The following is a 57,069-nucleotide window of genomic DNA, read 5'->3' as shown; positions in this document are numbered from 1 at the left end:
AACCAGCATGTTCACGCCTTGCAGTAGATCAATCGGTTCGAATCCAGCGACCACTAAGGGACGATGAAAATCGCTGGCGATGAATCCGTAGGCGTCAGTGCCGATGACCATACTGACGTGGCCCGGCGCGAGGAACGCGTCAATGCCGTTGTCCGGTTGCTCCAGCAGGCTACGCAACGTAGGGATGAGCGTGATGTGCTGACAGAAAAAGAAGAAGTTATCGATTTGCTGGATACGCGCCTGTTGCAGCGTAATGGCGGTCGCCGGCATGGTGGTTTCGAAGCCGAGGCCAAAGAACACTACTTTGCGATCCGGGTTCTGCTGTGCCAGTTTCAACGCGTCCATCGGCGAATAGATAATGCGCACGTCCGCGCCGCGCGATTTCGCCTGCATCAGCGAGCCATTTTTCCCCGGCACGCGCATCGCATCGCCAAAGGTGCAGAAAATCACTTCCGGATGACTGGCGATTTCGATACAGCTATCAATGCGCCCCATCGGCAGCACGCATACCGGGCAGCCCGGCCCGTGGATAAACTCGATGTTATCCGGCAGAAGCTGATCGAGGCCGAATTTGAAAATGGCGTGGGTGTGGCCGCCGCACACTTCCATAATGCGCAGCGGGCGCGCGGCGGTGTAGTTCAGAAGCGCCGCACGAGATTTCAGGTGCGCGATAAGCTGCATTACCTGCTCAGGGGCGCGATATTCATCAACGAAACGCATCAGTGCTCCTCGCCATACAGCAGCGCGCCGACGTCCGGCTCGACTTCAAACATGTTGTGTAGCGCCGCGAGCGTGTCGCGGGCTTCTTCTTCATTAATCACGCTCATGGCGAAACCGACGTGCACCAGCACCCACTGGCCGATGCGCGACTGGCCCTGTTCATCCACCGCGCCAACCAGCGTCAGGTCAACGTCGCGCTTTACGCCGCTGACTTCCACTTTCGCCTGCACGCCATCAATGGCGCAGATTTGCCCCGGAATGCCTATGCACATCGCTGTGCCTCCAGCCAGTTTAGCCAGGTGTCCATGCCTTCGCCGCTGGTGGCGGAAATCAGCAGCACTTCAATGTTCGGATTCACTTCACGGGCGTAAGCGATGCACTTTTCAACGTCGAAGTTGAGGTACGGCAACAGGTCAACTTTATTGAGCAGCATGATAGACGCGGCGGCAAACATATGCGGATATTTGAGCGGTTTGTCTTCGCCTTCAGTAACCGACAGTACGGCGACTTTGTGTTTTTCACCCAGATCAAAACTTGCCGGGCACACCAGGTTGCCGACGTTTTCGATAAACAGAATACCGTGATTATCCAGCGGCAGACGCGGCGCAGCATCGGCGATCATCTGCGCGTCGAGGTGGCAACCTTTCCCGGTGTTGACCTGAATGGCCGGTGTGCCGGTGGCGCGAATACGGGCGGCATCGTTCACCGTTTGCTGATCGCCTTCAATAACGGCGCAAGGCACCTTGTCTTTCAGGCGTATCAGGGTTTCGGTGAGCAGAGTGGTTTTACCGGAGCCAGGGCTGGATACCAGGTTCAGCACCAGCAGTTCACGGGCGGCAAAGCGAGCGCGGTTACGCGCGGCGAGCTGATTGTTTTTGTCCAGCACGTCAATTTCGACTTCCAGCATGCGACGCTGGCTCATGCCCGGCGCGTGGGTTCCCGCTTCGCCGTGACCGTAATGCAGGTCGCCGTTGTCGGCACGCGTTGGTTCGAATTGCTGGGTTTTCACGCCCGTAATGGTCATTGCTGGCCGTGCAGCAGAGGCGAAAGGCGCACTGCGAAACGGCGAGTGCGGGTTATGTTCGTCTCCCTCTATATAGAGGTTACCTTCTCCACAACCACAGGTGGTACACATAGCTTACTCCTGGTCTATTTCAATTCGCTGAATCTGTAAACCGTCATCCGCCACAATGTGCAGGTCGTTACTTTGGCATTGCGGGCAGCGGCGCACGTGAACGGAGAGTAACTGAACATATTGCTGGCACTTTTCGCACCAGCACTCCGCCTCTTGTTCTTCGACGTGTAATTTACATCCTTCAGCTAACGTGCCGCGGCATACCAGATCAAAACAAAAGGTCATTGCGCTGGTTTCGACGCAGGAAAATGCGCCAACTTTGAGCCAGACCCCGGTTACGCGTTTTGCGCCGTGCTGGGTGGCCTGCTGTTCGACGATTTCCAGCGCCCGCTGGCAGAGCGTAATTTCGTGCATAACGCCTCCGACATTTCATTGACCCGGTTAATGCAATAACGATGCCAGAGATGAGAACTGATGCATTTGTACTGTCGATGACAGTGTCAAACTGACGAAATGACATGTCACTATTTAATATATGGATATTAAAATCCCTTATCTATCAATGAATTAAAAATTGGCATGGAACGTGCTTATCAGGGTGAGTCTCTATCAACCGGGTAACCTGACATGACAATTTGGGAAATTAGCGAAAAAGCTGACTTCATCGCCGATCGACACCATCGCCAACAGGAACAGTGGCGTATTTACTGCAACTCGCTGGTTCAGGGGATCACGCTTTCCAAAGCGCGCCTGCATCATGCGGTGAATTGCGCGCCGGATAAGGACCTCAGCTTCGTGCTGTTCGAACACTTCGTGCTTTCTGTGAGCCTGGTCGGCGGCTTCAACAGCCACACCATCGAATACACCGTCGAAACGCGTGATGGACAAGACAAAAAATGTATTGCCCGCGCGGAGTTAAACACCGACGGCACCGTGGATAACGGCATCAAATGCCGCGACCGCGAGCAGGTGCTGGAACACTATCTGGAAAAAATCGCCCCGGTTTATGACGCCCTGTATGCCGCGCTGGAAAGCGACAGCCCGGTGACGTTCAACCCGCTGGCGCAAAGCGCGAATACGGCCAAAGTAGCCTGAAGTACCGGTGTGTCGACAGGTGTCGAAATGACACCTGCTCTGCATGATTTCGTCAAAAATGACTGTCACCTGAGGAAGACCTGGTGAACCGTTTTGTAATTGCTGACTCAAGCGTCTGTATTGGCTGCCGCACCTGCGAAGCCGCCTGTTCCGAGACGCATCGCCAGCATGGATTGCAGTCCATGCCGCGTCTGCGCGTGATGCGCAATGAAAAAGAATCTGCCCCGCAGATGTGCCACCACTGTGAGGACGCGCCGTGCGCCACCGTTTGCCCGGTGAACGCCATCAACCGCGTCGACGGTGCGGTGCAGCTCAACGAGAGCCTGTGTGTAAGCTGCAAACTGTGCGGCATCGCTTGCCCGTTTGGCGCCATTGAATTCTCCGGCAGCCGCCCGCTGGATATTCCGGCCAATGCCAATACCCCGAAAGCACTGCCTGCACCGCCTGCGCCTGCACGCGTGAGCACGCTGCTCGACTGGGTGCCAGGCGTACGTGCCATCGCCGTGAAATGCGATTTGTGTAACTTCGACGAAGAAGGCCCGGCCTGCGTACGCACCTGCCCGACCAAAGCGCTGCATCTGGTCAATAACATGGATATTGCTCGCGTCAGCAAACGCAAACGCGAACTGACCTTTAATACCGACTTAGGCGATCTGTCGCTGTTGCAGAGCATGCAGGAAGGAGAGGCGAAATGAGCGTGATGTCGTTAATTGATAGTGCGGTCGCCTGGTTTGCCGCGGCGGCGGTGTTCGCTTTTCTGTTGTCGTTCAATAAACCGCTGAGTGGCTGGGTTGCCGGTATTGGTGGCGCGGTCGGCAGTGCCTGCACAGCGCTGGCGGGGTTTAGCGTGTTAACGCACGCGCAGCCGATTGCCGGGGTGCTCCCGCTGGTCGGTCATCGCGTGCTGGCAACGCCGCTGAATTCCATCTGGCTGATTGCTTTTGGCCTGTGTGGTCTGTTTATCAGCCTGTTTAATATTACCTGGCACCGTCATCCGCAGGCGAAAGCCAACGGCTGGCTGATGAACATTCTTATGGCCGCGGCGGTGTGTGCGACGGTGGCAGATAACCTGGGGTCGATGGTTGTCATGGCGGAAATCATGGCCCTGTGTGGCGCGTTCCTGACCGGTTGCGCCACCTCCGGCAAACTGTGGTTTGCACTGGGGCGTCTGGGCACGATTCTGCTGGCGGTCGCCTGCTGGCTGCTGTGGCAGCGTTACGGCTCGCTGGAATTCTCGGTACTGAATGAACGGACTCAACTTCTGCCGCTGAGCTCGGATATCTGGGTACTCAGCGTACTGGGCTTCGGCCTGCTGGCAGGGATTATTCCGCTGCACGGTTGGGTGCCGCAGGCACATGCCAATGCCAGCGCACCGGCTGCGGCGCTGTTCTCCGCCGTGGTGATGAAAGTCGGTTTACTCGGCATTCTGACCGTCTCGTTGATTGGCGTGAATCAACCGCTGTGGTGGGGTATTGCCCTGCTGGTGCTGGGAATGATCACCGCATTTGTTGGCGGCCTTTATGCGCTGATAGAACACAATATTCAGCGTCTGCTGGCGTACCACACGCTGGAAAATATCGGCATCATTCTGCTCGGCCTTGGCGCTGGCGTCACCGGTATTGCGCTGCAACAGCCGGTGCTGGTGGCGCTGGGCTTAACCGGTGGTCTCTATCACCTGGTGAACCACAGCCTGTTTAAAACCACGCTGTTTCTCGGCGCAGGCGCGGTGTGGTATCGCACCGGGCATCGCGATATCGAAAAACTGGGCGGTATCGGCAAAAAAATGCCGGTTATCTCCATTGCCATGCTGGTTGGCCTGATGGCGATGGCTGCGCTGCCGCCGCTGAACGGCTTCGCGGGCGAATGGGTTATCTATCAATCCTTCTTCAAACTGAGCACCAGCGACCTGTTTATTGCTCGTCTGTTAGGGCCGCTGCTGGCGGTGGGCCTCGCCATTACCGGCGCGCTGGCGGTGATGTGTATGGCGAAAGTCTATGGTGTCACCTTCCTTGGCGCACCGCGTACGAAAGAGGCGGAAAACGCCTGCTGCGCGCCGCTGCTGATGGGCGTGAGCACCGCTGCGATGGCGCTGCTGTGTGTCGTGGGTGGCGTTGCGGCACCGTGGTTGCTGCCGCTGCTGACCTCTGCCGTGCCGCTGCCGTTGCAGACCGCGAGCACCGTGGTGTCTCAGCCGATGATCACCTTGCTGCTGATTGCCTGCCCGCTGCTGCCCTTCATCATCATGCTTATCTTCAAAGGCGACCGCCTGCCGAACCGTTCACGCGGCGCGGCGTGGGTGTGTGGCTATGACCATGAACAATCGATGGTAGTGACCGCGCACGGTTTTGCTATGCCGGTGAAAGAAGCGTTTGCCGTGGTGCTGAAACTGCGCGACTGGCTGAACCCGGTGCGTCTGGTGCCTGGCTGGCAGAGCGCCAGTGCGCCTGCGCTGCTGCGCGGTGTGGCCTTTATTGAGCTTGCCGTGCTGGTGGTGATTGTGATTTCGCGAGGAGCCTGAGAATGACCGTTTTCTTTGCATTACTGCAGGCGCTGGTGCTGTTTGCCGCTGCGCCGCTGCTGTCCGGCATTGCCCGCGTGGCCCGCGCGCGTATGCATAACCGCCGTGGGCCGGGGGTGTTGCAGGAGTATCGCGACATTATCAAACTGCTGGGCCGCCAGAGCGTCGGGCCGGATGCGTCCGGTTGGGTCTTCCGCCTGACGCCGTTTGTGATGGTGGGCGTGATGCTGACCATTGCCACCGCGTTGCCAGTGGTAACGGTGGGCTCGCTGATGCCGTCTCTGGGCGATCTCATCACCCTGATTTATCTGTTCGCCATTGCCCGTTTCTTCTTTGCCATCGCTGGGCTGGATACCGGTAGTCCGTTCACCGCTATCGGCGCAAGCCGTGAAGCGATGCTCGGCGTGCTGGTGGAGCCGATTCTGCTGCTTGGCCTGTGGGTTGCCGCGCTGGTGGCAGGGTCTACGCACATCAGCAATATCGCGAACACCGTTTATCACTGGCCTGTTTCTCACACCCTGCCGCTGCTGCTGGCCCTGTGCGCCTGCGCATTTGCCACCTTTATCGAAATGGGCAAATTGCCGTTCGACCTGGCTGAAGCAGAGCAGGAGTTGCAGGAAGGGCCGTTGACCGAGTACAGCGGTAGCGGATTTGCGGTGCTGAAGTGGGGCATCAGCCTGAAACAACTGGTGGTGCTGCAAATGTTTGTTGGCGTCTTTATCCCATGGGGCCAGATGACCAGCTTCAGCGTTGGCGGCCTTGTGCTGGCACTGGTGGCGGCGGTCGTCAAACTGGTGGTCGGCGTACTGGTTATCGCCCTGTTCGAAAACAGCATGGCGCGTCTGCGTTTTTGTGCCACGTCTCGCGTTACCTGGGCGGGTTTTGGTTTTGCGTTTTTAGCTTTCGTCTCCTTGCTGGCGGCGTGATTAAGAGAGTTTGAGCATGTCTGAAGAAAAAATCGGTCAACACTATCTCGCTGCACTGCATCAGGCTTTCCCCGGCGTGGTGCTGGATGAAGCCTGGCAGACGAAAGATCAGCTCACTGTTACGGTGAAGGTGAACTACCTGCCGGAAGTGGTAGAGTTTCTTTACTACAAACAGGGCGGCTGGCTGTCGGTGCTGTTCGGCAACGATGAACGTAAGCTGAACGGTCACTATGCGGTTTACTACGTGCTGTCGATGGAGCAGGGCACTAAGTGCTGGGTCACCGTGCGCGTCGAAGTCGACCCCAACACGCTGGAATATCCGTCCGTGACGCCGCGCGTGCCTGCCGCCGTGTGGGGCGAGCGTGAAGTGCGCGACATGTACGGGTTGATTCCGGTTGGCCTGCCGGATGAACGCCGCCTGGTCCTGCCCGATGACTGGCCGGATGAACTCTATCCGTTGCGTAAAGACAGCATGGATTACCGTCAGCGCCCGGCCCCGACCACGGATGCGGAAACCTACGAGTTCATCAACGAACTGGGCAGCAAGAAAAATAACGTGGTGCCGATTGGCCCGCTGCATGTGACCTCCGATGAACCGGGCCATTTCCGCCTGTTCGTTGACGGCGAAAACATTATTGACGCCGACTACCGCCTTTTCTATGTCCACCGTGGCATGGAGAAACTGGCGGAAACACGTATGGGCTACAACGAAGTCACCTTCCTGTCGGATCGTGTATGCGGTATCTGCGGCTTTGCTCACAGCACGGCGTACACCACCTCCGTTGAGAATGCGATGGGCATCGTGGTGCCGGAACGTGCGCAGATGATCCGCGCCATTCTGCTGGAAGTGGAACGCCTGCACTCGCACCTGCTGAACCTCGGCCTGGCCTGCCACTTCACCGGGTTTGACTCCGGCTTTATGCAGTTCTTCCGCGTGCGTGAAACCTCCATGAAAATGGCGGAAATCCTCACCGGCGCGCGCAAAACCTACGGCCTGAACCTGATTGGCGGTATTCGTCGCGATCTGCTGAAAGATGACATGATCCAGACCCGTCAGCTCGCGCAGCAGATGCGTCGCGACGTGCAGGAGCTTGTGGATATGCTCCTCAGCACACCGAACATGGAACAGCGCACCGTGGGCATTGGTCGTCTTGACCCGGAGATCGCCCGCGACTTTAGTAACGTTGGCCCGATGGTTCGTGCCAGCGGACACGCCCGCGACACCCGCGCCGATCACCCGTTTGTCGGTTACGGCCTGCTGCCAATGGAAGTGCACAGTGAGCAGGGTTGTGACGTGATTTCGCGCCTGAAAGTGCGTATCAACGAAGTCTTCACCGCACTGAACATGATTGACTACGGTCTGGATAACCTGCCGGGTGGCGCGCTGGCGGTGGAAGGTTTTACCTACATTCCACACCGCTTCGCCCTTGGCTTTGCCGAAGCGCCGCGCGGCGATGATATCCACTGGAGCATGACCGGTGACAACCAGAAACTCTACCGCTGGCGCTGCCGTGCCGCGACCTACGCGAACTGGCCGACCCTGCGCTACATGCTGCGCGGTAACACCGTTTCCGATGCGCCGCTGATCATCGGTAGCCTCGACCCTTGCTATTCCTGCACTGACCGCATGACCGTGGTTGATGTACGTAAGAAGAAAAGCAAAGTGGTGCCGTACAAAGAACTTGAGCGCTACAGCATCGAGCGTAAAAACTCGCCGCTGAAATAAGGAATCGCCATGTTTACCTTTATCAAAAAAGTGATCAAAACCGGTACGACCACCTCGTCGTATCCGCTGGAGCCGCTGCCGGTTGATAAAAACTTCCGTGGCAAACCGGAACATAATCCGCAGCAGTGCGTAGGCTGTGCGGCCTGCGTGAACGCGTGCCCATCTAACGCGCTGACCGTGGAAACGGATTTAGCCACCAACCAACTGGCGTGGCAATTCAACCTGGGACGCTGCATTTTCTGTGGACGCTGTGAAGAAGTGTGCCCAACGGCGGCGATTAAACTGTCGCAGGAGTACGAACTAGCGGTATGGAAAAAAGAGGACTTCTTACAGCAGTCCCGCTTCGACATCTGTAACTGCCGCGTTTGCCAGCGTCCGTTCGCGGTGCAAAAAGAGATCGACTACGCCATTGCTATCCTCAAGCACAACGGCGACAGCCGCGCGGAGAAACATCGCGAAAGCTTCGAAACCTGCCCGGAATGCAAACGCCAGAAATGTCTGGTGCCGTCCGACCGTATTGAACTGACTCGCCATATGAAAGAGGCCAGCTGATGAGTGCTTTATTAGGCCCACGTGATGATAACGGCATGCCGGTGCCGATGACGGTGGAAGAGTCCATCGCCAGTATGAAAACGGCGTTACTGAAAAACATCAAACGTTCCGCGTATGTTTACCGCGTCGACTGCGGTGGCTGTAACGGCTGCGAAATCGAGATTTTCGCTACGCTTTCACCGCTGTTCGACGCAGAACGCTTCGGCATTAAAGTTGTGCCGTCACCGCGTCATGCGGACATCCTGCTGTTTACTGGCGCAGTCACCCGCGCTATGCGTTCCCCGGCACTGCGCGCCTGGCAATCGGCGCCGGACCCGAAAATCTGTATCTCTTACGGTGCCTGCGGCAACAGCGGCGGTATCTTCCACGACCTGTACTGCGTCTGGGGCGGCACCGACAAAATCGTGCCCGTGGATGTTTACATCCCTGGCTGCCCGCCGACGCCTGCTGCCACGCTGTATGGCTTCGCGATGGCGCTCGGTCTGCTTGAGCAAAAAATCCACGCCCGCGCACCGGGTGAACTGGATGCACAACCGGCGGAACTGCTGCACGCGGATATGAACCAGCCGCTGCGCGTACGAATCGATCGTGCCGCGCGCCGTCTGGCAGGCTATCGCTATGGCCGCCAGATTGCAGACGATTATATGCGTCTGCTGGGGCAGGGCGATCACCAGGTACAACGCTGGCTGGAAGCCGAAAGCGACCCACGCCTGACCGAAATTGTCGGCCAGCTTAATCATGTTGTGGAAGAGGCGCGTATCCGATGAGCGAAACGGTGGTGTTCAGTCAACTGAGCCGTAAATTTATTGATGAGAACGATGCAACGCCGTCTGAGGCGCAGCAGGTTGTCTATTACAGCCTGGCGATTGGCCACCACCTCGGGGTGATCGACTGCCTCGAAGCCGCGCTGACCTGCCCGTGGGATCAATACCTGGCATGGATTGCTACCCTTGAAGAGGGCAGCGTCGCGCGGCGCAAAATGGAAGGTGTGCCGAAGTACGGTGAAATCGTTATCGACAGTAATCACGTCTCTATGCTCGCGAACGCGTTTGATAAAGCGCGCGCGGTGCAAACGGCGCAGCAGAAGGAATGGAGCGAAGCGATGCTCGGTATGCTGCACGCGATTTATCAGGAAAGTGCGATTTATTTGATGGTCCGGAGGCTTCGTGACTGACGTATTACTTTGCGTAGGCAACAGCATGATGGGCGACGATGGCGCAGGCCCGCTGCTCGCCGAAATGTGCGCCGCAGCGCCGAAAGGCAACTGGGTGGTGATTGACGGCGGCAGTGCGCCGGAAAACGACGTCTTCGCCATTCGCGAACTGCACCCGGAACGTCTGCTGATTGTCGATGCCACCGACATGGGGCTCAACCCTGGAGAAATTCGCATTATAGACCCGGACGACATCGCCGAGATGTTTATGATGACCACCCACAATATGCCTCTGAACTACCTGGTCGATCAGCTCAAAGAGGATGTTGGCGAGGTGATTTTCCTCGGCATTCAACCGGATATTGTTGGTTTCTATTACCCAATGACTCAGGCGATAAAAGACGCGGTAGAAATGGTTTATCAGCGGCTGGAGGGCTGGGAAGGCAACGGCGGATTTGCGCAGTTAGAGGCTGAAGCCTAGCCAGTTTCTCCCCTCACCCTAACCCTCTCCCACAGGGAGAGGGGAACGATACTCCCTCTCCCTGTGGGAGAGGGCCGGGGTGAGGGGTTACCCCAAATCTTCCCCGTTACTCGCAATCACCTTCTTATACCACCAGAATGATTTTTTGCGCGTGCGGGCCAGCGTGCCGTTGCCTGCGTCGTCGCGGTCGACATAGACAAAACCGTACCGTTTGCTCATCTCGCCCGTTGAGGCCGCCACCAGGTCGATACAGCCCCAACTGGTATAGCCAATAACCGGAATGCCGTCGCCAATTGCCTCGCCCATCGCGCGGATATGTTCGCGCAGATAGCTGATGCGATAGTCGTCGTTAATCTCACCCTGCGCGTTCACTTCATCTTTCGCGCCCAGCCCGTTTTCCACCAGGAACAGCGGCTTCTGGTAGCGGTCGTACATCATGTTCATGGTGATGCGCAGCCCCAGCGGGTCGATACCCCAGCCCCATTCGCTGGCCTGGATGTACGGGTTTTTCAGCGATTTCACAATGTTCGCCGCGTTGGTGTTATTGGCGTTCATGTCGGCAGACGCGCAGCGAGAGGCGTAGTAGCTGAACGACACGAAATCGACGGTATTTTTCAGGATCGCGTCATCGCCCTCGGCTTTCTCAATTACCACGCCTTTTTCGCGGAACACGCGGGCAGAGTAGGAGGGATACGCGCCACGCGCCTGTACATCAATAAAGAACAGGTTTTCGCGGTCTTTTTCCAGCGCCATCCACACATCTTCTGGCTTGCAGGAGTAGGGGTAAAAATTGCCGCCCGCCAGCATGCAGCCCACCTGGTTTTGCGGGTTAACCTCATGGGCGATTTTGGTTGCCAGCGCGCTGGCGATAAGCTCATGGTGTGCCGCCTGATACTTCACCTGATCCTGATTTTCACCTTCTTCAAACACCAGCCCGGCACCGGAGAAGGGGCTGTGCAGCATAATGTTGATTTCATTGAAGGTGAGCCAGTATTTTACCAGCCCGTCAAACGCTTCAAAGCAGGTGCGCGCGTAGCGAGTGAAGAACTCGACCATTTTGCGGTTGCGCCACGAGCCGTACTCTGTCACCAGATGCATCGGCACATCGAAGTGGCACAAGGTAACCAGCGGTTCGATGCCGTACTTTTTGCACTCTTTAAATACCGCGCGATAAAACGCAATGCCTTCCGCGTTGGGTGTTAGCTCATCGCCGTTGGGGTAAAGACGCGCCCAGGCAATGGAGGTGCGAAACACGGTAAAGCCCATTTCCGCCATCAGGGCGATATCTTCTTTGTAGCGATGATAAAAATCGGTCGCCTGATGGCTGGGGTAAAACTCATCGTCACGCAGAGTAAAGCGTTTTTCCAGGCCCAGTTTGACCGGCAGGCGATTCGCGCCATGCGGGATCATATCCACCGTCGTCAGGCCTTTACCGCCTTCAAGATAGGCCCCTTCACACTGGTTGGCGGCCAGTGCGCCGCCCCATAAAAATCCTTGCGGAAATGTCGACATGCGTTTCCTCGTTAAATGTTATGTGATTCAGACGGATGCTGGTGCTGCGGACTGACGCGTGCGGGCATCGGCGGCGGCCTCTTCGACCGGGATATCTTCAAAGCCGAGGAGCAGGGTCAGAATAAAGGAGAGCACCACTGCCAGCGCCATCACGCCAAAGACCCACACAATGGTCATCGGATTCGCGGGGTCAAAGAACTGCACGCTGGTGAACAGGCCAGGAGCCGCCATTGAGTGGCTGGCAAGCCCGGCAATGCCTGCAACGGCACCGCAGATAAAGCCGCTGATCAGGCTGGCAATTAACGGACGCTTCAGCCTGACCGCCACGCCGTACAGCGCCGGTTCAGAGATGCCCGCCAGAATGGCAGACGCCGCCGCAGCCAGTGCCGTCTGGCGCAGCTCCGGATTTTTGGTTTTCCACGCCACCGCCAGCGATGAGCCGCCCAGCGACAGGTTCGCGCCGATTTCCGACGGCATCACCATGCCCTCTTTACCCGTTTCAGCGATGGTTTGAATAATGGTGGGCGTAAAGACGCGGTGCATCCCGGTCATCACCAGCAGCGGCCAGAGCGCACCCATAATGGCGACCGACAGCCAGCCCAGATAACCGTGAATGGTGTAAACCAGCGCAGAAATGCCGCTGCCGATCCAGATACCAATCGGGCCGATAAGCAGGATCGCCAGCGGGGCGGCAATCAGCACAATCAGCATCGGTTTGAGGAAGTTTTTCGTTACCGCCGGGGTGATGCGATCCACCCAGCGCTCGATGTACGACAGGCACCAGGTCATCACCAGCGCCGGAATAACCGTATAGGTATATTTCACCGCCGTGACCGGCACGAAGGCGAATTCTACGTGCTCGCCCTGCGCGGCTTTCGCCATCAGTTCGATAAAGCTTGGGTGCACCAGCACGCCTGCAATGGCGATGGCCAGCGACATGTTGGTTTTGAATTTCACGGCGGCAGAGGCGGCGACCATCAGCGGCAGGAAGAAGAACGCGCCGTCGCCGATCACCGTCAGGATAGTCAACGTCGGCGTACCTTTGGTCAGCACGCCGGACATTTCGAGGATCATCGCCAGCAGCTTGACCATCGATCCGCCAATAATCGCCGGGATCAGTGGCGACATAGTGCCGATCAGCGCGTCGAGGATCCCCGCGCCGATGCGCTTGAGGGTGACCTTCGGTTTTCCCGCGGGTTCGGCGGGTTGCATGTTCTCCGGCAGCAAACTCACGACTTCCCGATATGCCTGAGAAACGGTGTTGCCGATGATCACCTGGCACTGGTTATCGCTGCGCACCACGCCGAGTACGCCGCTCAGGCTTTTCAGCGCGGGACTATCGACCAATGCGTCGTCTTTCAGTACAAAGCGCAAACGCGTCATGCAGTGGGTCACCGCGCTGATGTTATTGACGCCGCCCAGTAAATCGACGATGGACTTCGCCAGTGCCGCATAGTTTTTGGACATCGGAATCTATCCTGTTTTTATCTGTAGGGGACTCATCGCCAGGCGATGAAACGTTGCATAGGAAACCGGTTCCACAAAATCATGAAGAGTTTCATTATCACTGGCAAGAGAGTAAAAATTCATTTTTTAAATTTGTGATTGAGATCGCCATGAACGGCAAAAGCTGAAAAAGGGCGGTGGCTGAAGTACACTGCTGCCCATCATTTTTGACGAGGGAAGCGAAATGGCGACGATGCTGGAGGTGGCAAAGCTGGCTGGCGTGTCGAAAGCGACGGTCTCACGCGTGCTGACCGGCAACGGCTATGTAGGGCAGGAAACCAAAGACCGGGTCTGGCAGGCGATTGAAGAGTGCGGCTATCGGCCTAATCTGCTGGCGCGTAATCTGGCGACCAAACGCACGCAAACGCTGGGGCTGGTGGTCACCAATACCCTGTATCACGGCGTCTATTTCAGCGAGCTGCTGTTTCACGCTGCGCGGATGACGGAAAATCAGGGCCGCCAGTTGATCCTCGCTGATGGTAAACACAGCGCGGAAGAGGAGCGGGCGGCGATTCAGTATCTGCTTGATATGCGCTGCGACGGCATCATTATCTACCCGCGTTTTCTCAGCGTTGACGAAATCGACGAACTTATTCAGCAGCATGAACAACCGGTGCTGGTGCTCAACCGTCGCCTGCGTCGTAACCTCAGCCACTGCGTTTACTGCGACCAGGCGCGTACCAGCCAGAATGCGGTGGAAAAGCTGATTCAACAGGGGCATCGCGATATCGCGTTTATCACCGGGTCGCTTGATTCGCCAACCGGCATTGAACGCTTGTCAGGCTACAAAGCTGCTCTGGCTGAACACCATATTCCACTGCGTGATGCGCTGATTGTCGAAGGGAAATGGACGCCAGCGACCGGTTCGGCGGGTGTCGATAGGCTGCTTGAGCGCGGCGTTAACTTTAGCGCGCTGGTTGCCAGCAACGATGACATGGCCATCGGGGCGATGAAACAGCTTCAGTCGCGCGGTTTACGCGTGCCGGAGCAGGTTTCCGTCGTCGGTTTTGATGATATCGCGCTCGCGCCTTACATGATGCCTTCGCTCTCCAGCGTTAAAATCCCGGTGACAGAGATGATTCAGGAGATTATCCATCGCCTGATTTTCATGCTCGACGGCGGCGAGTTCAAACCTCAACCTTCCTTCCTCGGCGAGCTTATCGCGCGCGACTCTCTGGGCGCAGGCCCGCAGGGTTAATCTCGTCACCTGTCATCGTCACTCGTGACGATGACAGGGTTAGACACCTGGCTTCAAATAAAAAATCCTTAATAAACAGTAAAATAAAAGTTGGCGCGAATAATGCATTCTCCGGCTCATTCATTGTCATTGCTGGAGAATTTGATGAACCGTTTCATCATTGCAGATGCGAGTAAATGTATAGGCTGCCGGACATGCGAAGTGGCGTGCGTGGTCAGCCACCAGGCCGAACAGGATTGCGCCGCGCTGACGCCGGAATCTTTCCTGCCGCGTATTCATGTCATTAAAGGCGTCAATGTCTCGACCGCGACCGCGTGCCGCCAGTGCGAAGACGCGCCATGCGCGAACGTCTGCCCGAACGGGGCAATTCGCCGCGAAAAAGGTTTTGTGCATGTGATGCAGGAACGCTGCATCGGCTGCAAAACCTGCGTCGTGGCCTGCCCGTATGGTGCGATGGAAGTGGTGGTGCGCCCGGTTGTACGCAACAGCGGCGCGGGCCTCAACGTGCGTGCCGAAAAAGCGGAAGCCAACAAGTGTGACCTTTGCTTCCACCGCGAGCAAGGCCCGGCCTGTATGGAAGCCTGCCCGACCCACGCTATTTTCTGCGTTGACCGCGACAAGCTTGAGCAAATCAGCGCCGAGAAACGTCGCCGCGCTGCGCTCGATACGTCGATTTCCCTGTCGTTTTAATGATCCTCCGTTTCACTTTTAACAGGTCTGTTACTGATGAAAAAAATTACAAGTGTTTGTCCGTATTGTGGTGCTGGCTGCAAACTGAAGCTGGTTGTCGATAACAATAAAATCATCCGCGCGGAAGCGGCCGATGGAAAAACTAACCAGCATGAACTGTGCCTGAAAGGCTATTACGGCTGGGATTTCCTGAACGACACCAAACTGCTGACGCCGCGCCTGACGCAGCCGATGATCCGCTATGAAAAAGGCGGCAAACTGACGCCAGTAAGCTGGGATGAAGCCATCAGCTATACGGCAAAACGCTTAGGCGAGATCAAAGCGAAATACGGCCCGCGCGCCATTATGACCACCGGGTCATCGCGCGGTACCGGGAATGAAACCAACTATGTGATGCAAAAATTTGCGCGCGGCGTGCTCAATACCAATAACGTCGATTGCTGCGCACGTGTCTGCCACGGCCCTTCCGTCGCTGGCTTGCAGGAAGCGCTCGGCAACGGCGCGATGAGTAACTCCATCGAAGACATTGAAAACTCAAGCTGTCTGCTGGTCTTTGGCTACAACTGCGCCGATTCGCACCCTATCGTGGCGCGTCGCGTGATTAAAGCAAAAGAGAAAGGCGCGAAAATTATCGTCTGCGACCCGCGTCGCATTGAAACCGCGCGTATCGCCGATCAACATCTGCAAATCAATAACGGCTGCAACATGGCGCTGGTGAATGCGTTTTCCCATGTGCTGCTGGAAGAAAATCTCTACGACAAAGAATACGTTGCGCGCTACACCACCGGTATCGACGAGCTGCGTGATATCGTGAAAGATTACGCGCCGGAAGCGGTGGAAGCGCTGACCGGCGTGACGGCACAACAGATTCGTCAGGCGATGCGTACCTACGCGGCGGCACCCAGCGCCACCATTATGTGGGGCATGGGCGTCACCCAGTTTGGTCAGGCCGTGGATGTGGTTAAAGGGCTGGCGACGCTTGCGTTACTCACCGGCAACCTGGGTCGTGAACATGTCGGCGTCGGCCCGGTGCGCGGTCAGAATAACGTGCAGGGCGCGTGCGATATGGGCGTGATCCCCAACCAGTTCCCTGGTTATCAGGACGTGGTGGATGCCGAGGTGCGGGCGAAATTCGCCAAAGCCTGGGGCATTGACGCCAGCCTGATGGACGACAAAGTGGGCGTGCGCATTACCGAAGTGCCGCATCTGGCGCTGGAAGGGAAGGTGAAAGCCTACTACATCATGGGCGAAGATCCGCTGCAAACCGAAGCCGATTTAGGCCTGGTGCGCAAAGGGTTTGAAGCGCTTGATTTCGTGGTGGTGCAGGACATCTTTATGACCAAAACCGCCGAGCAGGCTGATGTGCTGCTGCCCGCCACCTCCTGGGGTGAACACGGCGGCGTCTTCACCTGCGCTGACCGCGGCTTCCAGCGTTTCGAAAAAGCCATTGAGCCAAAATATAACGTCAAACGTGACTGGGAAATTATCAGCCTGATTGCCCAGAAAATGGGCTATCCGATGCATTACGACAATAACCAGCAAATCTGGGACGAAATGCGTGAGCTTTGCCCGCTCTTCTTTGGCGTGACTTACGATAAAATGGGCGACATGGGGCACGTTCAGTGGCCGTGCCCGACGCTCGATCATCCAGGCACGCCGTATCTGTACGCAGGCAATCAGTTCGATACCCCGGATGGCAAAGGTCATCTGTTTGCTGCACCGTGGCGTGCGCCCGCCGAACGCCCGGATGACAACTATCCGCTGGTGCTGTGCACCGTTCGCGAAGTGGGGCACTACTCCTGCCGTTCGATGACCGGTAACTGCGCGGCGCTGCAATCGTTGGCCGATGAGCCAGGCTTTGTGCAGATTAACCCGCAGGATGCGCAGAAACTGGGGATCAAAGATAAGCAACTGGTGTGGGTGGCGTCGCGCCGCGGTAAAGTCATTACGCGTGCCAACGTCAACGAGCGTATTAATCACGGCAGCGTCTATATGACCTACCAGTGGTGGATTGGTGCCTGTAACGAACTGACCCAGGACAACCTCGATCCTATCTCCAAAACGCCGGAAACCAAGTATTGTGCGGTGAATATCAGTGCGATTGAGGATCAGAACTGGGCGGAAAACTACGCGCTGGAAAGCTACCAGTCGATGAAATCCCGCCTGCGCGAGGCGGTAGCAGGGTAATGAATGACGATAACGCATAACGGCGTCGAAATCCGCATCCGCGGTAAAGTACAGGGGGTGGGCTTCCGCCCCTTTGTCTGGCAACTGGCTCAGCAGCAGGCACGCTTTGGTGATGTCTGCAACGACGGTGCGGGGGTGCTCGTTCGTTTGCTGGGCGAAGAAGCGGATTTCCTTGCCGCGCTTCATCAACACTGCCCGCCGCTGGCGCGCATTGATGAAACGCAGGTGCAGCCGTATGTGTGGCAACACGTGCCTGACGACTTTGTGATCCGCGAGAGCGGCGCGGGGGCGATGAGCACGCAGATTGTCCCGGATGCGGCCACCTGCCCGGCGTGTCTTGCGGAGATGAATGATCCGCAGGAGCGTCGTTATCGTTATCCCTTTATTAACTGTACCCACTGTGGCCCACGTTTCACCATTATCAACGCCATGCCGTACGACCGTCCGCTGACGGTGATGGCGGCGTTTCCACTGTGTTCCGCCTGCGAGGCGGAGTACCGCAATCCTTACGATCGTCGTTTTCACGCCCAGCCCGTGGCCTGCGCCGAGTGCGGCCCGTGGCTGTCATGGTATGCCGGGGGCGAACCGCTGCATCACGAGGCGGCGCTGCAGGCGGCGATCGCGCTTCTCACGTCGGGTGGCATTGTGGCGATCAAGGGGCTGGGTGGTTTTCATCTGGCCTGTGATGCGGGTAATGCCCGCGCGGTGGCGACACTGCGCACCCGGAAACATCGCCCGGCGAAACCGCTGGCGGTGATGATCCCCGACACCTCCCATTTACCTGATGACGCCAGCCGATTACTGCGCACGCCCGCAGCACCGATTGTGCTGGTGGAGAAAAGCTGCGTCAGCGGCCTGTGCGATGATATTGCGCCGGGGCTGGCGGAAGTTGGCGTCATGCTCCCGGCTAACCCTGTTCAGCATTTGCTGATGCAGGCGTTGAATCGCCCGCTGGTGATGACCTCCGGTAATCTCAGCGGTAAACCACCGGCGCTGACCAATGCGCTGGCGCTGGCGGATCTCGCGGATATCGCCGACGGATTTTTACTGCATAATCGCGATATTGTGCAGCGGATGGATGACTCGGTGGTGCGGCAAAGCGGTGAAATGCTGCGCCGGTCGCGCGGCTATGTGCCGGATGCGATTCCACTGCCGCCAGGTTTTCATGATATTCCGCCAATGCTTTGTCTGGGTGCGGATATGAAAAATACCTTCTGCCTGGTGCGCGGCGAGCAGGCGGTATTAAGCCAGCATTTTGGCGACCTCACTGATGAAGGTGTCGAAGCGCAATGGCAGCAGTCGTTGCGTTTGATGCAGGCTATCTACGATTTTACCCCGCAGGCAGTGGTGGCGGATGCGCATCCCGGCTATCACTCCTCTCAGTGGGCTGCGGCCCGCGATTTACCCCATCAAACGGTGCTCCATCACCATGCGCATATCGCCGCGTGCCTGGCGGAACACAACTGGCCGCTGGACGGTGGTGATGTGATTGGACTGGCGCTGGACGGCATTGGCATGGGGGAAGAGGGCGCGTTGTGGGGCGGTGAATGTCTACGTGTGAACTACCGCGAGTGTGAACATCTTGGCGGCCTGCCTGCGGTAGCGTTGCCGGGGGGCGACCTGGCGGCACGTCAGCCGTGGCGTAACCTGCTGGCGCACTGCCTGGCGTTTGTGCCGGAGTGGGAACGTTATCCGGAAACCGCCTCTGTGCGCGAGCAAAACTGGCCGCTGCTGGCGCGGGCGATTGAACGCGGTATTAATGCGCCGCGCGCGTCATCGTGCGGGCGATTGTTTGATGCAGTGGCCTGTGCGCTGGGCTGTGCGCCGCTGACGTTGAGTTATGAAGGTGAGGCGGCCTGTCGTCTGGAAGCGCTGGCGGCGACGTGTGCTGGCGTTGAACATCCGCTGCAAAGTGCACGGTTTGACCTGGCAGAATTCTGGCCGCAGTGGCTGGCGTGGCGGGCCAGCCCGGCGGAAAAAGCGTGGGCGTTTCACGATGCGCTGGCGCAGGGGCTGGGCGGTGTGATGCGCCGTGAAGCGCAGATGCGCGGGATAACCACGCTGGCATTTGGTGGCGGTGTGCTGCATAACGCGCTGCTGCGTGCGCGGTTGCAACACCATCTGGCTGATTTCACACTGCTTTTTCCACACAGTTTGCCCGCAGGTGATGGAGCTATTGCGTTCGGGCAGGCGGTGGTTGCAGCGGCCAGGTGCGCGTGATGCCGGATGGTATGGGGGTGTCTGATGGTGCAAAAGGTAGGTCGGGTAAGGCGTAGCCGCCATCCGACAATAATGTGCGCACGGAGCCAAAAAAAAGCCCCGGCGACCGGGGCAAAAATCAGACGCGATACGTCCGTGTATCTGAGGTTAAGAAGGGCTCTGCAAACTTCGCGAGCAAGGTTAAGTTCAGCAATGGCGTAGCAAATCAGTTCGGCAATAATTTCAACAGGCTAAACGCCTCCTTCATTCTCTCTTCACTCACCACAAAGGCGCGAAGCTGCTGGCTTTCATCATAGCCCTGGGCAAGCATACCCTGCGCGCTGGTGGCGATAGTCCAGTTCAGATCCTGACGGCGCGTTTCCCCCGCCAGATGCAGCGGCAGATCCGGCGTTTTTACTTTCACCAGCATGTGCGGCAATTTCAGTTCACCGCTCTGGCCGAGCAGATTCTTCGCCAGACACATCGCACTTAGCAGAATTGGTTGCAGGAAGGGCAGCACGGCGCCGTTGATCTCCGCGCAGTCGCCCAGTGCGTAGATATCCGGGTTACTGGTTTGCATCGCGCTGTTGACCTTCACGCCGCGATTGATCTCTACACCCGCGTGTCGCGCCAGCGCGGTTTCCGGGCGCAAACCCGTTGCGGCGACGACCGCATCCACTTCAACCTGACGATTGCGGTCAAACTGCGCCACAATCCCGGTGGAAGTTTGCGCCAGCGATTGTAACTGGGTTTTCAGCAGCAAATGTACGCCCATGTCGGTCAGGCGATGTTGCAGGCGGCTGCTCACTTCCGGCGGCATCAGTGACGCCAGAATGCAGGCGGAGTTATCCACTACCGTCACCGCTTTGCCTGCGCGACTGAAGTCCATCGCCAGTTCGGTGCCAATCAGCCCGCCGCCGATAATCAGTACGCGCTGCGCATCACGCAGGGTACTCTGCGCGGCCCCGAATTCCTGCTGGCTGTTGAGGGTCAGCATCAGCTCTTTTCCGGGAACCGGCGGTACGATGGTCGATGCGCCTGTCGCCAGCACCAGTTTGTCGTAGCGCCACTCTCTGTCCTGACTTTTCACCACTTTGGCCTGTGCATCAATGTCGCTCACCCAGGTTTGCGGAAACAGATTCAGGTTGTACTGCTCGGCAAACTCGCCCGCAGTTTGCAACGTCAGGTCGGCGGCGGTTTGCCCCCGGCTGACAACGTGGCTGAGATCCGGCTTGTTGTATTCATCAATGCTGTCGGCGGCGATCAAAGTCAGCGGCACGGTGGCATCCTGTTTGCGAATGTTTTTCACCAACTGGCGGGCCGCAAAGCCCGAGCCGATGAGCACGATGCCATTATTCATTTTGCCTCCGTTGCCAGTACGTCGAAGACGTCTTTACCCAGTGAGCATTCCGGGCACAGGAAGTTGTCCGGTACCTCGCTCCAGGGCGTGCCCGGCTGGACATCCTGGTTCGGCTCGCCTTTTGCCGGATCGTAAATCCACTGGCAGACGCTGCACTGCATACTTGGGCCGAGGTCGGCGGCAGCGGCGGCTGCACAGGCACATTCTTCCTGCGCGGTTGTCACTTTCGCGCTCACCTCTGGCAGCGGCGCAAGCGCCCACTGGCGGGCGATTTCACGACCGTGTTCGCGACACACTTCCAGTGCGTCGAAGTCAGGACGCCATTTGGCTTTCAGGCTCAGCGACATTTCAAAACCGGCATCCTGCAAGCGGGTAGAGAGACGGTCAACCGCGCCGCCGCTCCAGCCATGTGAACCGAATGCGCTGGCACGTTTGTTACGGAAACGCAGACCGGTCATCTCTTCGACCAGACCGGCGATTTTCGGCATCATCACGTTGTTCATGGTTGATGTCCCGACCAGCACGCCCTTAGAACGGAAAACGTTGGTCAGGATTTCGTTTTTATCGCTGCGGGCGACGTTGAAGATTTTCACCGCCACGCGTGGGTCAACTTCATTGATGCCCTGAGCAATTGCGTCCGCCATCATACGGGTGTTGTTCGACATGGTGTCGTAGAAAATCGTGATGCGGTCTTCCTGATAATCGGCCGCCCATTTCAGATACAGCTCAACGATTTGCGTCGGGTTGTCACGCCATACCACACCGTGGGAGGTGGCAATCATATCGACCGGCAGGTTGAAGCCGAGGATCTCGGTAATTTTTGGCGTCACCAGACGGCTGAACGGCGTCAGGATATTGGCGTAGTAGCGCTGGCACTGTTCGAACAGTTCGGTCTGATCCACTTCGTCGTTGAACAGACGTTCGTCGCAGTAGTGCTGACCAAAGGCGTCGTTACTGAACAATACCGCATCGCCAGTCATGTAAGTCATCATACTGTCCGGCCAGTGCAGCATCGGAGTTTCAACGAAGATCAATTGTTTGCCGTTGCCGATATCCAGGCTGTCGCCGGTTTTCACCGTATGGAAATTCCATTCCGGGTGGTGGTGGTGGCCGTTGATGGAATCAATGGCGTTGGTGGTGCAGTAAATCGGGGTGTTCGGGATGTAAGACATCAGCTCCGTCAGCGCACCGGCGTGGTCTTCTTCCGCGTGGTTGATGATGATGTAGTCGATGTCGTTCAGGTCGATTTCGCTGCGCAGGTTCTGCACGAATTCGCGGCTGAATTTATGGTCAACAGTGTCGATCAGGACATTTTTACCTTCACGGATCAGATAGCTGTTATAGCTGCTGCCGCGCAGCGTTTTATATTCGGTACCGTGAAAATCACGCACTTCCCAGTCACGTTGGCCAACCCAATGAATGTTATTTTTAACCAGAATAGACATAGCAACCTCAATCAAATGCAATGTTTTTAAAAAGATGTATTGCTTATTGCAGGTTGTGTGCCAACTTTTTAAGTTGTTGTTTTATCTGTATTTAATATTTTTTCGTGCATGGTTGTTGTCAAAATGACTGTTATTGATACAGTCAATATGACAACATGCATTGTCAAAAAGACAATGAGGTTACGATGAGTTTCTCGGTCGATGTACTGGCGAATATCGCCATCGAACTACAACGCGGTGTTGGCCATCAGGATCGCTTTCAGCGCTTAATCACCACGCTGCGTCAGGTGCTGGAGTGCGACGCGTCGGCGCTACTGCGCTATGAAGCACGGCAGTTTGTTCCGCTGGCGATCGACGGGCTGGCGCAGGATGTGCTGGGCCGCCGCTTTACGCTGGAAGGGCATCCTCGTCTTGAAGCCATTGCCCGCGCGGGGGATGTCGTCCGCTTCCCCGCAGACAGTGATTTGCCCGACCCCTACGATGGATTAATTCCCGGTCAGGAGAGCCTGAAAGTGCATGCCTGCGTTGGCTTGCCGCTGTTTGCCGGGCAGAACCTGATTGGCGCGTTGACGCTTGATGCGATGGTGCCGGAGCAGTTCGATGTCTTCAGCGATGAAGAGTTGCGTTTGATCTCCGCGCTGGCCGCCGGGGCGCTGAGTAACGCCCTGCTGATTGAACAACTGGAAAGTCAGAATATGTTGCCGGGGGCACCTGCCGCGTTTGAACACGTCGCCTGTACCGACATGATTGGCCTGTCGCCGAACATGATGCAGCTGAAAAAAGAGATAGAGATTGTCGCGGCGTCCGATCTCAACGTACTGATCAGCGGTGAAACAGGCACCGGGAAAGAGCTGGTGGCGAAATCGATTCATGAAGGTTCCCCGCGAGCGGCTAATCCGCTGGTCTATCTTAACTGCGCGGCGCTGCCAGAAAGCGTGGCGGAAAGTGAACTCTTCGGTCATGTAAAGGGGGCGTTTACCGGGGCTATCAGCAACCGTAGCGGTAAGTTTGAAATGGCCGATAACGGCACGCTGTTCCTTGATGAAATTGGTGAGCTGTCGCTGGCGTTGCAGGCCAAGCTGCTGCGCGTATTGCAGTATGGCGACATTCAGCGTGTGGGGGATGACCGCAGTCTGCGGGTCGATGTGCGCGTGTTGGCGGCCACCAACCGCGACCTGCGTGAAGAGGTGCTGGCCGGGCGTTTTCGCGCCGATCTGTTCCATCGTCTGAGCGTCTTTCCACTCTCCGTGCCACCGCTGCGCGAACGCGGCGATGATGTAGTGCTGCTGGCAGGCTATTTCTGCGAACAGTGCCGGTTGCGTTTGGGGTTATCGCGGGTGATTTTAAGCGCCGGAGCGAGGGCGCATTTGCTGAGTTACGCCTGGCCGGGCAACGTGCGTGAGCTGGAACATGCGGTGCACCGCGCGGTCGTGCTGGCGCGCGCAACGCGGAGCGGTGGCGATGTGATCCTTGAAGCGCAGCATTTTGCGTTTGAGGAGAGCGCGGTTGCGCCAGTCATGGAAAGTGAAGCGCCAGCGTTACCAGCGTGTCACAACCTGCGTGACGCCACCGAACATTTTCAGCGTGAGATGATTCGTCAGGCGCTGGCGCAAAACAGTAACAACTGGGCGGCCAGCGCACGGGCGCTGGAGACAGACGTCGCCAACCTGCATCGGCTGGCGAAACGTCTGGGGATGAAGGATTAAAGAATACCGGCCTGATAGAAGTTTTGCAGGTTGATCGCGCCGACCAGTTGGCCGTTGTCATCCACCACCGGCGCGGCGCTGATTTTTTTCTTCATCAGCTGCTCTTTGGCATCAATAGCGCGGCTCTGCGCATTCAGCGTAGTGCCGTTCACCGTCATCGCCAGGCTGACGTTATCCGCCAGTGCGCCACCGCCAACCAGCCAGCGGCGCAGGTCGCCATCGGTAAACACGCCTTTCACCTGCAACAGCTCATCACAGACGGCAACCAGGCCCAGCCCGGTGCGGCTCAGTTCGAGCATGGCGTCCATAATACTGGCGTGGATGCTCACCTGCGGTACGTCGGCATCGCGGCGCATCAGATGATGCACTTTATTCAGTAAGCGTGCGCCCAGCGCGCCAGCCGGATGTGAACGGGCAAAATCTTCCTCATTGAAACCTCGCGCCTGCATCACGGCCATCGCCAGCGCATCGCCCATCATTAGCGTGTTCACAGTGCTGGAGGTGGGGGCAAGACGCATCGGGCAGGCTTCACGCTCAACGGAAATATCCAGAACGGCTTTTGCGGCTAAACCTAACGGTGAGTGCGATTTGCCGGTCATCGCCAGCAGGACAACGGACTTTTCTTCCAGCCGCGGGATAATTAAATCCAGCTCTTTCGCGCCGCCGGAGTAGGAGATAAACAGCATCACATCCTGACTTTCCACCATACCCAGATCGCCGTGCAGCGCTTCAGCCGGGTGAACAAAGAACGCGGGTGTGCCGGTGCTGGCGAAGGTTGCGGCAAGTTTTTTACCGATATGGCCCGATTTACCGATACCGGAAACAATCAGTTTGCCTTTGCAATGAATGATGGCTTCGGCGGCTTTGATAAAGTCATCACCCAGGCGGTCCGGCAGTTGGCTGGCTTCATGAAGTTCCAGCATCAGCGTTTGACGGCCCGCTTCCAGTAAAAAAGTGTTTTCCGCAATCATGGCGTTGCATCCTGTCATTTTTGAATATTATACGTGTAGGGCTCGGCATTCACCGAGGTGCGGCATAAGGGTACTGATTTTGTCCGGTCAATACCAATGGCGCGATCAAGGTTAAGGAGGGGGGAAGTTTTTTTATCCACGATACGTTATGGCGCTTCCTTGAGGCGTTGCGATTGCTTTACCATAATTACCTCTTGCCGATATTGTTAAATGGATGTCCCATGTTGAAGCGTCGTTATATCGCCTTACTGCCCTTGTGTGTCCTGCTCGCTGCCTGTAGCAGCAAACCGAAAACCGCCGCCGCACCGGCAACGGCTGGCACGCCATCCGGCGGTTTCCTGCTGGAGCCGCAGCACAATGCGCTGATCCCGACCGGTGATTTTGCCAATAACCCGGCGGCAGAGCAGTTCATCGATAAGATGGTGAGCAAGCACGGCTTTGACCGACAACAGTTGCACGAAATTCTCTCCCAGGCGAAGCGTCTTGATTATGTGTTGCGTCTGATGGATCGCCAGGCACCGACCGGTTTGCCGCCGAGTGGGCCAAACGGCGCGTGGCTGCGCTATCGCAAACAGTTTATTACCCCGGACAACGTGCAAAACGGCGTCGCATTCTGGAATCAACATGAAGCCGCGCTGAAACGCGCGTGGCAGGTGTACGGTGTGCCGCCGGAAATTATCGTCGGTATTATCGGCGTTGAAACCCGCTGGGGCCGCGTGATGGGTAAAACCCGTATCCTCGATGCGCTGGCGACGCTCTCCTTTAATTATCCGCGCCGTGCAGAGTACTTCTCTGGCGAACTGGAAACCTTCTTGCTGATGGCGCGCGATGAAAGCGATGACCCGCTGGATCTGAAAGGTTCCTTCGCGGGTGCAATGGGTTACGGCCAGTTTATGCCGTCCTCTTACAAACAGTACGCCGTTGATTTTAATGGTGACGGACACATTAACCTGTGGGACCCGGAAGATGCTATCGGCAGCGTGGCGAACTACTTCAAACAGCACGGTTGGGTGAAGGGCGACCAGGTGGCGGTGCAGGCGATGGGCCAGGCACCAGGGCTGGAAAACGGCTTTAAAACCAAATACAGCGTGTCGCAGCTTGCTGCCGCGGGCCTGACGCCGATGGATTCGCTGGGCAACCATCAGCAGGCCAGCCTGCTGCGTCTGGATGTCGGCACTGGTTATCAGTACTGGTACGGTTTGCCGAATTTCTACACTATCACCCGCTATAACCACAGCACGCACTATGCGATGGCTGTCTGGCAGCTTGGCCAGGCCGTCGCGCTGGCTCGCGTTCAGTAATCCCGCTTCCCCTCCCGTCCGGGAGGGGAGTTACATTTCGATACACCCTCATGTGCTGACAAGGATTTACATTTCTCTGCCTGCTGTTTATTGTTATGTTATAACATAATCATTGGGGCGGTATTCATGTCACCTTCGCTTTTTTCTCTCTCCAGCCTGAGGCGACTGGCAGGCGCATGTCTGCTGTTGGCGTTTATTTGGCTCGTCGCCTGGTGGGCGGTATCACTGCCATGATCGTGCTCGATAACCTTTGCATCGGCTATGACGGCGAGGCGATTGCGCCCCCCGTCGATGGACGCATTACGCGCGGCAACCTGATGGCGATCGTCGGGGCGAATGGCTGCGGCAAATCGACACTGTTGAAAACGCTGGCCGGATTCATTCCGCCCGTGAGCGGTAAAGTGCGCTGGCAGGTGCGGCGTCCGGTTATTGGCTGGCTGGCGCAGCGACAGGAGCTCGATCAGCAGTTTCCGTTAACGGTGCAGGATGTGGTGTCTCAGGGGGCGTGGCCGCGCCTCTCTTTGCTGTACGGCATGGGGCCGGGGATGCGCAAACGTATAGCGACAGCGCTGGAGCGCGTCGGGCTGTTGTCACTGGCGAAAGCTCCGATTAACACCCTATCCGGCGGCCAGTTCCAGCGCATGCTCTTTGCCCGCATTTTAGTGCAGCAGGCTCCGCTGGTGATGCTGGATGAACCCTTTACTGGCGTCGATGAAACGACTACGGAGATGTTGATGTCGCTCATTCTGGATATGCAGCGGCACGGGCAAACGGTGCTGGCGGTGCTGCATGACAGCGAAAAAGTGGCGCGCTTCTTTCCACAGGTGCTGGAGTTAGGCGGCGTGCGCGCAATCTCCCCGCTGTTACCCGCGAGGTCAGCATGATCTGGCACATCTTCTTTCAGCCGTTTATTGAGTTCGGCTTTATGCGTCGGGCGCTGATGGTGTGCCTCGCGCTTTCACTAAGCACAACGCTGCTTGGCGTATTTCTTCTGCTGCGGCGGATGAGCTTAATGGGCGATGCGCTGTCGCACGCCATACTTCCCGGCGTTGCTGTGGGCTATTTAATGAATGGAATGTCATTGCTGGCAATGACGATCGGCGGTTTCGTGGCAGGGATCGCCGTGGCGTTGGGGGCGGGTTGGGTAAGCCGTCGCACGCTCCTGAAAGAGGATGCCAGCTTTGCCGGATTCTACCTGGGCTCGCTGGCGCTGGGCGTCACGTTGGTGTCACTGCGCGGCTCAAACGTCGATCTGCTTCATCTGCTGTTTGGCTCCATTCTGGCGGTGGATGGCCCGTCAGCGCTGTTTGTCGCGCTGGTGGCCAGCATCACGCTGATCGCCCTGGCGGTGTGTTATCGCGGGCTGGTGGTTGAAGCGTTCGACAGCAGTTGGTTGCAGGTAAATGCGCGCTGGCTGCCGTCTGCGCTGCACGGATTGTTCCTCGCCCTGCTGGTGCTGAATCTGGTGGCCGGATTTCAGGTGTTGGGCACGTTGATGGCGGTGGGCGTAATGATGCTGCCCGCAATAGCGGCCCGCTGCTGGGCGCAAACACTGCCAGCTATGCTCTGGCTGGCGGGGCTGTGCGGCGTGCTTTGCGCTTGGATGGGGCTTAGCCTGTCGTGGGCGGCAAGCCTGCCCGCCGGGCCGTCTATCGTTCTGACCGCCAGTCTGATTTTTCTTTTTTCGCTAATTTTTGGCACGCGCAGCAGGCTGGCCTACCGCCTGCGTGCGCTTTTTAACTGAGGGGAGGGTATGAAAATGAAGAAGGTGATTCTGGCGCTGGCGTTGGGGTTAATCACGCAGGGCGCGATGGCGAAAACGCTCAATGTTGTCACCAGTTTTTCGGTGTTGGGCGATATCACGCAACAGGTTGGGGGCGATGCGGTGAAGGTGACGACGCTGGTGGGGCCGGACGGCGATCCCCATACTTTTGAGCCGTCGCCAAAAGAGAGCGCGTTGCTGAGCAAAGCGGATGTGGTGGTGGTTAACGGCCTGGGGCTGGAAGGGTGGATTGACCGATTGGTCAAAGCGTCCGGGTTTAAAGGGCAATTGGTCGTTGCCTCGCAGGGTGTCGCTACGCAAACCCTGGAAGAAGACGGACAAACGGTGACGGACCCGCACGCCTGGAATAATGTGGCGAACGGCGTCATTTATGCGCAGAACATTACCGAGGGGCTCGCCAAAGCGGACCCGCAGGACGCCAGTGCCATAAAAGCACGCGGTACGAAATATGTGGCTGAACTCAGGGCGCTCGATAGCTGGGTGAAGCAGCGCTTCAGCCCGATTCCGCGCGATAAGCGTAAGGTACTGACCAGCCACGATGCGTTCGGCTATTTCGCCAAAGCGTATCAGGTGGACTTCCTGTCGCCGCAGGGGCTGTCATCGGAAAGCGAAGCGAACGCAGCGGATGTCGGCGCGTTGATTAAACAAATCAAAGCTGATGGTGTGCACACCTGGTTTATGGAAAACCAGCTCGACCCACGTCTGGTAAAACAGATTGCATCCGCGACCGGCGCGCAGGCGGGTGGCGAGCTTTATCCGGAAGCGTTATCGAAACCGGGCGGCGTGGCGGATAGCTACGTGAATATGGTGCGACATAACGTGGAGACTATTGTTAGCAGCATGCAGTAATCTCGGTCGGCCCGTAGGGGCCGACACTTATTTCACGTTGCCTTGCCCGGCTTTAAGTGAACTCACTGTTTTGCCCAACCGCAGGGCATAAATCAGACATACCAGGCCGAGCAATGCTTCAACTGCCATATACAATGCATCAAACGGGCCCGAACTGATACTTAACCCCACTTTCACTAATGTGAACAGGCCGCAAAAAAACATAATTAAGCGTAACTGTTCCGTTTTCTTGAGTTTTTTTTCAGTCTCTGGATCGTGTGTCGACATATCCTTAGTCCTTCCATTTTCAGGGTAGTTTCCCGGTGAAATTATCTCACTGTGTTTTTCAGGCTGCTATCCGAAAAGCACCAGGGCAATGCTTGCGATCCATTTTCTGAACCCCCCTCGTAAAATCGATACCTCGCCCCCATCTGTGTTGGGAAAGTGCTATCTTGTCCGACAGATATCTACCTGACAGGAGGGATGATGACTGACAGCGAATTATTTCAACTGAGCGAAAAGGTCGGGCAGGCGCTGAAAGCGCAGGGTGCGACAGTCACCGCGGCAGAATCTTGCACCGGAGGCTGGATTGCAAAAACCCTGACCGATGTCGCGGGAAGCTCAGCGTGGTTTGAGCGCGGCTTTGTCACCTATAGCAATGAAGCTAAATCGCAAATGATTGGCGTCAGCGCGGTGACGCTGGAACAGCATGGCGCGGTGAGCGAACCGGTAGTGGTCGAAATGGCCGTGGGCGCATTGCGTGCAGCGCGCGCCTCTTATGCGGTATCGGTCAGCGGCATTGCCGGGCCGGATGGCGGCAGCGATGAGAAGCCCGTCGGCACCGTATGGTTTGGCGTGGCAAGCGCGACCGGGCAGGGTGTAACCCAGCGCGAATGCTTCTCGGGCGACCGTGAATCGGTGCGTCGGCAGGCTACGGCATTTGCCTTGCAACTGCTCTGGCAACAATTTCTACAAAATACTTGATACTGTATGACTATACAGTATAATTGCTTCAACAGAACAGAATTCATTCCCCGGGCTTGCTCGGCATGACAGGAGTAAAAATGGCTATCGACGAAAACAAACAGAAAGCGTTGGCGGCAGCACTGGGCCAAATTGAGAAACAATTTGGCAAAGGCTCCATCATGCGCCTGGGTGAAGACCGTTCCATGGACGTGGAAACCATCTCCACCGGTTCGCTTTCACTGGATATCGCACTGGGTGCAGGCGGTCTGCCGATGGGACGTATCGTCGAAATCTACGGGCCTGAATCGTCCGGTAAAACAACGCTGACCCTGCAGGTTATTGCTGCGGCACAGCGTGAAGGCAAAACCTGCGCCTTTATCGATGCAGAGCACGCGCTGGATCCCATCTATGCGCGTAAGCTGGGGGTTGATATCGACAACCTGCTGTGTTCTCAGCCAGATACTGGTGAACAGGCGCTGGAAATCTGTGATGCGCTGGCGCGCTCTGGCGCGGTTGACGTGCTGGTTGTCGACTCCGTTGCGGCACTGACACCAAAAGCGGAAATCGAAGGCGAAATCGGTGACTCTCACATGGGCCTTGCGGCACGTATGATGAGCCAGGCGATGCGTAAGCTGGCGGGTAACCTGAAACAGTCCAACACGCTGCTTATCTTCATCAACCAGATCCGTATGAAAATTGGCGTCATGTTCGGTAACCCGGAAACCACCACTGGCGGTAACGCGCTGAAATTCTATGCGTCCGTTCGTCTGGATATCCGCCGTATCGGCGCGGTGAAAGAGGGCGATAACGTCATCGGTAGTGAAACCCGCGTGAAAGTGGTGAAAAACAAAATCGCCGCACCGTTCAAACAGGCCGAATTCCAGATCCTCTACGGTGAAGGTATTAACTTCCTGGGCGAGCTGGTTGACCTGGGCGTGAAAGAGAAGCTGATCGAAAAAGCGGGTGCCTGGTATAGCTACAACGGCGACAAAATTGGTCAGGGTAAAGCGAATGCTATCTCCTGGCTGAAAGAGAACCCGGCTGCGGCGAAAGAAATCGAGAAAAAAGTGCGCGAGTTACTGCTCAGCAATCAGGATTCTACGCCGGATTTCGTGGTCGATGAAAACGACACGCACGCGAAAGAAACCAACGAAGATTTCTGATAACCTCTCATCAGAAAACAGAAGGGCTGCTAATGCAGCCCTTTTTTGCATTTAAACGATCGGGAGGGTTATGAACGAGAACGCACCACGCCGCTCCGCTTACGCGCGTTTGTTGGATCGTGCCATTCGTATTCTGGCAATGCGAGACCACAGCGAACAGGAGCTACGCCGTAAACTGACGGCCCCGGTGATGACTAAAAACGGCCCCGAACCCATTGATGCGCCGGAAGAAGAGGTCGAAAAAGTGATCGCCTGGTGTCATGAGAATCGCTATCTCGATGACCTGCGATTTGTGCAGCAGTTTATCGCCAGCCGCAGCCGCAAAGGCTACGGCCCGGCGCGTATTCGACAGGAACTCGGGCAAAAAGGCATTGCACGTAATGATATCGAGCAGGCGATGCGCGAGTGTGATATTGACTGGTGTACGCTGGCGCGTGATCAGGCCGAGCGGAAGTACGGTGAACCGTTACCGACAACATTTGCTGAAAAAGTGAAAATCCAGCGCTTTTTGCTTTACCGTGGCTATCTGATGGAAGATATCCAGGAAATATGGCGAAATTTTGCCGATTGAGCGCTCGGGGGTTTTACTTCCCTTTAAAGAAAACTTATCTTATTCCCACTTTTTCCGTCAGGTAGCAAGTTGGACAACAAATAACCTGCTACGACGGCGACCTTTCGTTAGCTTGATTTCAGGATAATTATGAGCAAGAGCACCGCTGAGATCCGTCAGGCGTTTCTCGACTTTTTCCATAGCAAGGGACATCAGGTAGTTGCCAGCAGCTCCCTGGTGCCGAATAACGACCCGACCCTGCTGTTTACCAACGCCGGGATGAACCAGTTCAAGGATGTTTTCCTTGGTCTCGACAAACGTAATTATTCTCGCGCAACTACTGCGCAGCGTTGCGTTCGTGCGGGTGGTAAACATAACGATTTGGAAAACGTCGGTTACACCGCGCGTCACCACACGTTCTTCGAAATGCTGGGCAACTTCAGCTTCGGCGACTACTTCAAACACGACGCTATTCAGTACGCGTGGGAATTACTGACCGGTGAAAACTGGTTCGCCCTGCCGAAAGAGCGTCTGTGGGTGACCGTTTACGAAACCGATGATGAAGCTTACGAAATCTGGGAAAAAGAAGTCGGTATCCCGCGTGAGCGCATCATTCGCATTGGCGACAACAAAGGCGCGCCGTATGCTTCCGATAACTTCTGGCAGATGGGCGATACCGGCCCATGCGGCCCGTGCACCGAGATCTTCTACGATCACGGCGACCACATCTGGGGTGGCCCTCCGGGAACGCCTGAAGAAGACGGCGACCGTTACATTGAAATCTGGAACATTGTCTTCATGCAGTTCAACCGTCAGGCTGACGGCACCATGGAGCCGCTGCCGAAACCGTCCGTCGACACCGGTATGGGTCTGGAACGTATCACAGCGGTACTGCAACACGTCAACTCTAACTATGAAATTGACCTGTTCCGTAAACTGATTGATTCCGTAGCAAAAGTGACCGGCGCGACTGACCTGTCTAACAAGTCACTGCGCGTGATTGCCGACCACATTCGTTCCTGTGCATTCCTGGTTGCCGATGGCGTTACACCGTCGAATGAAAACCGTGGCTACGTGCTGCGCCGCATCATTCGTCGCGCTATTCGTCATGGCAACATGCTGGGTGCGAAAGACACCTTCTTCTACAAGCTGGTTGGCCCGCTGATTGACGTGATGGGTTCTGCCGGTGAAGAACTGAAACGCCAGCAGGCGCAGGTTGAACAGATTCTGAAAACCGAAGAAGAGCAGTTTGCCCGTACGCTGGAACGCGGCCTGGCGCTGCTGGATGAAGAGTTATCTAAGCTGAAGGGCGACACGCTGGATGGCGAAACCGCTTTCCGTCTGTACGACACTTACGGCTTCCCGGTTGACCTGACGGCGGACGTTTGTCGTGAGCGTGGCCTGAAAGTTGACGAAGCAGGCTTTGAAGCTGCGATGGAAGAGCAGCGCCGTCGTGCGCGTGAATCCAGCGGTTTCGGCGCAGACTATAACGCGATGATCCGCGTTGATGGCGCGTCAGAATTCAAAGGTTACGATCATCTCGAACTGAACGGCAAAGTCACTGCACTGTTTATCGACGGTAAAGCGGTTGAAAGCGTGGCGGCCGGTCAGGAAGCGGTAGTCATTCTGGACCAGACCCCGTTCTATGCGGAATCTGGCGGTCAGGTTGGCGATAAAGGCGAGCTGAAAGGCGCGGGCTTTAGCTTCAGCGTGAATGATACGCAGAAATATGGTCAGGCGATTGGTCATCTCGGCAAGCTGACGACAGGTTCTCTGAAAGTGGGCGACGCGGTTCAGGCTGATGTTGACGAAGCGCGTCGTGCGCGTATTCGACTGAACCACTCGGCGACACACCTGATGCACGCAGCGCTGCGCCAGATTCTTGGCACGCACGTGGCGCAGAAAGGCTCTCTGGTCAATGACAAAGTGCTGCGTTTCGATTTCTCGCATTTCGAAGCGATGAAACCGGAAGAGATTCGTGCGGTCGAAGATCTGGTGAATGCCCAGATTCGTCGTAACCTGCCGATTGAGACTAACGTAATGGATCTCGACGCGGCAAAAGCGAAGGGCGCGATGGCGCTGTTCGGTGAAAAATATGATGACCGCGTTCGCGTGCTGAGCATGGGCGATTTCTCTACCGAGCTGTGCGGCGGAACTCACGCTTCACGCACCGGTGACATCGGCCTGTTCCGTATTGTGTCCGAATCCGGAACGGCGGCGGGTGTTCGTCGTATCGAAGCGGTTACCGGTGAAGGCGCGATTGCCAGCCTGCATGCAGAAAGCGATCGTTTGAGTGATATCGCCCAGTTGTTGAAAGGCGATAGCCATAACCTGACGGAAAAAGTGCGTACTGTTCTGGAACGTACCCGTCAACTGGAAAAAGAGCTGCAGCAGCTGAAAGAGCAGGCGGCAGCGCAGGAGAGTGCAAACCTTTCCAGCAAAGCAGAAAACATCAACGGCGTTAAGCTGCTGGTGAGCGAGCTTTCCGGCGTTGAGCCGAAAATGCTGCGCACAATGGTTGACGATCTGAAGAATCAGCTGGGTTCCGCCATTATTGTGCTGGCGACCGTGGCTGACGATAAGGTTTCTCTGATTGCGGGCGTCTCTAAGGATGTCACTGACCGCGTAAAAGCAGGGGAACTTATCGGCATGGTGGCTCAACAAGTTGGTGGTAAAGGCGGTGGTCGTCCGGATATGGCGCAAGCCGGTGGTACCGATGCGACGGCGCTTCCAGCGGCATTGTCCAGTGTGAAAGGCTGGGTGAGCGCGAAGCTGTAATTACGCAAGACATAAAATAAATCCTGTGTGGGCGTCTTAACGTTAATTGTTAAGACGCCTTGCATATGGAGTACTGATAACGATAAAGTCAGGTTGAAGTCATGTATATCGGCTAAACTTACGTTTAACAGAATGTGATGCCGTGAACGTTACACCAGGGTGTGAGTCACAGCGTACGTTTGGCGTTATGCACGAAGCGTTCAGGTCAAATCAAGGAAGCCTGATGTTGAGTGTGTATATGATGGATATGCCGGGATACAGAGAGACCCGACTCTTTTAATCTTTCAAGGAGCAAAGAATGCTGATTCTGACTCGTCGAGTTGGTGAGACCCTCATGATTGGAGATGAGGTCACTGTGACAGTTTTAGGGGTGAAGGGTAACCAGGTGCGTATCGGCGTTAACGCTCCGAAAGAAGTATCCGTTCACCGTGAAGAGATCTACCAGCGTATCCAAGCTGAAAAATCCCAGCAGTCCAGTTACTAAGTTCTCGCGTCTCACCTCTCCGGTGAGACGCATCCTTTCCAGAATTCCCGTTTTACCGCTTCGTTTTCTTCTCGCAATCTTCTTTTTTCTGCCCGCCGTGATTTTATCGCCACTGCTGTGCCACATTCTTTCTGTTTTGTTTTACTGTGAGTTAGGGATTTTACTGTTGAGAAAACAGGCTTTTTGCCGTTTTTACCGCCTAATTGTGCGCGAAGTGTGCAAACGATAAAAGGTCTCGAAAAATTGTTTGACTTATAAAGCCCAGAAAGTAATATGTGCGCCACGCAGCGACGAAGAGCTTTTAACGAGTTCTCCGAAGCACTCGTAAGAGGCGTGTGGTGAGGTGGCCGAGAGGCTGAAGGCGCTCCCCTGCTAAGGGAGTATGCGGTCAAAAGCTGCATCCGGGGTTCGAATCCCCGCCTCACCGCCATTTTGCATCCGTAGCTCAGCTGGATAGAGTACTCGGCTACGAACCGAGCGGTCGGAGGTTCGAATCCTCCCGGATGCACCATCTTACTTAACATTGCATTAGTGATGTTAAATCAGCGTAGTAAAGCAAGTTTACCGATGCATCCGTAGCTCAGCTGGATAGAGTACTCGGCTACGAACCGAGCGGTCGGAGGTTCGAATCCTCCCGGATGCACCATCTCTTGTTTTAACGAATAGTATTTCCCGATGCATCCGTAGCTCAGCTGGATAGAGTACTCGGCTACGAACCGAGCGGTCGGAGGTTCGAATCCTCCCGGATGCACCATCTTCTCCTGGATTACAGCTAGTCTCTTACTTCCCCGATACACTTATAAATCCTAATTTGTTCTAAACCCTCCCTCACGACATATTTCCAACGCGTCTGTCAGCGACAAAAACCGCCTTTTACGTTAAAGTAACATCTCACTTTATCTGTCTGTGAGAACGTGATGTACGAACGCTACGCGGGATTAATCTTTGATATGGATGGCACTATCCTGGATACCGAGCCTACGCACCGTAAAGCGTGGAACGAGGTGCTGGGGCGTTATGGTATGCGTTTCGACGAGCAGGCGATGGTTGCCCTTAACGGTTCTCCTACCTGGCGTATCGCCCAGGCCATCATTGAGCTTCATCAGGCCGATCTCGACCCTCATCTTCTGGCACAGGAAAAAACAGCCGCCGTTAAAGCGATGCTGCTGGATTCTGTGACGCCGTTACCGCTGATTGATGTGGTGAAAGCCTGGCACGGACGTCGCCCGATGGCGGTCGGTACAGGCAGCGAGAGCGCTATTGCTGAAGCGTTGCTTGCGCATCTGGGTCTGCGTCACTATTTTTCTGCGGTGGTCGCCGCCGATCACGTCAAAAATCACAAACCCGCGCCTGATACTTTCCTGCTTTGCGCACAACGCTTAGGCGTGGCGCCGGAAAAATGCGTCGTGTTTGAAGATGCGGATTTTGGCCTGCAGGCGGCCAGAAGCGCCGGTATGGACGCTGTTGACGTTCGTCTGCTGTGAGTGACGGGCTGGCGCTGGCATCGTTGTTCGCTAGCAGTTTCCTGAGCGCAACACTGCTGCCGGGGAACTCGGAAGCGGTGCTTGTCGCGCTCCTCGTCTCTGGCCTCAGTCACCCCTGGCTTTTAGTATTAATAGCAACAATGGGTAATAGCCTTGGTGGGGCAACAAACGTTATCCTTGGACGGTTGTTTCCCGTGCGTAAGCAATCGCGCTGGCAGGAAAAAGCAACATCCTGGTTAAAACGTTATGGCGCAGCCACACTGTTACTGAGCTGGATGCCCGTGATCGGTGATTTACTGTGTCTGCTGGCGGGATGGATGCGCATCTCCTGGGGGCCGGTGCTCTTTTTTTTATGTCTTGGAAAAGCGTTACGCTACATCGCTGTAGCGGCGGCGACGCTCCAGGGTATGACGTGGTGGCACTAATTGGATTGCTTGTGACCTTTAATCGTCAACCATTACAATTATGCTTAATAAAATGATATCGACAGGCGGGAGGTCAATTTGATCCCGGATGTATCACAGGCGCTGACCTGGCTGGAAAAACACCCTGAAGCACTGAAAGGGATAAATCGTGGTCTTGAGCGTGAGACGCTGCGCGTTAACGCTGATGGCTCACTGGCAACGACCGGGCACCCGGAATCACTCGGCTCGACGTTGACCCATAAATGGATCACTACCGATTTCGCCGAAGCGCTGCTGGAATTTATCACTCCGGTTGATGGCGACGTCAATCATATGCTCACCTTCCTGCGTGACGTGCACCGTTATACGGCGCGTCATCTTGGCGATGAACGGATGTGGCCGCTGAGTATGCCGTGCTATATCGCGCCGGGCCAGGATATCGAACTGGCGCAGTACGGCACGTCTAACGTTGGCCGTCTGAAAACGCTGTATCGCGAAGGGCTGAAGAATCGCTATGGCGCGCTGATGCAAACCATCTCTGGCGTGCATTACAACTTCTCTTTGCCGATGGCGTTCTGGCAGGCGAAGTGCGGTGTGACGGATGCTGAGAGCGGTAAAGATGCGATCTCTGCTGGCTATTTCCGCGCGATCCGCAACTATTATCGTTTTGGCTGGGTGATCCCGTATCTGTTTGGCGCCTCTCCGGCGATTTGCTCCTCTTTCCTGCAAGGGAAGGAGAGTGCGTTGCCGTTTGAGAAAACCGACTGCGGCATGTACTACCTGCCTTACGCCACGTCTCTGCGTCTGAGCGATCTCGGCTATACCAATAAATCGCAAAGCAATCTCGGAATTACGTTTAACGAATTGCATGAATACGTGGCAGGATTAAAGCGGGCGATCAAAACACCATCGGAAGAATATGCGCGTATTGGTGTTGAGAAAGACGGTAAGCGTCTGCAAATCAACAGCAATATCTTGCAGATTGAGAACGAGCTCTACGCACCGATTCGTCCTAAACGCGTGACACGTAGCGGTGAGAATCCGTCTGACGCGCTGCTGCGTGGTGGCATCGAATATATCGAAGTGCGCTCGCTGGATATTAACCCGTTCTCACCAATCGGCGTGGATGAGCAGCAGATTCGCTTCCTTGATCTGTTTATGGTCTGGTGCGTGCTGGCTGATGCGCCTGAAATGAGCAGCAAGGAGCTGCAATGCACGCGCACCAACTGGAATCGCGTGATTCTGGAAGGACGTAAGCCGGGCCTCACGCTGGGCATGGGTTGCGAAACCGCACAGTTCCCGCTGCCGAAAGTGGGTAAAGATCTGTTCCGCGATCTGAAACGTGTGGCGCAGACCATGGACAGCATTGAAGGCGGTGAAGCTTACCAGAAAGTGTGCGATGAACTGGTTGCGTGCTTTGATAATCCGGAATTAACCTTCTCAGCGCGCATTCTGCGTTCTATGCTTGATGAGGGCATTGGTGGAACCGGCAAGGCGCTGGCGGAGCAATATCGTAATATGCTGCGTGAGGAGCCGCTGGAGATCCTAACCGAAGAGGAATTTGCTGCGGAACGTGATGCATCCGTTGAGCGTCAGCGTAAGCTGGAAGCCTCGGATACGGAATCATTTGAAGCGTTGCTGGCAAAACACGCCTGACAGAAAAGAAAAAGGCCACATCACTGTGGCCAAATATACATCTCTGAATTCAGGGATGATGATAACAAATGCGCGTCTTTCATATACTCAGACTCGCACTTGAAAGAAGAGTTCAGTTTTTTTTAAAAAAAATCACTTTATCCCTAAAAATCCTGTTTGTGATGGCTTAAAAGTTATATTTTTCAGTCTATTAGGGTGAGAAATAAAATGCCTGGGATAAGGGATACACCGGAGGTTACGAAATGCCGTTGTTAGATAGCTTCACTGTCGATCACACCCGTATGGAAGCCCCAGCAGTCCGTGTAGCCAAAACGATGAACACGCCGCATGGTGACGCGATTACCGTTTTTGATCTGCGCTTTTGTGTGCCAAACAAAGAAGTGATGCCGGAAAAAGGCATTCACACGCTGGAACACCTGTTTGCCGGGTTCATGCGTAATCACCTTAACGGTAACGGCGTTGAGATCATCGACATCTCCCCGATGGGCTGCCGCACCGGCTTCTATATGAGCCTGATCGGTACGCCGGATGAGCAGCGCGTGGCGGATGCGTGGAAAGCGGCAATGGCAGACGTGCTGAAAGTTCAGGATCAGAATCAGATCCCGGAACTGAACGTGTACCAATGTGGTACATATCAGATGCACTCCCTGGCGGAAGCGCAGGAAATTGCGCGCCATATTCTCGACCGCGACGTGCGCGTGAACAGCAATGATGAGCTGGCGCTGCCGAAAGAGAAGTTACAGGAATTGCATATTTAGTCTGGCAATGCCGAATAATCCGGTCGACATGATCGTACGGAAAACGCAGGCCCGGTAAGCGAAGCGCCACCGGGCAACAAAAAAGGGCCAATGGCCCTTTTTTTACATCAACAACTTAATGCGCGCCACCGCCGCCGCCCCCGGCGCCGAATGGCGGTCTGGCAAACCACACCAGGCCCAGCAGCACGAGAAATATCCCCGCCGAGATCCAGAATATCTCGTTTGCCGAGATTATCAGCCCCTGATTGGTTATCTGCTGCGCCAGCCAGCCAGAAGCCTGCTGTTGCGACATGCCCATTCCCTCAAGCTGATTGTACATCGCCTGAGCATCCGGGTTATACGGCGTGACATACTCCGTTAACTGCGCATGGTGCAGCGATTCCCGGTTGGTCCACAGAGTGGTGGTAATGGATGTCCCGATAGAGCCTGCCAGCGTACGCGTAAAGTTCGACAAACTCGATGCCGCCGCCAGACGCTCAGGCGGTAAACCGGAGAGCGTAATGGTCGTTAGCGGCATAAAGAAGCATGCCACCGCGAAGCCCTGGATAAACTGCGGCCAGGCCGATGCGCCAAAATCCATCCCCGGCTCGAAGGTGTAAGCGCGCCAGTAGAAGCAGACCGCATACATAATAAAGCTGAAGGTGACCAGACGGCGCATATCGAGTTTATGCGCAAAGCGACCGATAATCGGTGACAGAATCACCGGTATCACGCCCACCGGCGCAGAAGCCAGCCCCGCCCACGTCGCGGTATAGCCGTAAACTTCCTGCAAAAGCTGCGGTAGCAGAACGATCGCGCCGAAGTAGAGCATATACGCCAGGCTGATACACAAACAGCCGATGGTAAAGTTTCGCGACTTGAAGAGTGAGAGATCGACTATCGGATTATCGTCCGTCAGCTCCCAGACAATCAGGAAGCTTAGCGACACCACCGCCACAATAGTCAGTACGATGATCTCGGTGGAGTTGAACCAGTCGAGTTCTTTTCCCTGGTCGAGCATGACCTGTAAACTGCCGATACCCAGCACCAACAGTGCAAGACCAATACCGTCGATGCGACGTTGCTCGGTGCGCGTTTCACGCCCACGCAGTGCCTGAAGGCTCATCAGCACCACCACGATACCAATCGGCACGTTGATGAAGAAAATCCAGCCCCAATGATAGTTATCGCTGATATAGCCGCCGAGAATTGGCCCGCAAATCGGCGCGACAATCACGGTCATCGACCACAGCGCCAGCGCAATAGAGCGTTTAGCAGGCGGATAGTTGCTGAGTAACAGACTTTGCGACAGCGGGATCAGTGGCCCGGCAACAATCCCCTGAATCACGCGGAAGAAGATAAGCATGCCCAGACTGTTGGAAACGCCGCAGGCCCACGACGCGATAGCGAAGGCCACGGTAGACCACAGGAACAGCTTCACCTCGCCGACACGCTTCGCCAGCCACCCGGTGATCGGAATGGAGATGGCGTTCGCGACACCGAACGAGGTGATAACCCAGGTCCCCTGGCTCAATGATGAGCCAAGGTTACCGGCGATCGTCGGGATCGCCACGTTTGCGATGGTGGAGTCCAGCACCTGCATGAAAGTCGCAAGCGACAACGCAATGGTCATGATGACCAGTTGCGCGCCTTCCAGCGGTTTTTGCTGTTGCATTACACTCACCCCGGGATCAGTTGGCGTTGGCCTGCACGATGTCGTTGATCAGCTTGTTGACCGGATCGAGACTGATTTCACGCGCGTTACTTTCGTAAGCCGGGCTGGTACGCACCTGACTTGCCAGGATCTGACCGTCGCGGTTCGAAGTATCGACTTTCACCAGCGTGGAGAGGCCAATACGTAGCGGATGTTCCGCCAGCTGTTTCTCATCCAGCTCAACACGAACCGGCAGACGCTGAACCACTTTGATCCAGTTCCCGGTGGCGTTCTGCGCAGGCAGCAGCGAGAAGGCGCTACCGGTGCCCATATCGAGGCCGACCACTTTGCCGTGATATTCAACGTCATCGCCATAAATATCAGAGATAACGGTAACCGGCTGGCCAATACGCATGTGCGCCAGCTGCGTCTCTTTGAAGTTCGCATCAATCCACAAATTGTTCGCCGGAACAACCGCCATCAATGCGGTGGTTGGGCTAATCTGCGCGCCAGGCTGTACCTGACGACGAGATACATAACCGGTCATCGGGCTGACGATTTTGGTTCGTTGCAGAGCGAGCCAGGCATTACGCACTTCTGTCGCCGCCTGTTTCACCGTCGGCTGGTCTTCGAGCTTCGTCCCCAGAATAATCGCCTGGTTGGCGTTATATTGCTGGATAGCGACGTCGAGTTGCGCCTGCGCGCTGGCAACCGCATCGCGCGCGTGTTGCAGCTCTTCGCGGCCAATCAGGTTGGCGCTACCCAGCGGAATACGGCGATTTAAGTCTGTCTGCGCCTGAGCCAGTGCGGTTTTTTTCACGTCGATGCTCGCCTGCAATTGCTTGCTGTTGATCATCGTTTGACGCATCTGGCGCACGGTAGAGGCCAGTGCGGTTTGCGCTTTTTCGAAGGCCTGCTGTGCATCGGTCTGATCGAGCGTAACCAGCACATCGCCTTTTTGCACAAAGTCGGTGTTATCGGCCCAGACTTTCGTCACGCTGCCGGACACCTGCGCCATAATTTGTACCTGGTTCCCTGCCACGTAGGCGTCATCGGTTTCTTCAAAATGACGCAGTACTAAAAACCAGTAAATCCCATATGCCACAGCAATAATGACAAAGAGCAAGGTCAACAGCACCAGGGCGCGCTTACGCGTGCCTTTCTTGTTGGCCGGTTGCTGCGGGGTTTGAGTCTCCGCATTTGCGCTCATGTTATTCTCCACGATCTTATTATTTCACATCGGCTGAGCCGACCTGTTTATCAGAAAGGCCAGCAGAGGGGAATCTGCTGGCCTATCAGTTTCTGTTATCAATCAGGATAATTGAGCGATATCCGGACTTAGCGCAGTGCCTCAAGGACAACGCCATCTTCATCCATCTGATCCAGACGGGTGAGGAGCTTCCGGGTGATATGCTCAAGCTGGTCTTTTTCAGCCGCGCTTAAAGAAGACCAGAGTTGATGTAAGCAATGATGTTGCGGAGGCAGAACCTCACGCAGGAATTGATGACCTTTATCGGTAAGCTGCAGGTGCAGGCAACGACGATCGTTGTCGCTTTCGCGACGCTCGATCCAGCCGCGTTTTTCCAGCTCATCGGCGATACGGGTGGCATTGGTACGAGACGAGCCCAGCGCGCAGCTCAGCTCAGAAGGCTGAATGCTGTGATTTTCCTGAGACTCCAGCGTAATTAACGCCATAAACAATGTCTCGTTAATCCCCTGAGCTTTCAGCATCTTATTGCGGTTGTCCAGCAGCTTGCCCTGCATGTGCATGCATAGACGAGTCAGAAGAATTTCCTGAAACGGAAAATCTTCATGGCGGCTGGCGCGAAATTTTAGCATTTGTTCAATGGGCGTAAACGAACTATCCATTTGGGCATAACCTCATTAATTTCAGCCGATATAGTAACGACGGTGACAAATAAAGTAAATGAATTATTGATTCGAATTTATATGACGAATCTATCAAAGTGAAAATCGGGCCGTTCCGCAGCCCGAGTCAGCAGTGCAGGGCGTTACTCCTGCGGTTGGTGTCGGTAGCCGCGCCACCACACCAACAGATTGAGCAGCGTAATGCATGCGCCAACCAGACAAACCCCATTCCAGCCTGCATGTTGCCAGGCGGAAGCGGAAATCAGCGACCCGGCCGCGCCGCCGATGAAATAGCAGGTCATGTAACCTGCCGTCAGACGGTTACGCGCATCGGGATGCACGCGATAAATCACCGTCTGATTTGTGATATGTACACCCTGAACCATCAGGTCGAGTAGCAGAATACCGACGATCAGCGCCGCCACGGAGACCTGCCCGTACCAGATAGCCAGCCAGGAGAGCAGCAGCGCCAGCAGGCTTACTGTGGTGGTCAGATGCGCTTTACCTTTATCAGCCAGCGTACCCACCGGACGCGCGCCTAACGCGCCGGCCGCACCCACCAGGCCGAACAGACCAATGGTACCTTCGGAGAAGTGATAGGGGGCGCCTGCGAGGAGGAAGGCCATGGATGTCCAGAGAATGCTGAAGCTGGCGAAGGTCAGGCAACCCAGCAGAGCGCGAGTGCGAAGAAGTTTGTTATGGGCAAACAGATGGTAAATTGAGCCAAGAATGCGCGGATAGCTCAGGTGATTGTCCTGTTTGAGCTTCGGTAAACCCCGCCACAGCGCCAGTGCCAGAATCACCATTAAGACGCTGGCGACCCAGAACACGGTGCGCCAGCCGCCGAGGTTTGCCAGCAATCCGGCAACGGTACGCGCCAGCAGGATCCCAAGCAGAAGACCGCTCATCACCGTACCGACCACTTTGCCGCGTTTTTCCGGGGCGGCGAGGGTAGCCGCCATAGGGACTAACAGCTGCGCCACGACTGAAAAGAGTCCGGTCAGCGCGGTGCCCAGAATCATCATTCCCAATGAAGTACTGCTGGCCGTGATCAGCATTCCGCCAGCGGCGAGCAGCGTCATAATGACAATCAAGCGTCGGCGCTCAAACATATCGCCGAGCGGTACCAGGAACAGCAGCCCGGCAGCATAGCCAAGCTGTGCTGCCGTGACGATAAAGCCTGCCTGGCTGGCGCTCAGGGAAAACGCGCGGGCAATGGCTTCCAGCAGCGGCTGCGCATAATAATTGCTGGCGACGGCAAGCCCGGTGGCGACAGACATCAGGACAATCAGCGCGGGACTCAGCCCGTGTGAGGTTTTGGTCATTGGGGTAAATTATTTTCGTGGTGATTATTATTGATGTTACCAATAATAACGGATGCAGGGGGAATTAAGTGAAATGAATGGTGGCGAGACGTGCGGTTTCTGTGGGGAGGCCCCTCAACCTACCCCTCTCCCACAGGGAGAGGGGACTGAGTGTGCATATCTGCACGTCCTGCACCGGTTTTCTCCCTCTCCCTGTGGGAGAGGGCAGGGATGAGGATGTTATTTCTGCGCCGCCAGCGCCTCTTTCACCCAGCCATCAAACTGCGCCTGGTGGGCTTTGATCCAGCCATCAACGTGACCCTGAATATCCCCTTCCGATGCTTTGCCTTCATGCATCATCGAGTTCTGGGCGTTAATGTCAGCAACCGGCAGTTTCATAATAGAGAATAGTTTTGCCGCCGCCGGGTTTTTCTCGGCCCAGACTTTGTTGGCAACAATATGCATGGTGCTGACCGGGAAGCCATAGTTCGCGCCGTTCGGCAGTTTGGTATCGATGTCTTTCTGCACGCCTGGCAGGGAAGAGAACGGCACCTGCAGCCATACCACATCTTTACCCGGCTTCATCACGTCGCTCACCCAGTAAGGCGTCCAGGTGTAATACAGCACCGGTTTGCCTTCTTTATAACGGGTAATGGTATCGGCCATCATCGCCGCATAGTTACCCTGGTTGTGGTTAACGGTTTTGGTCAGGCCGTAGGCATCCAGTTGATGGTTAATGGCCGCTTCACAACCCCAGCCTGGGTTACAGCCGGTTAAATCAGCTTTGCCGTCACCATTGCTGTCGAACAGTTTGGCGATTTTCGGATCTTTAAGCTGCTCAATATTGGTGATGTGATACTGATCGGCGGTTTTTTTGTCGATCAGATAACCCTGAGCCGCACCGTTCACAAATACGCCTTCACGGTAGAATTTCTTGTCGCCACCGGCAGCGGCATACATATCGTCATGCAGCGGCTGCCAGTTGACGGCGGTGAAAGTGGAATCGCCAGATGCCAGTGAAGTGTAAGCAACGTTGTAGTCAACTTCATCGGGCTTATTGACGGTATAGCCCAGTTTTTCCAGCGCGCGGCTGACCAGCAGGGTCTGGAAGGTTTCTTCGGTGATGGTGCTTTGAATTGGCTGTACGGTAACGCCTTTGCCCGGTAAGTCCGCCGCAAAGGTGCTGGTGGAAACAAGGGTGGCGAAGGCTGTGGCTAACATTACGCTATGTCGCATCGTTGTTCCTTTTTTATGATGAGTAAAGTTTGCAGATCCCGGCGCGTGATGCGCCGGGTAAAAACAGGATTACTTGCTGAAAGGACGGGTCAGCAGACCCAGAGGGCCGGTGGTGTACCAGCGGCGGTTGCCACGACTGCGGGAATCGCGGCCAACGGCTTGTGTCAGGCGGTCGAGGATAATCGCCAGAATAACGATCCCGACGCCGCCTACGGTGGCGAGGCCCATATCAAGACGGCCAATACCGCGCAGAACCATCTGGCCCAGGCCGCCCACGGCGATCATCGAGGCGATAACCACCATCGACAGCGCCAGCATCAGCGTCTGGTTCACACCCGCCATAATGGTCGGCATCGCCAACGGGAGCTGGACTTTAAACAGCATCTGACGCGGGCTGGCGCCGAATGAGCGCGACGCTTCAATCAGATCCTCAGGCACCTGGTTAATCCCAAGAATAGTCAGACGTACAATGGGCGGCAGGGCGAAGATAATTGTCACCACGACACCCGGTACGTTACCGATACCGAACAGCATCACGATAGGCACCAGATACACAAATGCTGGCGTGGTCTGCATGGCATCCAGCAATGGGCGAATGATCTTCGACGCCCGTGGGCTTCGCGCCAGCCATATCCCCAACGGTAGTCCGATGATGATACAGAACAGCAGCGCTGTCAGAACCAGTGCCAGGGTAATCATCGCCTGTGACCAGGCACCAATTGCGCCAATGGCAATCAGCGATACCAACGTGGCGACCCCCATGCCGAGGCTCGACATCTGCCAGGCAATCAGGGCGAAAACGAGAATCGCGACGGGCGCAGGCATCCCCAGCAGCAGTTGCTGGAATGCGCTGAGAATGTAATCAATCGGAACACGAATGCCCTGGAACAGCGGGCGGAAGTGCAGCACCACCCAGTCAATGCCATGCGTTACCCAACTGTCCAGCGGGATCAGCGTCTTATGGAACGGATCCAGAATATTGAAATGCTCTGGCTGTGGCGCGGGGGCGCTGGTCAGCCAGTCTGCGCCGCCACCGCCGTCGGCAGGCGCGCTGCCCCAGGCGTCGGCGGATTGTGCGGCATTATCGGCCGCCGGTGCGGTATCCCACGGATTGGTTTGATCAGCCATTGTTTGTCACCTCGCGATCTAAAGCCTGAAGAAGCATGCGTTTAGAAATAACGCCAACGTACTGTTGCTCTTCGCCAACAACCGGGACCGCACACGGGGCCTGGCCGACATGAGAGAGCAATTCGCTGAGCGGTGTTTCTGCGTCAACCACTAATGGCGGATCTAACAAGGCGCTTTCAATTCCCTGACCTGCACTCAGGGCAGCTTTCAGCGTGTCAATTGAGACAATTCCAACAAACTTATTTCCGCGCTCGATGACATAACCATATTCACGGTCATCATCCTGCAATAATTTCAGGGCAGAACGCGGGCCGAATCCTGGCGTTTTTCTGATAATTCCAGCCGGGCTACGGCGGGCAATATCTTTCGCGCTAAATACCTGGCTGATATCGACACCACGGAAGAAGGTGCGCACATAATCATTCGCCGGATTATTGAGAATTTCATCCGGTGTGCCAACCTGTACCACTTCGCCATTTTGCATAATAGCGATGCGATCGCCAATTCGCATGGCTTCGTCGAGATCGTGAGAAATAAAGACGATAGTCCGCTGATGTTTGGCCTGTAATTTTACCAGCTCATCCTGCATTTCCGTTCGAATTAATGGGTCGAGCGCCGAGAAGGCTTCATCCATTAATAAGATATCAGGGTTGATAGCCAGCGCACGGGCTAAACCAACACGCTGACGCATACCGCCAGAGAGTTCATCCGGGTAAGAGTGAGCATAATTTTCCAGCCCGACCTGACGCAGCGCGTCCAGGGCTTTCTCCTGACGCTCGGCGGTTGGAATACCCGCCAGTTCCATACCAAAAGCGGCGTTATCGACCACGGTCATATGCGGCATCAGGGCGAACGACTGGAAGACCATCGCGATTTTCTTTCTGCGCACCTCACGAAGCTCGGCGTCGGAGATTTTGGCGATGTCTACGCCGTCAATCAGCACCTGCCCGCGGGTTGGTTCAATCAGGCGATTGAGAAGGCGTACCATGGTTGATTTACCGGAACCGGATAATCCCATGATGACAAATATCTCGCCTTCTTCAATGGCCAGACTGGCGTCTTTAACGCCAAGCGATAATCCTGTTTTCTCCAGAATTTGTTCTTTGCTGAGGCCTTTTTCAATATATTTGAATGCGCGCTGTGGATGCTCACCAAATACTTTATAAAGATTCTTAACTTCTAATTTAATTGCCATGCAATAATAGAATTCCCGTTATTTATTTATATCAATATGATTCCTGATGGAAATAATTACACGGGTATACCCTAACATACTGAGATTCTATGACAACCCTTGGGAGGATTCTGCTTGCCGAAATGAGAAGGGTGAATTGCCGGGGCTTCCCATGATATAAGGGCTGAGAGCGATTTGAATTTTTATGATATTTTTGCGTTTCCCCACTGCAAATTTCACCTGAAAGCGATACATTCAGGTGAAATGAAGTGGTAAATAACAGTGTAGTAGCTCTAAGAATATTTGTGTGATTAATTGCGCTATTCGCAAAATAATCCGGTAAAAAATGAGGGTTATTTTTACCGGATGAGGTTACTAAAAATCCCAATCATCGTCGGTGGTTTCGACCGCTTTTCCCATCACATAAGAGGAACCTGAACCGGAGAAAAAATCATGATTTTCATCGGCGTTAGGGGAGAGTGCCGCGAGGATTGCCGGGTTAACCTCAGCCATTTCTGGCGGGAATAACGCCTCGTAACCGAGGTTCATCAGTGCCTTATTGGCGTTGTAGCAGAGAAACGCTTTTACCTCATCAACCCAACCGCTGTCGGCATACAGTGCTTCGGTGTAGGCCAGTTCGTTGTCATAGAGATCCATCAGCAAATCGAAGGCAAAATCTTTCAATGCTTCACGCTCCGCCTCGCTGACTTTCTCGAGCCCTTTCTGATACTTATAGCCAATATAGTAACCGTGTACCGCTTCATCGCGAATAATCAGACGGATAAGGTCTGCGGTATTGGTGAGCTTGCCGCGGCTTGACCAGTACATCGGCAACCAAAAGCCGGAATAGAAGAGGAATGATTCCAGAAACACGCTGGCAATTTTCTTCTTCAGCGGTTCATCGGCCTTATAGCGCGCCAGCATCAGGTGTGCTTTTTTCTGCAATGGCGCGTTTTCTTCGCTCCAGGCGTAAGCGGCATCCACATCTTTGGTCTGGCACAGCGTGGAGAAAATCGAACTGTAGGAGCGTGCGTGCACCGCCTCCATAAAGCTGATATTGGACATTACGGCTTCTTCATGCGGCGTGAGTGAATCCGGCATCAACGATGGCGCGCCCACCGTATTCTGAATCGTATCCAGCAGCGTCAGACCGGTAAATACGCGGATGGTTAATTGCTGCTGGGCGGGCGTCAGCCCCTGCCACGCGGGGATATCATTGGATAGCGGCACTTTTTCCGGTAGCCAGAAGTTACTGGTCAGACGGTTCCAGACCTCAAGATCTTTATCGTCCTGAATTTTGTTCCAGTTGACGGCGCTGACGTGCGATAAACGGTTCATCCTTTTCTCCTTACAGCGCGCAGGACACGCAGCCTTCAATTTCGGTGCCTTCCAGCGCAAGCTGGCGCAGGCGAATGTAGTAGAGGGTTTTAATGCCTTTCTTCCAGGCGTAAATTTGCGCTTTATTAATATCGCGCGTGGTGGCGGTATCGGGGAAGAACAGCGTCAGCGAAAGCCCCTGATCGACATGACGCGTTGCTTCTGCGTAGGTGTCGATAATCGCCTGCGGGCCAATCTCGTAGGCGTCCTGATAAAACGCCAGATTATCGTTGTTCATAAACGGCGCAGGGTAGTAAACGCGCCCGGTTTTGCCCTCTTTGCGAATCTCCACCTTCGAAACGATTGGGTGAATGCTTGAGGTGGCGTGGTTGATATAGGAAATCGACCCGGTCGGCGGCACCGCCTGCAAATTCTGGTTATAGATGCCGTAGCACATCACCGCTTCGCGCAGTTGTCGCCAGTTTTCATGGCTCGGTAAGGTAATGCCTGAGCGCTGGAAGAGGGCGCGGACTCGCGCGTGTTTTGGCTGCCAGTCACCTTCCAGATAGTGTGCAAAGTACTCGCCGCTGGCATAGCGTGATTGCTCAAAACCGGCAAAGCGTTGCCCGCGCTCGCGCGCCAGCAGCATTGAGGTATGCAGGGCATGCCAGGTGACGGTATAGAAATAGAGGTTGGTAAATTCCAGCGCTTCCGGGCTACCGTAGGCGATGCCTTCCCGCGCCAGATAACCATGCAAATTCATCTGCCCAAGCCCGATGGCATGTGAGGCGGCGTTACCCGCCTCAATCGATGGAACCGAACGGATATGGCTCATATCAGACACCGCCGTCAGCCCGCGAATGGCGGTGGCGATGGTCAGGCCAAAGTTGGGTGAGTCCATGGTGTGCGCGATGTTCAGCGAGCCGAGATTACAGGAGATATCATGCCCGGTGGCGGCATAATCGAGATTCTCATCGTAGGTCGACGCACTGTTAACCTGCAAAATTTCCGAGCACAGGTTGCTCATGTTGATGCGCCCGGCAATCGGGTTTGCACGGTTCACCGTATCTTCATACATGATGTACGGATAGCCGGATTCAAACTGGATCTCCGCCAGCGTCTGGAAGAAATCACGCGCATTAATATATTTTTTGCGTACGCGCGTGTCCGCTTCCAGCTCGGCATACATTTCGCTGATGGCGATATCGCCAAACGGTTTGCCGTACAGACGTTCGATATCATAGGGCGAAAAGAGCGCCATTTCGGCATTCTCTTTCGCTAACTGGAACGTGATATCCGGGATCACCACGCCAAGCGAGAGCGTTTTAATGCGAATTTTTTCATCAGCATTCTCCCGCTTGGTATCAAGGAAGCGCAAAATGTCCGGGTGATGCGCATGTAAGTAAACGGCGCCCGCGCCCTGACGCGCACCGAGTTGATTGGCGTAGGAGAAGGCATCCTCCAGCATTTTCATTACCGGGATCACGCCGGATGACTGATTCTCGATACGCTTAATCGGCGCACCGGATTCACGTAAATTCGACAGTAAAAAGGCCACGCCGCCGCCGCGTTTTGAAAGCTGTAATGCTGAGTTCACTGCACGGCCGATAGACTCCATATTGTCTTCTATACGCAGCAGGAAGCAGGAAACCAGCTCGCCGCGTTGCTGTTTTCCGCAGTTGAGGAAGGTCGGTGTCGCGGGCTGGAAACGACCGGAAAGCATCTCATCGGTAAGCTGGCAGGCCAGCGCTTCGTCGCCCTGAGCGAGGGTTAATGCCACCATACAAACGCGGTCGGCGAAGTGCTCCAGATAGCGTTTGCCGTCGAAGGTTTTCAATGCATAGCTGGTGTAAAACTTCCATGCACCGAGGAAGGTCTGGAAACGAAAACCGCTGGCGTGCGCGTGTTTGATAAGCGCAGTGACAAACGCGGGGGGATAACGTTTGAGGACGGCGTCATCGTAGTAGCCTTCTGCGACCAGCCAGCGTAGACGCGCGTCTGCGTTATCGAACGTGACGCTGTTCGGTTGAACATGGGCGGCCATAAACGCATCTACGGCTTCGCTGTCCTTTTCAAACTGAATCTGCCCGTTCCGGTCATACAGATTCAGCATCGCATTAAGCGCATGGTAGTCAGGCGCGGCCTGGGTTACAGGTTCTGCGGTTGTCGTTGCCAAAATTCGCTCACTCCTTTTCGCACTGTATCGATATCGTGTTGCGTGCCCATCAGCTCAAAGCGGTAGAGCCAGGGAACGTGGCATTTTTCAGCGATCACCGCGCCCGCGCGGCCATAAGCGTCGCCAAAGTTTCGGTTTCCTGCGGCAATCACGCCACGGATTAACGCCCGATTCTGCGGGTCGTTTAAGAAGCGGATCACCTGACGCGGAACCGCGCCCGCCGTACCGCCGCCGCCATAGCTGGGAACCACCAGAATGTACGGCGCCTCGACTTGAATACGCTCCCGTTCATTGAGTGGAATGCGTATCGCGGGCAACCTGAGACGCACCATAAAGCGGTGCGTGTTCTCAGAGCTGCTGGAGAAGTAGACGAGGCGGCTCATGCGTGGGCGGCAATGGCATCGGGGCGCAGGCGATTGATCATATCAGGGCGGAAGCCGGACCAGCGGGTTTCCCCTGCGATCACCACCGGAAGCTGACGAAATCCCTGTTCACGCAGGGTATCGGCCATTTCAGGGTGCTGGTCGAGATTCACCATCTCGAAATCATAGCCACGGCTCTCCATTGCCCGTTTAGTGGCGTGGCACTGGATGCAGTTATCACGAGTGTAAATAGTAATGCGCATGATTCGTATTTCCATTTAAAATGACAATAGGGCGCAGTTTAGAGCGTCAGTCCGGGAGTGGTTACCTGAGAGGAATACTAGATGTAGTTATTAAAAACTTCAACCATACAATATATGGATGTTTGAACAAAAAAAGCCCCCAGCGCGCAACGCGTTGGGGGCCGGGGATGTTTGTGTAAAAATTACATGCGCATAGCGATGGCCAGGCGGTTAAAGGCGTTCATCAGGCTGATGGCGAAGGTCAGGTCGCTGATTTGTTCGGCGCTAAAGTGCGAGAGCAGCGGTTGATAGACGCTATCTTCCGCATGATATTCGGCGATGTGCGTCACATCTTCCGCCCAGGCCAGTGCCGCGGCTTCCGCTTCAGTGAAGTGATTACTTACTCTCCAGCCAGCCAGCGCGTCCAGTTTGCTCTGATCCACACCCGCTTTGCGCAGGACTTTACTGTGCATTTCAAGGCAGAAGGCGCAGCCGTTAATCTGCGAAACGCGCAGGTAGACGAGCTCCAGCAAAGTGCGATCCAGGGAACTCTTTTCCAGAGCCAGGCTTGCCTGAACCATGCCTTTATACACGTCAGGGCTTAATTCGTTATAGGGTTGGCGCAGCAGGGTCATATTGTCTCTCCTTATCGTTGATGCAACAAAAATAGCACTATAATGGTCTGCATCAGATAGCCATATAATGAGTAAAAAAGCAGACCATGATGCAAAATGATGGCCCACGCTATCGGCATATAGCCAGGCAACTGAAAACCGCGATTGAGGAAGGCAAATTAACGGCAGGCAGACGGCTGCCGTCCAGCCGGGTTTATGCGCAAGAACTGGGCGTATCTCGCGCCACGGTAGAAAATGCGTATGGCGAGCTGGTGGCACAGGGTTGGCTTGAGCGGCGCGGCCAGGCCGGAACGTTTGTCAGTGAACACCTCACGCTCAAACCGGCGGTGGCGGAGCCAACATGGTTTGGCGGCGAAGAACCGCATCCGCAACCTTTTCAGCTTGGGCTACCTGCGCTGGATCTCTTTCCACGCGCATTATGGGCCAGGGTGATGGGGCGGCGATTGCGTACGCAGACGCGCTTTGACCTGGCGCTGGGCGATGTGTGTGGCGAGATGGTGCTGCGTCAGGCGATTGTCGAGTATCTGCGACTGTCGCGTAGCATTGAGTGCCAGCCGGAACAGGTTTTTATTACGTCGGGCTATGCGGCGTCGATGAGTCTGATTTTACGCGCGCTTGCGGGGCGTGGGCAGGGAATGTGGGTGGAAGACCCCGGTTTTCCGTTAATTCGCCCGGTGATTGCGCAGGAAGGCGTGAACATGTACCCGATACCGGTGGATAATGAAGGGATGGATGTGGAGTGGGCACTTACTAATGCACCTGAAGCCCGTTTCGCGCTGCTGACACCTGCACATCAAAGTCCGTTGGGTGTCGCGCTCTCGCTGCCGCGTCGCCGCCAGCTTCTGGACTGGGCTGCACGTCAACAAGCCTGGATCATTGAAGATGATTACGACAGTGAATTTCGCTATCAGGGTAAACCGCTGCCGCCGCTTAAAAGCCTGGATGCACCGCAACGCGTCATTTACGGCGGTACCTTCAGCAAAGCGATGTTTCCGGCGCTGCGCACTGCCTGGCTGGTGGTGCCTGTGCCGCTGGTGGCGCAGTTTCGCCGCCACGTACAAAAAATTGCCTGCCCGGTACCGCTTCTGTGGCAGCAAACGTTGGGTGATTTTATCCATGAAGGTCACTTCTGGCGGCATCTGAAGAAGATGCGCGTGCATTACGCCGAGCGGCGGCGCTGGCTGGAGGAGGCGTTACAGACGCATGGTTTTGACGTGGTGGCGCAGCAAGGGGGCATTCAACTGGTGGTGAATATTTCCGGTGACGATAGGTTACAGGCGCGGCGGGCACGCGATGCAGGGCTGGCCGTACAGGCGCTGAACGACTGGCGGACTAACGGTGACGGTACATCAGGACTCATCATGAGTTTTACTAATATTACGTCGCAGTCGATGGCAAACGAGCAGGTTTCAGCGTTAAAGCTGGCTTTAAATTAAAAACCCCGGCGTAAAAGCCGGGGTACAGACGCGTAGCCGTTCAGAAGCGTTTTCTGATACGACGCATTTATTATCTTCACTGTTTCACTGCAATTATCGACGCAAACTTAATAATGCGCCAACAAATATCCCAACTGCAGCAACCGCGCCTAAGCTCTGCCAGGGTTTTTCGCGCACATAGGTGCTGGCGCAGTTCAGGTAATCGCAGGCGGCCTGCTGGGAACGGCTGCGGCCATGCAATCTGGCGCGGGACTCTTTCAGCAGCGCCTGTGCTTTACGACGCGCGGCGTCAGCTTCACCTTTTGCATCGCTACCCCAGCTTTTCAGTACATCCTCAAGACTATCGGCTAACTGATTGACTTGATCCTGAATATCCTGCGTCTCATCAACTACGTCATTGCGGCCAAATCGATTAGGCATGTGCTTCTCCTTTTTAAGTGGGGACGGAATTAAGTGTAGGCAAAAAAACTCTTCTTTGGGGCGAATCACAGTGAATCGATGCGTTTGTGGATTTTTCTGAAAGCGAGGTTAATGCTGATTACTGTAAGGTGGCGATGCAGTAAAAGATGACGAGGAAAAAATAATGTATTTACGACCTGATGAGGTGGCGCGCGTTCTTGAAAAAGTGGGCTTCACTGTGGATGTGGTAACCCAAAAAGCCTACGGCTATCGCCGTGGCGAGAATTATGTTTATGTGAATCGTGAAGCGCGGATGGGACGCACGGCGTTGATTATCCATCCGGCGTTAAAAGAGCGTAGTAATTCGTTAGCAGAACCGGCTTCTGAAATCAAAACCTGCGATCACTATCATCAATTTCCCCTCTATTTAGGTGGAGATGAACAGCAGCATTACGGAATTCCACATGGCTTCAGCTCGCGTATCGCGCTGGAGCGGTACCTGAACGGTTTATTTGGCGAGTTTCATTAATCGAGCGACTGGCATTCGCCAGTCGCTGTGCATTATGCCTTTGCCTGACTGTACTGGCTGACACGGAAAAGACGGCGGCAGAAATCGAGGAAATAGCCGTACACCGCCCCCATCACCATTGAAACCACGATATTCGAACTTACGGCGGCGGCAATCTGATGCCAGTCTGCGCCGATTGTCAGCAGAATAATCACATAGACCGGCGACTGGAACGTGACATACGCCAGCGTATCGGCAAGGTTTTTCATCCAGCCTGCCGGGCTGATACGGCGCGCCTGACGCATAATTGCATCGCGGTAAACACCATAAGGCCATGCAATAATAATGTTAACCGGTACCGCTAACAGACGAGAAGAAAGCGACTGCTCAAAGGTCATTCCGGAGAGAAAAATTTCAATCATCATGTTCACGACGGAACAGTAGACAACCATGGCGAAAGTGTCTGCTGCTGCGTGACGCAGGCGTGACTGCGCAGAGAACATCGGTATGCTCCTCGAAAAGTTACGAAAACCGTCATTATTAGGGGGTTAAAGGCGTTTTGGGTTGCCTTTGTTGATATGTATAGATTATCTGTCTGGGTTAAAACTAACAACTAGTGAAATATTTTTATTTAAAGCCTTTTTGTCAATAAAATACTCTGCCGGTAAGCGATTTTACCCATTGGCATTATTTTTTAAATATTAGTTGTTGTTTTTTATTTTAAATCAAGTGGTTATGTTTTTGCTCTCACTGTATAGCGTGAAACGGTTAGGCACTGTTGGAGCCGCTAAGCCAGAGATTAGGTGTAAAAGTGTGAACCTGGTCGATTTTGGTGTTTTTTATGCCATTAATCCAGATTTCGTAGCAGTTAGTTCTGATGATGTGATGTTGTGATTATGCACTGATAGTGGGTGATTATTCACATTGCTGTTTTGTTAACAAAACGTTATGCAGCACGGCTAATACGCATTGCTTCGGGGTATATTAATTTATAATCTGATTGCTCTATTTAAATATAATGATAGAGCTCAATGAAGATATATTCATTAATATTCGGGCGGTAGCAATATATTCTTAAATACAATATAATTAGCTACTGTCGTAATGTATTTTGTTTTGAATAAGGAATTTTTTAGCCCTATGTCTGTTATGTTACAAAAATTGAATAACATCCGTTCTTTGCGTGCAATGGCGCGAGATTTCTCCATTGACGTTCTTGAAGAAATGCTGGAAAAATTCAGGACCGTCACTGAAGAAAAGAGAAGTGAAGAGCAGTTAGCGATGCAGCAACGCGCTGAACAGCAAGAAAAAATTAATACCTGGCTGGAGTTAATGCAGGCCGATGGTATTTCGCCGGAAGAACTGGCAGATATGAAAGCGGCGATTGCCGCCGCACCGAAAAAACGTGCATCGCGTCCGGCGAAATATCGCTTTACGGATTTTAATGGTGAAGTAAAAACCTGGACTGGCCAGGGGCGTACGCCGAAACCTATCGCGCAGGCGCTGGCTAACGGTAAATCACTGGATGATTTTCTAATCTAAGTGAATGAACAAAGCGGTGAGAAGAGTCTCACCGCACAATTTTTTAGCACACGCCAAAATCACCTTCTTCAGTATAGGGCGTAACGTCTTCCAGCTTCAGGGTATATTTCTCTCCCTGCTCATTACTTGCCTGTACCGCTACAATATGATCGTTGTGCGTTTCCAGAACTTTGAGTTTTGGCCCACCCATTTTCGGTTGTACAAAATCACCTGGTGAATACATCGCGATACTCCTGCTCTACTTGTTGACGTTACCTAAGATTATGCTGATGTAACGAAATAGTAAATGCGGAGTCGGGACTTCCTTAACGACGGTTCCACGGCATGATGGCTAATAGCCTGGCCATACCACAAAATCCGCTGATTCCCGCGAAAGTGAGGCCCGCACCGACAAAGGCGCTCAACAGAAAGAATGCCTCTGATACCGTGTAACCCAAAACGCAGCCCAGGAGAATCAATCCCCCGGCCGCAATTTGCACCTGCCGCATAAGCGGTAATGGCTGCTTTTTATCTTCTACCGTTTCCAGCCCGGCCGCTTTCCACGCCTGAATGCCGCCTTCCAGCACCTTTACCTTAGCCGGCGCAGCGGCGGCAACCAGGCGGGTGAGATTGTTGCGAGTGCGGTTTCCGGACTGACAATGAAAGATAACCACGTCATCGGCGTTCACTGGCAGCGAGGCTCCCTGCTCAATGGCGCTTAATGGGAAGGGGTGAGCCTGGGCAATATGCTCGCGGGCAAATTCATCCGCATCGCGGATATCAACCAGCTTTGCGCCTTCATGAAGCTGCATTAGCGCCTGCTGGGGGGAAATCATCTCTGTTGTCATTATCCTGGTTCCTTATGCAGGGGTATTCTCATCTTAATGTATATGCAGATAAATAACGAGCGAAGGAGCCATCATCTATAGGGGGGTTAATAATTAATAACAATAG

At 55.1% G+C, this 57,069-nt stretch carries 56 protein-coding genes and 4 tRNA genes (1 of these 60 only partly in view); 34 read left to right on the top strand and 26 right to left on the bottom strand.

Features of this window, described 5'->3' with window-relative positions; genetic code table 11:
* The 4 genes in view from hypD to hypA are tightly spaced (at most 3 nt apart) and all read right to left on the bottom strand, a layout consistent with a single transcriptional unit that may run on beyond the window.
* Positions 1-720 carry the 5' portion of a hydrogenase formation protein HypD gene (gene hypD / locus DBY68_RS10420; protein WP_108476392.1) on the bottom strand. It extends 402 nt beyond the left edge of the window, so 720 of the gene's 1,122 nt are visible here — the first part of the coding sequence; its start codon is at positions 718-720; its stop codon lies beyond the left edge, outside the window.
* Positions 720-992 carry a HypC/HybG/HupF family hydrogenase formation chaperone gene (locus DBY68_RS10415; protein WP_108476393.1) on the bottom strand — a complete coding sequence of 91 codons (273 nt, stop codon included), beginning with the start codon at positions 990-992 and terminating at the stop codon, positions 720-722. The genes hypD and DBY68_RS10415 overlap by 1 nt, the downstream gene beginning before the upstream one ends.
* Positions 983-1,855 carry a hydrogenase nickel incorporation protein HypB gene (gene hypB, locus DBY68_RS10410; protein WP_108476394.1) on the bottom strand — a complete coding sequence of 291 codons (873 nt, stop codon included), beginning with the start codon at positions 1,853-1,855 and terminating at the stop codon, positions 983-985. The genes DBY68_RS10415 and hypB overlap by 10 nt, the downstream gene beginning before the upstream one ends.
* 3 nt (positions 1,856-1,858) lie before the next feature.
* Entirely contained in the window at positions 1,859-2,209 is a 351-nt protein-coding gene (hypA, locus tag DBY68_RS10405; protein WP_108476395.1) for a hydrogenase maturation nickel metallochaperone HypA, read from the bottom strand.
* 213 nt (positions 2,210-2,422) lie between these two features.
* Here hypA and hycA point away from each other — a divergent pair, with 213 nt between their 5' ends.
* From hycA to hycI, 9 genes are all read left to right on the top strand, one after another.
* Positions 2,423-2,890 carry a formate hydrogenlyase regulator HycA gene (hycA, locus tag DBY68_RS10400; RefSeq protein WP_108476396.1) on the top strand — a complete coding sequence of 156 codons (468 nt, stop codon included), beginning with the start codon at positions 2,423-2,425 and terminating at the stop codon, positions 2,888-2,890.
* 83 nt (positions 2,891-2,973) lie between these two features.
* Entirely contained in the window at positions 2,974-3,585 is a 612-nt protein-coding gene (locus tag DBY68_RS10395; protein ID WP_108476397.1) for a 4Fe-4S dicluster domain-containing protein, read from the top strand.
* Positions 3,582-5,408, top strand: a complete 1,827-nt coding sequence (hycC, locus tag DBY68_RS10390; RefSeq protein WP_108476398.1) for a formate hydrogenlyase subunit 3 — start codon at positions 3,582-3,584, stop codon at positions 5,406-5,408. The genes DBY68_RS10395 and hycC overlap by 4 nt, the downstream gene beginning before the upstream one ends.
* A 2-nt stretch (positions 5,409-5,410) precedes the next feature.
* Positions 5,411-6,334, top strand: coding sequence for a respiratory chain complex I subunit 1 family protein (locus DBY68_RS10385; RefSeq protein WP_108476399.1), 924 nt, complete (start codon positions 5,411-5,413; stop codon positions 6,332-6,334).
* A 16-nt stretch (positions 6,335-6,350) separates the two neighbouring features.
* Positions 6,351-8,060 (top strand): formate hydrogenlyase subunit HycE, encoded by a 1,710-nt coding sequence (hycE, locus tag DBY68_RS10380; protein WP_108476400.1) that lies wholly within the window; start codon positions 6,351-6,353, stop codon positions 8,058-8,060.
* Positions 8,061-8,069: 9 nt separating this feature from the next.
* Complete coding sequence (locus tag DBY68_RS10375) at positions 8,070-8,612, top strand: formate hydrogenlyase complex iron-sulfur subunit (protein WP_015963280.1); 543 nt, start codon at positions 8,070-8,072, stop codon at positions 8,610-8,612.
* Positions 8,612-9,379, top strand: a complete 768-nt coding sequence (locus tag DBY68_RS10370; protein WP_108476401.1) for an NADH-quinone oxidoreductase subunit B family protein — start codon at positions 8,612-8,614, stop codon at positions 9,377-9,379. The genes DBY68_RS10375 and DBY68_RS10370 overlap by 1 nt, the downstream gene beginning before the upstream one ends.
* The gene (locus tag DBY68_RS10365) at positions 9,376-9,786 is read left to right on the top strand and encodes a formate hydrogenlyase maturation HycH family protein (RefSeq protein WP_108476402.1); all 411 of its coding nucleotides are present in this window, start codon (positions 9,376-9,378) and stop codon (positions 9,784-9,786) included. Before DBY68_RS10370 ends, DBY68_RS10365 begins: the two co-directional genes overlap by 4 nt.
* On the top strand, positions 9,779-10,246 hold the full coding sequence (gene hycI, locus DBY68_RS10360) for a hydrogenase maturation peptidase HycI (protein WP_108476403.1): 468 nt from the start codon (positions 9,779-9,781) through the stop codon (positions 10,244-10,246). The genes DBY68_RS10365 and hycI overlap by 8 nt, the downstream gene beginning before the upstream one ends.
* Positions 10,247-10,333: 87 nt before the next feature.
* Here hycI and DBY68_RS10355 read toward each other — a convergent pair whose 3' ends face one another.
* Both DBY68_RS10355 and ascF read right to left on the bottom strand, forming a co-directional pair.
* The gene (locus tag DBY68_RS10355; protein WP_108476404.1) at positions 10,334-11,758 is read right to left on the bottom strand and encodes a 6-phospho-beta-glucosidase; all 1,425 of its coding nucleotides are present in this window, start codon (positions 11,756-11,758) and stop codon (positions 10,334-10,336) included.
* 27 nt (positions 11,759-11,785) lie between these two features.
* Positions 11,786-13,225: a PTS cellobiose/arbutin/salicin transporter subunit IIBC gene (ascF, locus tag DBY68_RS10350; RefSeq protein ID WP_108476405.1), complete on the bottom strand. Its 1,440-nt coding sequence runs from the start codon at positions 13,223-13,225 to the stop codon at positions 11,786-11,788.
* A gap of 223 nt (positions 13,226-13,448) precedes the next feature.
* Between ascF and DBY68_RS10345 the strand changes: the two genes are divergently transcribed.
* The 4 genes from DBY68_RS10345 to hypF all read left to right on the top strand — a co-directional run bounded on the left by DBY68_RS10345 (position 13,449) and on the right by hypF (position 19,559).
* Complete coding sequence (locus DBY68_RS10345) at positions 13,449-14,462, top strand: LacI family DNA-binding transcriptional regulator (RefSeq protein WP_108476406.1); 1,014 nt, start codon at positions 13,449-13,451, stop codon at positions 14,460-14,462.
* 144 nt (positions 14,463-14,606) lie between these two features.
* Positions 14,607-15,152, top strand: coding sequence for an electron transport protein HydN (hydN, locus tag DBY68_RS10340; protein WP_015963289.1), 546 nt, complete (start codon positions 14,607-14,609; stop codon positions 15,150-15,152).
* A 36-nt stretch (positions 15,153-15,188) separates the two neighbouring features.
* A complete protein-coding gene (gene fdhF / locus DBY68_RS10335) occupies positions 15,189-17,339 on the top strand; it encodes a formate dehydrogenase subunit alpha (protein ID WP_108476407.1) in 2,151 nt (716 codons plus the stop codon).
* A 3-nt stretch (positions 17,340-17,342) separates the two neighbouring features.
* A complete protein-coding gene (gene hypF / locus DBY68_RS10330) occupies positions 17,343-19,559 on the top strand; it encodes a carbamoyltransferase HypF (protein WP_108476408.1) in 2,217 nt (738 codons plus the stop codon).
* A gap of 205 nt (positions 19,560-19,764) precedes the next feature.
* Here hypF and norW read toward each other — a convergent pair whose 3' ends face one another.
* Positions 19,765-20,898 carry an NADH:flavorubredoxin reductase NorW gene (gene norW, locus DBY68_RS10325; protein WP_108476409.1) on the bottom strand — a complete coding sequence of 378 codons (1,134 nt, stop codon included), beginning with the start codon at positions 20,896-20,898 and terminating at the stop codon, positions 19,765-19,767.
* A complete protein-coding gene (gene norV, locus DBY68_RS10320; RefSeq protein ID WP_108476410.1) occupies positions 20,895-22,343 on the bottom strand; it encodes an anaerobic nitric oxide reductase flavorubredoxin in 1,449 nt (482 codons plus the stop codon). Before norV ends, norW begins: the two co-directional genes overlap by 4 nt.
* Before the next feature lie 185 nt (positions 22,344-22,528).
* Between norV and norR the strand changes: the two genes are divergently transcribed.
* A complete protein-coding gene (gene norR / locus DBY68_RS10310) occupies positions 22,529-24,049 on the top strand; it encodes a nitric oxide reductase transcriptional regulator NorR (protein ID WP_108476411.1) in 1,521 nt (506 codons plus the stop codon).
* Here the strand turns inward: norR and gutQ are convergent.
* Positions 24,046-25,020, bottom strand: a complete 975-nt coding sequence (gene gutQ, locus DBY68_RS10305; RefSeq protein WP_108476412.1) for an arabinose-5-phosphate isomerase GutQ — start codon at positions 25,018-25,020, stop codon at positions 24,046-24,048. The genes norR and gutQ overlap by 4 nt on opposite strands.
* A 221-nt stretch (positions 25,021-25,241) precedes the next feature.
* On the opposite strand from gutQ, the gene mltB reads away from it, so the two are divergent.
* The 4 genes from mltB (at position 25,242) to DBY68_RS10285 (ending at position 28,953) form a co-directional block, all read left to right on the top strand.
* Positions 25,242-26,321, top strand: coding sequence for a lytic murein transglycosylase B (gene mltB / locus DBY68_RS10300; protein ID WP_108476413.1), 1,080 nt, complete (start codon positions 25,242-25,244; stop codon positions 26,319-26,321).
* Between the two features lie 197 nt (positions 26,322-26,518).
* Entirely contained in the window at positions 26,519-27,205 is a 687-nt protein-coding gene (locus DBY68_RS10295) for an ATP-binding cassette domain-containing protein (protein ID WP_189624005.1), read from the top strand.
* Positions 27,202-28,065, top strand: coding sequence for a metal ABC transporter permease (locus tag DBY68_RS10290; RefSeq protein ID WP_108476415.1), 864 nt, complete (start codon positions 27,202-27,204; stop codon positions 28,063-28,065). Before DBY68_RS10295 ends, DBY68_RS10290 begins: the two co-directional genes overlap by 4 nt.
* A gap of 9 nt (positions 28,066-28,074) precedes the next feature.
* On the top strand, positions 28,075-28,953 hold the full coding sequence (locus DBY68_RS10285) for a metal ABC transporter substrate-binding protein (RefSeq protein ID WP_108476416.1): 879 nt from the start codon (positions 28,075-28,077) through the stop codon (positions 28,951-28,953).
* 27 nt (positions 28,954-28,980) lie between these two features.
* On the opposite strand, the gene DBY68_RS10280 is transcribed toward DBY68_RS10285, so the two are convergent.
* Entirely contained in the window at positions 28,981-29,220 is a 240-nt protein-coding gene (locus tag DBY68_RS10280; protein WP_108476417.1) for a hypothetical protein, read from the bottom strand.
* Positions 29,221-29,418: 198 nt separating this feature from the next.
* On the opposite strand from DBY68_RS10280, the gene pncC reads away from it, so the two are divergent.
* From pncC to luxS, 13 genes are all read left to right on the top strand, one after another.
* Entirely contained in the window at positions 29,419-29,916 is a 498-nt protein-coding gene (gene pncC, locus DBY68_RS10275) for a nicotinamide-nucleotide amidase (protein WP_108476418.1), read from the top strand.
* 80 nt (positions 29,917-29,996) lie between these two features.
* Positions 29,997-31,061 (top strand): recombinase RecA, encoded by a 1,065-nt coding sequence (gene recA / locus DBY68_RS10270; RefSeq protein ID WP_108476419.1) that lies wholly within the window; start codon positions 29,997-29,999, stop codon positions 31,059-31,061.
* Positions 31,062-31,131: 70 nt separating this feature from the next.
* Positions 31,132-31,632 (top strand): recombination regulator RecX, encoded by a 501-nt coding sequence (gene recX / locus DBY68_RS10265; protein ID WP_108476420.1) that lies wholly within the window; start codon positions 31,132-31,134, stop codon positions 31,630-31,632.
* A 129-nt stretch (positions 31,633-31,761) separates the two neighbouring features.
* A complete protein-coding gene (alaS, locus tag DBY68_RS10260) occupies positions 31,762-34,389 on the top strand; it encodes an alanine--tRNA ligase (RefSeq protein WP_108476421.1) in 2,628 nt (875 codons plus the stop codon).
* Between the two features lie 298 nt (positions 34,390-34,687).
* Positions 34,688-34,873, top strand: coding sequence for a carbon storage regulator CsrA (gene csrA, locus DBY68_RS10255; RefSeq protein ID WP_000906486.1), 186 nt, complete (start codon positions 34,688-34,690; stop codon positions 34,871-34,873).
* A gap of 337 nt (positions 34,874-35,210) precedes the next feature.
* A tRNA-Ser gene (locus DBY68_RS10250) sits at positions 35,211-35,303 on the top strand.
* Between the two features lie 4 nt (positions 35,304-35,307).
* A tRNA-Arg gene (locus DBY68_RS10245) sits at positions 35,308-35,384 on the top strand.
* Between the two features lie 58 nt (positions 35,385-35,442).
* Positions 35,443-35,519, top strand: a tRNA-Arg gene (locus DBY68_RS10240).
* A gap of 31 nt (positions 35,520-35,550) precedes the next feature.
* Positions 35,551-35,627, top strand: a tRNA-Arg gene (locus DBY68_RS10235).
* Positions 35,628-35,790: 163 nt separating this feature from the next.
* Positions 35,791-36,357 (top strand): fructose-1-phosphate/6-phosphogluconate phosphatase, encoded by a 567-nt coding sequence (gene yqaB, locus DBY68_RS10230; protein ID WP_108476422.1) that lies wholly within the window; start codon positions 35,791-35,793, stop codon positions 36,355-36,357.
* Positions 36,354-36,782, top strand: a complete 429-nt coding sequence (locus tag DBY68_RS10225) for a YqaA family protein (protein ID WP_108476423.1) — start codon at positions 36,354-36,356, stop codon at positions 36,780-36,782. The genes yqaB and DBY68_RS10225 overlap by 4 nt, the downstream gene beginning before the upstream one ends.
* Positions 36,783-36,860: 78 nt before the next feature.
* Positions 36,861-38,417 carry a glutamate--cysteine ligase gene (gene gshA / locus DBY68_RS10220; RefSeq protein ID WP_108476424.1) on the top strand — a complete coding sequence of 519 codons (1,557 nt, stop codon included), beginning with the start codon at positions 36,861-36,863 and terminating at the stop codon, positions 38,415-38,417.
* Positions 38,418-38,659: 242 nt separating this feature from the next.
* Positions 38,660-39,175 (top strand): S-ribosylhomocysteine lyase, encoded by a 516-nt coding sequence (luxS, locus tag DBY68_RS10215; protein ID WP_108476425.1) that lies wholly within the window; start codon positions 38,660-38,662, stop codon positions 39,173-39,175.
* A 115-nt stretch (positions 39,176-39,290) separates the two neighbouring features.
* Here the strand turns inward: luxS and emrB are convergent, their stop codons facing one another.
* From emrB to DBY68_RS10155, 12 genes are all read right to left on the bottom strand, one after another.
* The gene (emrB, locus tag DBY68_RS10210) at positions 39,291-40,829 is read right to left on the bottom strand and encodes a multidrug efflux MFS transporter permease subunit EmrB (protein WP_015963309.1); all 1,539 of its coding nucleotides are present in this window, start codon (positions 40,827-40,829) and stop codon (positions 39,291-39,293) included.
* 16 nt (positions 40,830-40,845) lie between these two features.
* Positions 40,846-42,018, bottom strand: coding sequence for a multidrug efflux MFS transporter periplasmic adaptor subunit EmrA (gene emrA / locus DBY68_RS10205; RefSeq protein ID WP_108476426.1), 1,173 nt, complete (start codon positions 42,016-42,018; stop codon positions 40,846-40,848).
* A gap of 128 nt (positions 42,019-42,146) precedes the next feature.
* Positions 42,147-42,677, bottom strand: a complete 531-nt coding sequence (gene mprA / locus DBY68_RS10200) for a transcriptional repressor MprA (RefSeq protein ID WP_015963311.1) — start codon at positions 42,675-42,677, stop codon at positions 42,147-42,149.
* Between the two features lie 143 nt (positions 42,678-42,820).
* Positions 42,821-44,002 (bottom strand): MFS transporter, encoded by a 1,182-nt coding sequence (locus DBY68_RS10195; RefSeq protein WP_108476427.1) that lies wholly within the window; start codon positions 44,000-44,002, stop codon positions 42,821-42,823.
* 219 nt (positions 44,003-44,221) lie between these two features.
* Positions 44,222-45,217 carry a glycine betaine/L-proline ABC transporter substrate-binding protein ProX gene (gene proX / locus DBY68_RS10190; protein ID WP_108476428.1) on the bottom strand — a complete coding sequence of 332 codons (996 nt, stop codon included), beginning with the start codon at positions 45,215-45,217 and terminating at the stop codon, positions 44,222-44,224.
* 69 nt (positions 45,218-45,286) lie between these two features.
* Complete coding sequence (proW, locus tag DBY68_RS10185) at positions 45,287-46,345, bottom strand: glycine betaine/L-proline ABC transporter permease ProW (RefSeq protein ID WP_108476429.1); 1,059 nt, start codon at positions 46,343-46,345, stop codon at positions 45,287-45,289.
* On the bottom strand, positions 46,338-47,540 hold the full coding sequence (gene proV, locus DBY68_RS10180; RefSeq protein ID WP_015963315.1) for a glycine betaine/L-proline ABC transporter ATP-binding protein ProV: 1,203 nt from the start codon (positions 47,538-47,540) through the stop codon (positions 46,338-46,340). The genes proW and proV overlap by 8 nt, the downstream gene beginning before the upstream one ends.
* A 354-nt stretch (positions 47,541-47,894) precedes the next feature.
* Entirely contained in the window at positions 47,895-48,857 is a 963-nt protein-coding gene (nrdF, locus tag DBY68_RS10175; RefSeq protein WP_108476430.1) for a class 1b ribonucleoside-diphosphate reductase subunit beta, read from the bottom strand.
* A 10-nt stretch (positions 48,858-48,867) separates the two neighbouring features.
* Entirely contained in the window at positions 48,868-51,012 is a 2,145-nt protein-coding gene (nrdE, locus tag DBY68_RS10170; protein ID WP_108476431.1) for a class 1b ribonucleoside-diphosphate reductase subunit alpha, read from the bottom strand.
* Entirely contained in the window at positions 50,985-51,395 is a 411-nt protein-coding gene (gene nrdI / locus DBY68_RS10165) for a class Ib ribonucleoside-diphosphate reductase assembly flavoprotein NrdI (protein WP_108476432.1), read from the bottom strand. Before nrdI ends, nrdE begins: the two co-directional genes overlap by 28 nt.
* Positions 51,392-51,637, bottom strand: a complete 246-nt coding sequence (gene nrdH, locus DBY68_RS10160; RefSeq protein WP_108476433.1) for a glutaredoxin-like protein NrdH — start codon at positions 51,635-51,637, stop codon at positions 51,392-51,394. Before nrdH ends, nrdI begins: the two co-directional genes overlap by 4 nt.
* A 182-nt stretch (positions 51,638-51,819) precedes the next feature.
* Positions 51,820-52,251: a carboxymuconolactone decarboxylase family protein gene (locus DBY68_RS10155; RefSeq protein ID WP_108476434.1), complete on the bottom strand. Its 432-nt coding sequence runs from the start codon at positions 52,249-52,251 to the stop codon at positions 51,820-51,822.
* An 89-nt stretch (positions 52,252-52,340) separates the two neighbouring features.
* Here DBY68_RS10155 and DBY68_RS10150 point away from each other — a divergent pair, with 89 nt between their 5' ends.
* Entirely contained in the window at positions 52,341-53,687 is a 1,347-nt protein-coding gene (locus tag DBY68_RS10150; RefSeq protein ID WP_108476435.1) for a PLP-dependent aminotransferase family protein, read from the top strand.
* 93 nt (positions 53,688-53,780) lie between these two features.
* On the opposite strand, the gene DBY68_RS10145 is transcribed toward DBY68_RS10150, so the two are convergent.
* The gene (locus DBY68_RS10145) at positions 53,781-54,107 is read right to left on the bottom strand and encodes a DUF883 family protein (protein WP_015963322.1); all 327 of its coding nucleotides are present in this window, start codon (positions 54,105-54,107) and stop codon (positions 53,781-53,783) included.
* A gap of 163 nt (positions 54,108-54,270) precedes the next feature.
* On the opposite strand from DBY68_RS10145, the gene DBY68_RS10140 reads away from it, so the two are divergent.
* Complete coding sequence (locus tag DBY68_RS10140) at positions 54,271-54,615, top strand: DUF2002 family protein (RefSeq protein WP_108476436.1); 345 nt, start codon at positions 54,271-54,273, stop codon at positions 54,613-54,615.
* A gap of 32 nt (positions 54,616-54,647) precedes the next feature.
* Here DBY68_RS10140 and alaE read toward each other — a convergent pair whose 3' ends face one another.
* Positions 54,648-55,097 (bottom strand): L-alanine exporter AlaE, encoded by a 450-nt coding sequence (gene alaE / locus DBY68_RS10135; RefSeq protein WP_108476437.1) that lies wholly within the window; start codon positions 55,095-55,097, stop codon positions 54,648-54,650.
* 637 nt (positions 55,098-55,734) lie between these two features.
* On the opposite strand from alaE, the gene stpA reads away from it, so the two are divergent.
* Complete coding sequence (stpA, locus tag DBY68_RS10130; protein ID WP_108476438.1) at positions 55,735-56,136, top strand: DNA-binding protein StpA; 402 nt, start codon at positions 55,735-55,737, stop codon at positions 56,134-56,136.
* Positions 56,137-56,179: 43 nt separating this feature from the next.
* On the opposite strand, the gene DBY68_RS10125 is transcribed toward stpA, so the two are convergent.
* Positions 56,180-56,359, bottom strand: coding sequence for a hypothetical protein (locus DBY68_RS10125; protein WP_108476439.1), 180 nt, complete (start codon positions 56,357-56,359; stop codon positions 56,180-56,182).
* 82 nt (positions 56,360-56,441) lie between these two features.
* Positions 56,442-56,963: a rhodanese family protein gene (locus tag DBY68_RS10120; RefSeq protein WP_108476440.1), complete on the bottom strand. Its 522-nt coding sequence runs from the start codon at positions 56,961-56,963 to the stop codon at positions 56,442-56,444.
* Positions 56,964-57,069: the final 106 nt, after the last annotated feature.

This window comes from Pseudocitrobacter sp. RIT415, assembly GCF_003057695.2.
GTDB classification, from domain to species: Bacteria; Pseudomonadota; Gammaproteobacteria; order Enterobacterales; family Enterobacteriaceae; genus Pseudocitrobacter; species Pseudocitrobacter faecalis.
This window is presented reverse-complemented; position numbering and strand designations above follow the sequence as displayed.

Bases quoted from the DNA above. Each gene is read 5' to 3' on its own strand.
- DBY68_RS10415 (WP_108476393.1), bottom strand. From the start codon at position 992: ATGTGCATAGGCATTCCGGGGCAAATCTGCGCCATTGATGGCGTGCAG.
- hypB (WP_108476394.1), bottom strand. From the start codon at position 1,855: ATGTGTACCACCTGTGGTTGTGGAGAAGGTAACCTCTATATAGAGGGA.
- hypA (WP_108476395.1), bottom strand. From the start codon at position 2,209: ATGCACGAAATTACGCTCTGCCAGCGGGCGCTGGAAATCGTCGAACAG.
- hycA (WP_108476396.1), top strand. From the start codon at position 2,423: ATGACAATTTGGGAAATTAGCGAAAAAGCTGACTTCATCGCCGATCGA.
- hycC (WP_108476398.1), top strand. From the start codon at position 3,582: ATGAGCGTGATGTCGTTAATTGATAGTGCGGTCGCCTGGTTTGCCGCG.
- DBY68_RS10385 (WP_108476399.1), top strand. From the start codon at position 5,411: ATGACCGTTTTCTTTGCATTACTGCAGGCGCTGGTGCTGTTTGCCGCT.
- hycE (WP_108476400.1), top strand. From the start codon at position 6,351: ATGTCTGAAGAAAAAATCGGTCAACACTATCTCGCTGCACTGCATCAG.
- DBY68_RS10375 (WP_015963280.1), top strand. From the start codon at position 8,070: ATGTTTACCTTTATCAAAAAAGTGATCAAAACCGGTACGACCACCTCG.
- DBY68_RS10370 (WP_108476401.1), top strand. From the start codon at position 8,612: ATGAGTGCTTTATTAGGCCCACGTGATGATAACGGCATGCCGGTGCCG.
- DBY68_RS10365 (WP_108476402.1), top strand. From the start codon at position 9,376: ATGAGCGAAACGGTGGTGTTCAGTCAACTGAGCCGTAAATTTATTGAT.
- DBY68_RS10355 (WP_108476404.1), bottom strand. From the start codon at position 11,758: ATGTCGACATTTCCGCAAGGATTTTTATGGGGCGGCGCACTGGCCGCC.
- ascF (WP_108476405.1), bottom strand. From the start codon at position 13,225: ATGTCCAAAAACTATGCGGCACTGGCGAAGTCCATCGTCGATTTACTG.
- DBY68_RS10345 (WP_108476406.1), top strand. From the start codon at position 13,449: ATGGCGACGATGCTGGAGGTGGCAAAGCTGGCTGGCGTGTCGAAAGCG.
- hydN (WP_015963289.1), top strand. From the start codon at position 14,607: ATGAACCGTTTCATCATTGCAGATGCGAGTAAATGTATAGGCTGCCGG.
- fdhF (WP_108476407.1), top strand. From the start codon at position 15,189: ATGAAAAAAATTACAAGTGTTTGTCCGTATTGTGGTGCTGGCTGCAAA.
- hypF (WP_108476408.1), top strand. From the start codon at position 17,343: ATGACGATAACGCATAACGGCGTCGAAATCCGCATCCGCGGTAAAGTA.
- norW (WP_108476409.1), bottom strand. From the start codon at position 20,898: ATGAATAATGGCATCGTGCTCATCGGCTCGGGCTTTGCGGCCCGCCAG.
- norV (WP_108476410.1), bottom strand. From the start codon at position 22,343: ATGTCTATTCTGGTTAAAAATAACATTCATTGGGTTGGCCAACGTGAC.
- norR (WP_108476411.1), top strand. From the start codon at position 22,529: ATGAGTTTCTCGGTCGATGTACTGGCGAATATCGCCATCGAACTACAA.
- gutQ (WP_108476412.1), bottom strand. From the start codon at position 25,020: ATGATTGCGGAAAACACTTTTTTACTGGAAGCGGGCCGTCAAACGCTG.
- mltB (WP_108476413.1), top strand. From the start codon at position 25,242: ATGTTGAAGCGTCGTTATATCGCCTTACTGCCCTTGTGTGTCCTGCTC.
- DBY68_RS10290 (WP_108476415.1), top strand. From the start codon at position 27,202: ATGATCTGGCACATCTTCTTTCAGCCGTTTATTGAGTTCGGCTTTATG.
- DBY68_RS10285 (WP_108476416.1), top strand. From the start codon at position 28,075: ATGAAAATGAAGAAGGTGATTCTGGCGCTGGCGTTGGGGTTAATCACG.
- DBY68_RS10280 (WP_108476417.1), bottom strand. From the start codon at position 29,220: ATGTCGACACACGATCCAGAGACTGAAAAAAAACTCAAGAAAACGGAA.
- pncC (WP_108476418.1), top strand. From the start codon at position 29,419: ATGACTGACAGCGAATTATTTCAACTGAGCGAAAAGGTCGGGCAGGCG.
- recA (WP_108476419.1), top strand. From the start codon at position 29,997: ATGGCTATCGACGAAAACAAACAGAAAGCGTTGGCGGCAGCACTGGGC.
- recX (WP_108476420.1), top strand. From the start codon at position 31,132: ATGAACGAGAACGCACCACGCCGCTCCGCTTACGCGCGTTTGTTGGAT.
- alaS (WP_108476421.1), top strand. From the start codon at position 31,762: ATGAGCAAGAGCACCGCTGAGATCCGTCAGGCGTTTCTCGACTTTTTC.
- csrA (WP_000906486.1), top strand. From the start codon at position 34,688: ATGCTGATTCTGACTCGTCGAGTTGGTGAGACCCTCATGATTGGAGAT.
- yqaB (WP_108476422.1), top strand. From the start codon at position 35,791: ATGTACGAACGCTACGCGGGATTAATCTTTGATATGGATGGCACTATC.
- luxS (WP_108476425.1), top strand. From the start codon at position 38,660: ATGCCGTTGTTAGATAGCTTCACTGTCGATCACACCCGTATGGAAGCC.
- emrB (WP_015963309.1), bottom strand. From the start codon at position 40,829: ATGCAACAGCAAAAACCGCTGGAAGGCGCGCAACTGGTCATCATGACC.
- emrA (WP_108476426.1), bottom strand. From the start codon at position 42,018: ATGAGCGCAAATGCGGAGACTCAAACCCCGCAGCAACCGGCCAACAAG.
- mprA (WP_015963311.1), bottom strand. From the start codon at position 42,677: ATGGATAGTTCGTTTACGCCCATTGAACAAATGCTAAAATTTCGCGCC.
- DBY68_RS10195 (WP_108476427.1), bottom strand. From the start codon at position 44,002: ATGACCAAAACCTCACACGGGCTGAGTCCCGCGCTGATTGTCCTGATG.
- proX (WP_108476428.1), bottom strand. From the start codon at position 45,217: ATGCGACATAGCGTAATGTTAGCCACAGCCTTCGCCACCCTTGTTTCC.
- proW (WP_108476429.1), bottom strand. From the start codon at position 46,345: ATGGCTGATCAAACCAATCCGTGGGATACCGCACCGGCGGCCGATAAT.
- proV (WP_015963315.1), bottom strand. From the start codon at position 47,540: ATGGCAATTAAATTAGAAGTTAAGAATCTTTATAAAGTATTTGGTGAG.
- nrdF (WP_108476430.1), bottom strand. From the start codon at position 48,857: ATGAACCGTTTATCGCACGTCAGCGCCGTCAACTGGAACAAAATTCAG.
- nrdI (WP_108476432.1), bottom strand. From the start codon at position 51,395: ATGAGCCGCCTCGTCTACTTCTCCAGCAGCTCTGAGAACACGCACCGC.
- nrdH (WP_108476433.1), bottom strand. From the start codon at position 51,637: ATGCGCATTACTATTTACACTCGTGATAACTGCATCCAGTGCCACGCC.
- DBY68_RS10155 (WP_108476434.1), bottom strand. From the start codon at position 52,251: ATGACCCTGCTGCGCCAACCCTATAACGAATTAAGCCCTGACGTGTAT.
- DBY68_RS10150 (WP_108476435.1), top strand. From the start codon at position 52,341: ATGCAAAATGATGGCCCACGCTATCGGCATATAGCCAGGCAACTGAAA.
- DBY68_RS10145 (WP_015963322.1), bottom strand. From the start codon at position 54,107: ATGCCTAATCGATTTGGCCGCAATGACGTAGTTGATGAGACGCAGGAT.
- DBY68_RS10140 (WP_108476436.1), top strand. From the start codon at position 54,271: ATGTATTTACGACCTGATGAGGTGGCGCGCGTTCTTGAAAAAGTGGGC.
- alaE (WP_108476437.1), bottom strand. From the start codon at position 55,097: ATGTTCTCTGCGCAGTCACGCCTGCGTCACGCAGCAGCAGACACTTTC.
- stpA (WP_108476438.1), top strand. From the start codon at position 55,735: ATGTCTGTTATGTTACAAAAATTGAATAACATCCGTTCTTTGCGTGCA.
- DBY68_RS10125 (WP_108476439.1), bottom strand. From the start codon at position 56,359: ATGTATTCACCAGGTGATTTTGTACAACCGAAAATGGGTGGGCCAAAA.
- DBY68_RS10120 (WP_108476440.1), bottom strand. From the start codon at position 56,963: ATGACAACAGAGATGATTTCCCCCCAGCAGGCGCTAATGCAGCTTCAT.